Raw genomic sequence first — 57,671 nt, 5'->3', positions numbered from 1 at the left:
GGAGAACAGCAGTATCGGCGACGAAAGAAGATAGCGGCCTTCTCCTGCGACGCGCGAAAACAGGGGCGGGAGGATAAGATGCGAGACCGGCCTGGAGCGCGCCGGTGGCAGGGGCGGCCGAGCATTTCGAACTCATAGACACCCGGCCGGTCCCTGATCTCGAAACCCTCTACCTCGCCTACCTCAAAGGCTTCAACGCCCAGTTGGAACAGAAACGGTCACGCTCCGGTGAGACGACCGCCCCGAGCCAGCCGATGTCGGCGCCCCGCGCCGCGCGAGCCGCCGACATCGCCCAGGCGAGCCTTCGAGCCGACCGGGCGTGGCCACCAGAAACACGCCGGCAGCGCGTCGGCGAACTGCCTCACCGCTCGCCGTGGCGCGGACGCGTTACGGGCCCGTGTAGCTGTTGGACGTTCACAGCGCGGACGGGAGACTCAGCCCGCTGCGGAATGCGGGCCGGGGGAATTGCCGTCGTAGGCCGCGATGAGCCGGGGCAGCTGGGCGAGGACAAGGTCGAACACCCCCAAGGGGCCCATCGGTTCGGGCCGCTGCCGGTGGCGGGCGATGTCCCAGGCGATCTCGCAACCGATTCGAGCGGCCTTGGGGTCGCCGACACCCATGAACCAGTCGAGGAAGCCTTCCTTCAAGGCCAGCCCGCTGTCGACCACGCTGGCCAACTGGGCCGCCACCTCGACCGCAGGCCGGTTCGTCACCGCCCAGTTGTAGGCCCGCACCATGCTCAGGAAGTCGCGTTCCACGGCGGTGGGGCGCAAGCCGTGGTCGTGCTCGGCGTGCTGGAGGGCGGCTTCGAGGCTGATCTCCTGGGCGTTGCTCCATACCTGGGCATGCTGGAAGGGCAGGGATAGGTGCTCGGCGTGCCACAGGGTGAGGTACTCGGCCCAGACGCGCGCAGGTACCGCGTCGCGGACGTCACCGTGGTCGAGCGCCAGGGCGATTCCGCCCTGCACCGACTCCAGCACTGCGGCGTTCACGCGGGAGATCCAGGTCCCCGGGGCGCCCAGACTTCGGGTTGCGAAAAAGTCGATCATTCCTTCCAGGCACGTCCAGCGGTCTGTGGCGCCGAGCGGGGCCGCGACCTCGCAGAGTTCCTGGAGATAGGCGGTGCGTTCGGGCATGGCCCACTGATCGATGGTGTCGGCGGTGGCGTCTAATGCTCGCGCGTGATCAGCCGGGCGGCGGAAGGCGCCTGTTGGAGCAACCATCATGTCTCCCTGAGATCGTCCGACCGGGGGTGAGCCGCGTGAAACGCTCGCCGAGGCCGAGGCCGAGGCCGAGGCCGGGGCCGCTCCACTGAGTGGGCGATCCACGTCTCCTCCCGGATTCACCGGACTGTAAGGCCCCCAATGTCACGGCACGTATCACCGGCAACAGCGAAGAAGAGGCCGGGCTCTGCGACACCGGTAAACGTCCTCCTGCATCCGGCACTCTTAGACGCCGACATATTCGGTGGATCGCGCCTCACAATTGGCGGCGGACGGTCGCGACCCGCTTGGATGAGCCGGTCTGAGGCCCGCGCGAACGCCGATCACCTCGGGCACGCCAAGCCGAGCATGACCCAGATGCACGTAAAGGCACCCTGATCGCGATCTCGGTCGTCAAGGCCGCCCCGGTCGCACCCCCGCACGGGCCATCATCGGCTGAGCATGACCGGACGCCCACAAAGGTCCTGGGCGGGAGATCGTCATGGCGCCGCGCTCGCAGACTCTCGATCAACCTCCCTTCTCGTCGGCGGGCCAGCACCCGGCGGCGACGATCGCACCACCGGGTGCCCGCCCTCAGCGCTTCTGCTCCTTCGACTCTCCAGTCGCCACCGGCCCCTGAGACGGCCGGGTCGGTCGCGGCTGTCGCCGCCGCACCGGCTGCGACGACTGCCCGCCGCCGCCGTCCTTTCTGAACGGCCCCAGGTAGCGCTGCTCGAACTGAGCCTGGCTGAGGCCTTTGGCTCTCGCCCTCGCCGCCACCTTGTCCTCACCCCCGAAGCTCTGAATAGCCTCCTGACGAGACGGCAACTGATCGGGGCGTGCCGGAACCGGCCGCGGAGGCCGGGACTGACCACCGCCTGCCCCGCCGCCGGGAACCATGTCCTCGACCGGGGACCTGAACTCGGAACCCGTCGCCGCGTTGTTGCCGTCCTTGCTGGGGATCGCTGCGCTGTGCTTGTCAGAGTGCGACTTCCTCCCGGAGCCGGAGCCTTGCGGTGCCGCGGGCCGGCTGGCGTTGGTTCCGCCGAGATCGGTGTCCGGGGTATCGCCGCCGGGCATCACCCCGGGGCCGCCGCCGGACTGCGAGCTTTGCGGGCGGCCGCGCTTGGACAGGCCGCCCTGCTCGTCGACGCGGTGTGCCACCGATCGGTCTTGGTGCGATCGACCGGTCTTGCCGCCGTTGGTGAGCATGCGCGAGCCAGGGCCGCCAGGGGACTCCGGCGTGCCCGCTGGAAGCGCCTTCGCGGGGCCCTCGGCGCCGGATGATCCGATGGCGAGGGCGCCGTCCTGGCCTCCGTCGCCAAGACCTCTCGGGCCGCCGGAGTCGCCGGGGCCGGGTCCGACGGCGAAGCCGCCCAGATCATCGGGCCCATCGGGACCGCCGCCCCGACCAGCGCCGGCGGGACCACCGCCGCCGGGACCACCGCCGCCGGGACCACCGGCGCCCGGAAGCACCTGGGCCTGGGGGCTTCGGGCGGACAGGCGCACGGGACCGTTCGTGCCACCGGCGTTGGTTGAACCGGCTGTCGGCGACCCGCCGGTCCGGCCGCCAGCGCCGCCGCCGGTGCCGCCGCCGGGCTTGGGCTTGGCGCCGCCGAACCTGTTCATCAGGCCGCTGGTCGCCGCCATCCCGGCGCCGGCGCCCAGCCCGCCGGCCACGGCCGGCAGCAGGCCCCCGCCGCCGGTCTTGGGCGGGGTGGTGGTGTCCAGGAACTTGTCGACGAGCTTGGTCACCGCCTCATCGAGCGCCTGCAGCACCGACCGGCGCACGCGCAGCAGAGCGAACGTGACGCCGATGATCATCACCGTCGACAAGACCGTCATGACGATCACGGCCGTCGACCCGAGCACCGGGTTGGCGAAGACGCTCGCGACGCCGTTGATCTGGTTGCCCGTGACCAGGTTCGAGATCGGCCCTTCGATGATCTGCGGCAGAGAGACAAGGAATTCGGAGATGAACTGATAGAGGAACAAGGTGGTGAAGATCTCCAGGATCAGCGCCGTCGAATAGATGATCACCTTGGAGATCCCCGCCAACGCCCCGAGCGTCGCGAACGGCACCGCGGCGATGACGCCGAAGGTCCGCTTGGTCGAGGTGACGAGCATGCCGACGCCGTAGAACAGGCCGACCACGACGATCGAGAACAACAGGACCACGGCGTTGCACCAGTACATGAACGACGCCGGCCCCGTGCCGACCTGACTCACCGAATCGTGGTTCTCCCGGGTGAAACCCGACGTCGCCTTGTTGGAGGAGTACATGGTCAGCGAATCCGAACCGAACCCGGTGTTCAGGTAGTTGTAGGCGGCCAGCGGTGACAGGTTGCACGTGACCGGGGCGCCGCCGGCGTCGGTGACCGCGTACCCGCAGTCCACCTTGGTGCCGGCGCGGGAGGAGAACGTCTTGTGTGCCGTGCCCGACGCGCTGGAGTCCAGGCCGACACCGCCCGTGCCCGCGCCCGTGGAGATCAGCGGATGCTCGACCGGGGCGACCGGGTCCCCGCCCTCGCCGAATCCATCGGACTCGCCGTAGTCACCGTCCTTGGTGAACCACTTCCTCTTGGTGTTCGGATTCACCTGCTCGTCGGGGATCTGGGTGATGGTGCCCTTGATGCCCGACTCGAAGTCCGAAGCGCTCACCGACTGGCTGGTGATGTACCGGCCGAGCATTCCCATGGTCGTGAACACCGCGTTTGCGTCCTGATCGCCGTCATCGGCGGTGATCGAGGCCGTCTTCCACGCGTCCTCGGCGTTGCTGGCCTTCGCGCCGACAGAGATGCCCCGGAACGCTCCCTTCCTGCCGCCGTGGGCCTGCACGTTGATCGCCAGCGCGGACGTCCGCGCCGAGAGCACCGACTCCGGCAGCGCATGGCCCTCGCGGGCGTCCCACGAGATCGACGCCTCGGCGGGGACCGCCAGCCGGTTGCGGGTCATCCACTGGTTGAAGTCGACGTAGGTCGACAGCACCACGCGGGTCGGTCCCGCCTGCTGCCCGAGCATGGAGTCGTCGAACTGGTTGAGGACCGAGGTGTACAGGCTGCCGATGAGCGGCAGCCCGACGCCGATGAACACCACCCGCACGATGAGCTTCTTGATCGCCGAGCCGCGGTCCATCTTCTTGAAGAAGACCAGGCCGATGAGCAGGAATCCGATGAACAGCGGCACCAGGGCGTGCCAGGACAACTCGACCAGAGGGCCGTACCACTGCGCGATGAAGTTCGAGAGGCCCGACAGCCCGGTGCCCGGCGCCCGGCCGCCGTCGGCCATCCCGTCGGCGAACTCGGCGTAGGCAGGGGACACCGAGGCCACGCCCTGGTGGAACCAGACGAACGGGTTGAGCAGCTTGAGGATCTGGATGACCAGCCAGAAGATCCACGACACGCCCATCGCCAGGGCGTAGGCGAACCAGATGATCGAGCCGCCGATGGCATGGAGCATGCCGCCGCCGATGCCCGAGGACATGCTGTCGAAGCCGAGATCGTTGTTCGCCGCCCCGAAATGGGCGTAGTCCATCAGGCCTTTGTAGATGTCGAGATCCCGGCCATCGCCGTCCTTGGCCTGGAAGGTGTCATAGCCCAGCGTCTGGGAGGATCCGGAGGCCTCGGAGAAGAGCCACTTCAGACTCCAGCTGAACTTCGGATCGGCGTACCCGAGCAAGGATCCCGCCTTGCCGGGCCACTTGGTCACCTCGTGCCATTCGCCCGTCATCCGCTCGTCGGCATCGGCCTGTCCGTTCTCCGGAGAGTTCTCGTTGCTGAAGTAGGAGCTCGCGTTCGACGCCAGCTGGTAGAGGCTGTAGTCGTCGGGGGCGTCATCGGCACGCGCCGGCGGCGTGAACACCGACACCAGCACCGGGACCGCGAGGGCGACCAGCAGCACCGCCACGACGCCGCGGACCCATGCCCGTGAGGCTGCGCCGGCTCGCACGCGCGGCGCGCGCGCCACCGAACCGGTCATGGAGCTCATTGCTCGCCCCTAAGCCCGCTTCGCCGGCGCTTGGCCATCCGCGTCGCGTCCGGTGTCTGCGTCGACGCGCCCACCAAGGACTTCCGCCTGGATGTGTTCATCGTCCGCGGGCCGCGCATACGGCCATTCGAACGGCCTGCCCCACCAATCCCGACGCTCGTCATATTCGCGCCGGGGACCGGGGCCGCCCGCATGATCGAATCGAACTTGGCCGCCTCCGCCGCCCTGGACGCCTCCCATCGCATCTGGCGGCGCTGCTTCTCCCGATGGGGATTGATCCCCAGTGCCAGGTCGAGGTGGAAGACCACGTTCGACACGCCGCGGCGCAGGTAGCTGAGGTTCTCGCCCTTGCGGGTGATGAGCCGGGCCAGATCCGGCGGGATCCGCTGGTGAAGCAGATCCTGGTATTTCGCCACGGTCCCCTCGCGCATCGATCCGAAGATCGTGTAGTCGGCCGCGTCGAAGGTGTTGAACGCGATGTCGTCGAGCATCGTGTCGACGTCGTTGTAGCTGAAGACGACCCGGCCACCGCGCCGGTAGAGCTGCTCGAACTGCATCTGGATGTAGGTCTTCACCCGGTCGTCGATGTACTCGGCCCCGTGGATGATCACGGTGTCGCCGGCATCGAGCTTGCCGATGGCAAAGCCGACGATGTTGACCAGTTGGGCCATGGCCACACCTTTGCCGCGACGCATGAGCTCGGAGAAGTCGTAGACGACGCGCTTGGCGCCGCGCACCCCGTCGACGGCCGCGGCCGTGTGGTTGTTGAACAGGTCGCCGTTGTTGTCGAGCAGGTTCTTGGCGATGCCCGTGAGCATGTTGTAGGCCCGCAGCTGGTCCGGATCGGTCTTGGGGGAGTGCAGTAGCGCCTTGTGGGCCGTGTCGAGGTAGGACACGAACATCTGCAGGCGGGGCACCTGCTCGTGCGGGATCCCGACCACGCGCAGGCGGTGCCGCTGCCGCTTGGCGTTGCGCACCCACATCCGCTGGTCGATGTAGAACTGCGTCGCCGTCTTCTCCAACTGCGAGCGGATGATCGAGGCCACCGACCCGTCGGTCGACTCATACAGCTGCTCGAACATGAGCGTGAGCTTGTGCATCTGGGCGGCGAAGACCACCAGCTCGTCGTCGTGCTCGCCGAACATCTCGAACATGTTGACCTCGCCCAGGTTGAGATCCACGCGCGAGGTCAGCCCGTCGAACCGCGGCCCGAGCGAGTCCAGATCCGCCCCGTCCAGGACGAGATGGACGACGCTGCCGTTGGACAGCAGGCACGCCTGCGAGAGCTTGGAGCACCACATGTCGGCGATCTGCGCCCGGTCCAGAAAGGTCGACAGCGCCCCGTCGGCGACGACGACGTGGTGCTCGTATGCGTCAGCGTCAAACAGCACCGCCGAGTTGTTGACGTCGCCGACCATGTAGCCGACGTATTCGCCGGACCGGTCGTTGAGGCCGTTGGTCACCAGCGAGTACGAGCCGGCGAACTCGGTCGAGGTGTAATGGAAGCCCTTGCCCCGCTTCTTGTCGTTGATCTTGAACAGGCCGGACAGTTCCTGGCGCTGCTCACCGGCGTAGGCCGCCGCCGTGAGCGTGCCGAAGCGGTCGATGTAGAGCCGGGCGACCCGCTCGATCGAATCCTCAAGCCTCGCCAGGTCCGGGGCCTTGAGCAGCAGCCGGTCGTGCACCGACAGGTAGGCCGCCCCGTCCTGGATCTCGCCGATCGTGGTCTCCAGATCGCTGGAGACCTTCGCGGCCCTGCGCCTGGAGGAGGTCGTGCCCGTCTCCTCCTGCTCTTGGCCGTCGAGTTTGTCGAGCCTCTCAGAGGTCCTGGTGTTCTGGTCGATCCACTTCTCGCTCATCCGCACGACCTGTTCCAGGACGACGGCGGTCACGCCCTCGTCGAGGCCGTCGGGGATCCGGTCGATGCCCCAGAACGGCGCGAACCCGTCATGGGCGGCCTCGTCGTGGAAGAACGCCAGCACACAGCCGACGCAGCCGTCGACCTCGAAGTAGTCCGATCGAAAGACGTACCTCTCCTTGGGCTTGAGCGCGAGCAGGTGCGGATAAGACTCGAACCGGCCTTCGAGCCGCTTCATCTCCTGCCGTCGCCGCCACCACCCGGGCTTGTTCTCCTGCTTCGATCCAGCGCCCTCGAGCCCGGCCCCGGGTGCCTCGCCGACCCGGCCGAGCGCGGCCGTCGCTTCGCCGATGACGTCATGCTCGGCATTCGGCGCGCCCGCCGGCTCGCTGTCGACCTGCTCGGGCCGATCAGCGGTCGTGGCCGCAATGCCGAGCTGCGCCCGCAATCTCCTCATCATCGGCATCGCCTGTGCTCCCTCGCGTGGGCCGTCTCAGCTCAGCGATTCGTTGGGCGTGAACGGATCGTTGTCCGTGCTCTGGTAGAAAACCCGGAGCGTCTGAAGGGCCTCGTCGCGGTCGAGGACCGTCACCTCTTTGATCACGAGCGGTGAGCCCTCGACCTCGGCCTGAAGGATCAGGTGCGCCTGCCGCAGGGCGTCGGCGCTCTTGCCTTTGAGAAGGACGTACTGGTGGATCGAGGTGAATCTTCCGCCGACGTGTCCGGTGAGGATGTCGTACTGCTCGTCCTGCAGTTCGAGCAGATCCGGGTCCATCAGTTCGAGTTGGTGGCGGCGTCGCTCGAGATTGGCCACCTGGTGGTAGATCCGCTGCGGCTCCTTCGTCGTGACGAAGACGTACTCGCAGCTGGGGTTCACCTTGCGCCAGAAGGCGTCGACCCGGTCGAGGATCTGGGTCCGGTCGTCGTCGAAGAGCAGGTAGCTCGCCGAGCCGACGACGAGGTAGACCTGACCGACGCTGCCATCGGCGAAACGGATCTCCCCCTCGGCATCCACGTCATCGATTCCGACGATCGAGTAGAACTCGCTCGGGTCCGAACTGCGCCTGGTGTACACGTGGCGGGCCCTCCCCGGCAGATACGCCAAGAACGCGGGGACCGTCATGAACCGCAGTTCCTTGGTCTTCGTCAGCCCGCCGAGGTAGACAACGGCGACGAGCGCCCAGCTGACGAACACGACGATAACCAACGGGTCGGCCGAGGAGATGAACGTCGCCGTCGCCGCCCACATCGTGACGAGGATCCCACCGCCGAAGAAGAGCAACTGCTTGATGGGCGACGGCCTGGCCTGCCACCCCCCTCCCGTCAGCGTGATCTCGTGGTCGAGGAAGCTCCTGTTGAGACTCGCAGGCACATGGAAGACCGTCTTCGCCACAGCCGACTCCCCATCTCTCGCCTTACCGAACGACTAAGCCGACATCATCCTCATAGACGAGTCATCCATGCTCGGACTTGCTATGTGAATACCATGCAAATCTATACAAATCGTATTTCACGACCATATACATGGTAGCACCCGGTCTTTTGACTGCCCTGTCCGAATCGCCAAGGCGATGGTGTGCTGCGGCGGCGGTGATGAGGCGCCGCCCGAATCAGCCGAAGCTCGGCACAATCCTCTTCCTGCCCTTGGCCTGCTTGAAGGACACGGTCGCGGTGAAGGCCGACCCCTTCTTCGACACGAAGCCGTCGAGGGTGAGCGACTCGCCCGCAGCCAGCCTCCTCCGCTCGTCGTCGGTGAACGTGCGCTGGCACCAGGACCGCGGCGGCTGGTCGTCCGAGCCGAAGTCCGGGACGAGCTTCTTGGCGCTGGCGTCCCACGACACGACGCAGCTGAAGATGCGGCCCGTCCTACCGACAAAGTCGTCGATCTCGAGCCTCTCGCCCGCCAGCAGCCGGTCCACCTCGGACCGGGTGAAGGGGTGCTGGCACCAGGTCGTCGGCTCGCCGGGCGCATGGAGGTGGAATCCGACGAACTTTGTGCCCCCGTGCTCGGCCACCTCGAGCGCCCCGGTCGCCGTGAACCGATTGCCGGCCCTGCTCGTCGCCTGAAAGGTGATCTGCTCGCCGGCGAGGAGCTTGTCGCATTCGGCGTCGGTGAACTCGTGCCCCGCCCACGCCTTGTTGAAGGCGACCTTCTTCGGGCCCCCGGGAGCCGCCAGCCAGACGCCCTCGCACCGCTGGACGGCCACCCGGCCCGGCCCCCGCCGGTTCCGCATCGCCGCGGCGTTCTTGCGCATCGTCGCGATGTCCTCGACGACCCAGCCCGCGACGACCGTGAGGCACTCCTGCGCGGTCGCGGTCCCAGCGGCGATCCGCGTCATGTCCGCGTAGACCTTCTCGGTCAGCGCCAGGTCCCCGATGTGCGTGCCAGGCAGAAGACGCCAGCTCATCTCCCCGGCCTCGGCGAGCGTGACCTTGCGGCCCTCCTCGACCAGCAGCGGATGCTTGGCCTTGGCGTTCGTCACCTCGCAATAGGTGGAGGTGCGCGTGGCGCCGGTGCCGACATCGCGCTTCTCCAGTTGCTGCATCAGCCACTTCATGCTCGGATGCTCCGGGCGCTTGTTCGCGCCCTCAAAGACCAGCGGCTCGGCGCGTGTGCCCAATCCCTGCGCGTTCTCGTGCTCGCCGCCGTCCGAGGCGGCGACATCACCGGCGTCCGGGTCGAACACCGCCTTCCACCCCGGCCGCTTCGGCACGTTCGCGACCCCGGTGAAGCCGGGGTACGCGGCGACGTGGCCCTTGTGCTGCTCGTAGACGTGGTCCTCGGCCAGGATGCTCAGATAGTTCCTCGCCAGGGTCGCGTAGATGAGCCGACCGGTCCGGCCGAACCGCCGTTCGACCTCCTCCAAGGAAACGGGCACCTTCGGACCCGGCCGGTTCGCGCCGTGCGCACCCTGCGCCTTGACGTGGGTCCTGCGCGGCTCACGGTGCGTCAGCAGCGCAGGGTCGACGCCGACCGCGCCGGCGATCCTGTCGACCAGAGGGGCGAGCTCGTCGAACTGCTCTGGGGTGATCGTCTTGTCCTCGGTACGCGGGTAGCTCACGACCTGCGCCTCGTACATCGCCTGATACGTCTTGAGCACCGGTCCGGCTTTGACGCCCCTGCCGACCAGGAGAGAGGACAGGGCCGCGAGGTCGAGCAATTTCGGGGGAACGGTCAGCTTGGTCTGGACGCTGTCACAGACCACCGGCGAGGCCGCGTACTGCCGCGGGACCTCGTCTCGGTGGTCGAACCTGGGCTCGTCGGGGCTGGTGTACATGACGCCGTTCTCGTCGCGGAAGCGGTTCTGGAAGAACGGCCTCCGCACATAGTCGCTGTGGGCCTTGAGCTGGTCTCCGACGAGCTTGACCATCGCCGACTTCAGCCGGCCCTGCCGCAGCACGGTGTCGTGGCCCAAGGCCCGGGCCATGTTCGTGGCAGCCCGGGTCCACTGCATGCTGAGCAGATCCCATGAGGAACGGAAGGCCGCCTTCTTGAACGCCGGGTGGTCAGCCAGCGACGGGATCCGCTTGCGGTCCTTGAACGCCCTCTGCAGAGACGGCGGCGACTCGTCGGCGAAGTACAAGCGCGAGAACTTCTTGCCAGTTAAGCCCAACTCGATGATCGCCCGGATAGCGATCGCATCCCCCTCGCCGGTTGGATCGTCATCGGTCGCAATAGCGATCTCGTCGCAGGACGCCAGCTTCGACTTCAAGTCGTTGCGCACCTGCGTCGTGCCCTTGATCGGCTCAAGTCTCCAGGTCATCTCATCCGGGTTCCACGGCAGGTTCACCAGACCCCACTTCTGGTACTTCTCCGCGAGTGACGGGTCGACCATCATGTGTGGGGCGACGAACTCGTAGAGGTGACCGCGAGCATTCGCGATGACGTACTGCTCTCCATTGAACGTGCCCGAGGCCCCGCCCCAGGCTGCCTGCCCGTTGCGGGCAGCCGAGGGCTTTTCCATGAGGATTCCGACAGTCATTCTGTGGCTCCGCTCAATGGATGACTTGCTTGTCAAGACAAGTCTATCCGAAAGAGTGTCAAATCATCCAGAATCATCATTCTGGATCAGGTGACCAGAACCGGAGGATCCTCGTCAGAGCCCTGCCTGTGCAGCGACTCGATCAGCGCGGCGATCGCCCGACACGGACCGACCGGGTCCTCGACCATGAAGCCGTCCGCCCTGCGATGCTGGATCTCGACGTGCCGAGGCGAGTCGATGGGCAATGCCGGCAGAGCCCCTGCGTGCGCGATCTCGCGGATCCGGATCACGCTCCAGTCGGCATCGAGCAATGCCTGCGACTTCCAGGTGTCACTGTCGAGCCGCCGCTCCTCGCGGTGCCAGAACCACCCGTCGTACTCCAGCGCGATCTTTTCGCCGACGACCACCGCGTCGATCCGGGACCGGCCGCGGTCCTTCCGCCTGGCCAGCATCGGCACAGCGCGCTTGAGCTCCACGCCGAAATGCGTCTCGAGGCACGTCACCGCGCCGCCGAGCTGCGGGAACAGGCCTTCTCCGAGGCAAAGGCGTACGCTGTCATCGTCAGCCATCTCAGTGTTGCCCTACCAGCGGGAGTTCAGAGCCTCGCCGAGCAGGCCTAGCGCGGGGTGGAAATCGAGTTCCATCAGGTCCGCTCACTCTGAAGCCGACCGCCTCGTCGGCTCTGACGGGCTGCCCGGACGGCCGGTCGGAGTCGGTCGCCACCGGCAGGGGCAGATTTCGCGTCAATGCCAACGGCAGGCTGCTGGACGTGTGGGTGTGGGCCGTGGCGGACGGTGCCGCGGGTCTGTGGCCGCGCAGGACGCTGGCACGCCGTCGCCTGGCTGAATCTCAAATCCATCGTTGTTGGGCTGCTTTGGCTCCTGCTTGGAAACGGCTTGTGGCTGCGAGCCGTTTCATCAGGTCGGCCATCATCCGAGCGACCGTACGAGAAGACACGCCGAGGTGCTTGGCCGCCGCCTCGTCGGTGAGTCCCTGCGCGAGAAGGCGGATGAGTTCACTTTCCAAGGGGGTCAGTCCGGTTACCCCATCTGGTCTGGTGGCCTCTCCGATTGGTGTGGCGACCTCCCAGATATGCTCGAACAAGGTGATGAGAGCGGAGACGATGCCGGGCGAATCGACTTGCATGGCACCCTTGCTGCTGTCTTTCGGGTCGAGGGGAAGCAACGCGAGCCGTCGGTCGATGATGAGCATCCTGGCCGGTAGGACTGGAGCGGTCCGAACCTCGCCGCCAAGTTCCGCCAGCCGTTGCGCATACGCCACGGTATTACTGTCGTTACGAACACTGTCCTGGTAAAGGGTCCGGATCGCCACTCCGCGGTCCAGGGCTTCCTCGTCCAGTGTCCGGCTGGCCTCAAGAGTCTCGGCTTTCTGACCGCCGCCGGGCATGACCGACAGGCACTCAGTGCTGCTGACCCGGGCCAAGCCCTCGAGTCGCGTCTGGATCGCGTCCAGTCCGATCAGCCGTTCCACCCCTGGGTGCGATGTGCCGACGTCAGTATCCCGGTTGTCGGCGACCATCCGGGCAATGGCCGCCTGCGCGACGGCCACCTCCTGCTGGCGACGGAGCAGGTCAGCCTGCTGTTGGTGGACCAGCGCCATCAGCCCGGCCTCCGGATTCACCGGGCGGAGCGTGCCGGGAAACTCTCTTGAGGGGCGCAACAGGGCGAGATCCGCCAGGTGACCCAACGCGTTCCGCACCTCGCTCACGTCGAGAGCCAGGTGGGCGGCGAGCGCTGTCACTCCCATGTCAGGGTTGGTCAACATTGCAATGTAGACGGCTTCAGCGGAGGCATCCAGCCCGAGTGACTCCAGCATGAGTTGATCTTCACATAGGAGATCGGCGGGAGACAGGCGATCTCTCATGCTCCGCGGCGCGAAGGAGGCGGTGGGAGCGCCGGTGGGGCGACTCGCACGCGCACGGCCAAGCCTCAGGCTTGGGTGAGCGGCATGGTGAGTCGGCGTCGGTACAGGTCCAGAAGCCAGGTCGTCATCACCACCAGCGAGGGAAGGAACACGGCGCTGGAGATGGCGAGGGTGTACCAGAAGCGTGCGGCGAGGGGGCCGACGGCGAGCCCGTGGCAGGCCCAGATGGCCACGCCAGCGAAGATGGGCACTCGGAACACCGCGTAGTGGGCGAGTGCGACCGGTACACCGATCAGATAGACCCAGCGGAACCAGCGTGCGACCGCCACGTCACGCGGTCGTGCCGAGGCGAGTTGCTCAGAGTGTGCTGGTCCGAGGCGCCCGAAGGCCCGGCGCAGCAGAAGGGTCTTGGTGTTCCACAGGTCATGGCAGCCGGTCAGCGTGAGAAGGACGCCATATAGATCGGTGCGCAGGAACACCATGCATTGCCATACCATGCTCGACAGCGTCATGAACGCCAGAGCTCCGGCAACCCCTGCGACAAGGGCCGGCACATCACACCAGCCGGTCTCGTCGAGCAACCGGATGCCGACCAGCCCACCAAGCACGAAGGAATCGATGGCCAGGCCCGCGAGCTGGGGGCCGTACCGCTGACGTCTGGGCAGTGTCCACAGTTGTGACAGATCGGTCTCGAAGACCATGAAGTACAGACGCCTGTCGATTCCGAACCGGGCGCTCACCCCGGCTGCGCGGGCGGCCAGCCAGTGCCAGCCCTCATGCAGCGCCGACATCAGATAGCCGAAGGGCAACAGGAAAAGCACGGCGAGTCCGCGATCCTCGAAGAGGAAGACGTCGCCAGGCCTGGGTATGAGCGAGGGGCGAAGGACGAAGCAGCCCACGCTGAACACCAAAGCCCCCGCGTAGCACAGCCATGCGGCCCGCGAGAAGAAGGGCCGAGCCTTTCGTGTATCCAGGCCGGTCACCCAGCGACGTTGCTGGATCGGGGCGGTGCGTCGAATCCGTGCTGGTGCGTCCGCATGCCGCCTCCCGTCCTCATCGTCGTGCTCGGCGAGGAATCCCAGTTCTCGTAGGCCGCCAACAAAGGCAGCCACGTCAACGGGTTCGCCTGCGTACCGCGTTGCCTCCACCTGGGCCTCCGGGATACTCGCGCCACGCTCAAGCGCTCGGATCACCAGAGCTCCCACGGTTGGCACGGTGATGTAGGTGCCGGACTCCGGGCTCCCCACAAGGACCTCGTCGGGGCCCTCGTCGAGAAGAGTGAGCGGCCGCAGCCGCACGTGCTGTCCTCGGAGCTGTCCGGTCACTGTGACACCGCCAGCGGCCTTGCATGCCGTTCGCGTGCATCTCGGCAGAGGCGGCAGGAGGGATCGGGCGTCCACGACATGTGCTTTTGCTGGAGATGGTCGGCGGCGTCCCAGGTCACATAGGCGCCTGCCGCGTGTGGCGGCTCGTAGCGAATCAGATACCGCAGGATCTCGAAGGCCACCATCGAGCCCAGGAGCCCCGCCACCGGGCCAATCGCGCGGTTGACCGACGGTAGCCGGCCACTGAGCCGCCACGCGGCGGCGTCGGCCTGCGCGCCAGCGATGATTTCATCATCCATTCGCTGTGCGCAGGCCAGGCAGGGGCTCTTGCCCGGATCGACTGAGTAATACCGTAGACGGGTGCCGCTTATCCCACCGCGCACGAAAGGGACGCTCGCCTCCATACAGGCCTCGTTGACCCAGCCGTCGACCTCTTTTGGGCTGTCGATGGCGGCCGATACCACGTCCACGTCGGCGAGCAGAGCGGTCACGTCACGAGGGCTGGTCACCCGTTGTTCGACGGCCTCTACGTGAACGCGTGGGTCGAACGCCTGCAGCCAGTGTTCCGCACGCCGCACTTTTGGGCTTCCAATGTCGGCCCGTCGGTAGAGGTATTGGCGAGCGAAATTACGCGGTTCAACCAAGTCAAAGTCCAGCAGCGTGATACGCCCTATTCCCAAGCCGGCGAGATGCTGGAGAACACTGGACCCGACACCTCCGGTGCCGAGTTGGAGAACATGCGCCCCGAGGAGCCGTTCTTGCATGGCCGCCCGGGAGTATCCCATGGTGGAGAAGAGGTCAAAAAAGAACAGATTGCTGTGAAACCTCTCGTCGTCGGCCGGATCTCCGAGGCTTTGCCCCTCTGGATCAGTGAGCAGGCGCAGCGAATCGAGATCGGCAAGCACCTGCCGCAACTCCGACATGGAGACTTCAATTCCATGGTCGATCAATCGTCGCCGCAGTTGCGGAACAGTCAGGGGACCCGCGGAAAGCACCGACAGCAAGGTCTCGACATGCTCTTCTGGATCCACCAGTTCTATCTGAACGACCGGATCACACATGACTATGAGCGTCTCGCCTGACCGCTCCCATACGCTGTCCTTCAAAGCGACCTTCATTGAACTCCTCCTTCTCTGACGTGCCACCGAGGGGGGTGCCCGCAAGGCGGTCGCGAGCACCGCCCCTCAGTCAACGTGAACTTTCACACGAACGGAATGAAATGCGAGACTTTCACTCAGGACTCGTCTCGTCCGCAAGTAGTGGACTTGATCGACTCGACCTTGCGAATCTGAATCTTCATGCTTGCACCCCCCTTCCCTGTTGTCTGCTTGTCGCCTTCACTATTGCATCAATATAGAAGGCGAAAGTCTTCATGTATCTCATAGTGCCACGCCTCGAAGAACGGCTGTCTGGCCACTCTGCTGCACAGGCGTTCCACCATTCTTGTGGCGACATCCGGTGAAGATGCCAGGTAAAAGACCAGTATCGCGACATAACCCGGAGATGTCCTTACGTGGACGTGCTCCAACCGCTCTTCTGGAATAGCGATTCGGTACAGAGCCTCCCGGACTTGCGACTCGTCCGGGCGAATATCTTGCCTATCGCGATCCGCCATGAAAGTCAGCAGCGTGATATACGTTTTCTACTCCCAGCCGAAGCCTCCAGTGCGGTCGGCGTAAAAACTCGATTTCGATGATGGCTTGAAAGGCGGGGTGCTCATGATGCTTTCTTCTCTCGCTCGCGAGTCGGCGTAGGTTGTTGGCTTAATCATCTTCAGCTCTGCCCATTTTTGGAAGTGCTTATCTATGGCACCAACACGACTGGCTGGTTCCCGACAGCGATGGTCGAGATCAGAGCCAGCGGGCGCCTGCTCGAGAGTTGGCAGACCGGGTGGTGGTCGCCGACCGTAGTGGCGGAAGCGGGGACGGGCGGGCCTCCGCCCGTCCTCACCCACGTCCCCGGGCTGGGCACGTAAGAACTGCCCGCGAGCAGTCCCCTTCTTTTTGTGCGCCTTCCGGCACCTGGTTCGACGCCGGCACCAGTGACCCCGCTCGGAACCGGGGCCGCAGCGCCGGAACCTCTTCCCATCGCGCGGGAGCTGCGACTTCGGTCGGGATGACGGCTCGGCGGCATCAGTCGATCGCGCCAGGCCGAAGAGGGACGTCCACATGAATCAGGGAACCGTGAAGTGGTGCAACGTCGACAAGGGGTTCGGATTCATCGCCCCGATGACGGCGCCGCCGACTTCTTTGTTCACCAATCGGTGATCGACAGCGAAGGCTTCTGCACCCTCGAATCCAGGGTTTCCAAACGGTCCGCGCGGTGAAGGAAGACGTTGGTGTCGGCGACGGTGAACGCGGCAACTCCTGCGCGGTCGAACTGGCCCCACCGCTGTTCCAAGGCATCGAGCTGCTCGACGCCGGCCTTCAGGTCCTCGACGGCGACGGTTTCGTCGTCGATCACTTCGATCACGGGAGCTGCCGACGCGACGGGGACGGAGTACAGCATCCGGTGGCGAGGGGTGAGGGCGAGCCGTTCGACGTCGGCTCGGGCGACCACGCTCTGGGGCTTGATCAAGAGCCGTCGCCAGCGGCGTAAGGGCGTCCGTCGCGAGCGGCTTCCAGTTGGGCGCGGGTCAGGACGGTGCCCTTTGGGCCAGTCGGTCTGGGTGAGTTTCTCCAGGCCGGGTGCGGCACCGAGGTGCACAGCCCAACGTGAGCTACCCCGGGCCCCGCGGGCTGGGAAAGCCTTTCGCTCACCGGATCGGCCTTCCGTCTCGCTCGCGTTCGAGCCGCATCCGGCTCGCCGTCGCCTCGCGGATCTTGTCGCGCACGACCATCGCCGAGCGGTGCGTCGGGTCGACTACGCCAACGTTGTGGGCGCCGCGGACGAGGTTCTCGGTCTTGTCGGCGATCGCGTACGCCAGGCCCTGCTCGAGGACCTGACCGGTCTGCTTGATCGCCGCGACGTCGTCGATGAGCTTCTCCAGTTGCGTCGCCTGGTCGTGCTCGTGGCGCTCGAGTTCGTCCATCCGCGCCACGACCGATCCGAGCAGCGGGTTTTGGGACCGGAACAGCTCGGCGGCCGTCGCCGTGGAGGCGTCGGTGTCGATCCGGACGTCGAGCTGGGCCATGAGGAACGCCGTGACGAGGGCCGTCTGGCCCAGCGACCGGCAGAACGCCTGGGCGGCGGCGTCGCTCACGCCCTTCTCCCGGACCGCGGCCGAGCGCAACCGCTCCCTGAGAACGCCCGTCAGGGCCTGCGGGACATTGCGGATGTAGGGCTGCTTCGCCGTCGACGGGAGACTGAAACCGGTGTTCGGCAACGAAGCGTCGCCGTAGCCTCCGCCCCGCTTCTTCCCGGATGACGCAGCGGACTGGATCACGTCCTGCTGATCGGTCTCGCGGTGCGCCGAGACGACCACGGACTCCTGGCGCACGGCATTCTCGGCCTGCAGATGGGCCTTGGCCTCCTCCTGGCCGCACGCAGGCTCGGCGGCCGGGGTCGGCTCGGAGGTCTCGGACGCGCGAGCCCGGTCCGACGGCTGGGCCCGGGGTACTGCTGCGGAGATCGCTCCCGCTGCGCCCGAGCCAGCGGCACTGCCACCGCCGTGTTGGCCGGACGGGGAGTCCTGCCTCACATCGCCCTCGGTGTCCGGCTGATACTCGGAGCCCCACTCGTCGGCGTCCTCATCCGATGCACGGAAGTCGTGATCGTCACCGCCATCGGTGTCCGGCTCGGACCTGGGTTCGAACTGCTCGTCTGAGCGTGGCGCCGCACCGGTGCCGGTGCGCCGGTAGGCGTCGAGGAACGAGGTGTCGACGTCAAGGACCTCGTCCGTGCTCACACCGGCGAGGAGCTCGTTGAAACCGTTGGCCATCACAGCTCACCGTCCTCGTCGTCCAGAAGGTAGTTGTCGCCCCGGGTCAGGCCGATGAGGGAGTCGAAGCCCTGCGTGACGACCCGCTCGAGATTCGCGCTGTTGGTCGACAAGGCCTTCAACTCGTCGATGAGCTGGTTGAGCCGGGCGATCTCAAGCGTCGGCAGGTCGTAGTCGGAGTTCTCGCGCCGGATCTGGCCGTCGACCGCATCGGCGATGTACTCGTTGACCGAGGAGTACCCGCGCTGCTCGGCCCAATACTGAGCACGCTGCTTGACGTTGGGGTGCAATCGGACGACGACGCGCAGACGGCGATCCCGGTGACCCCGGCCGGTCTCAGCGGCCGTCATCCTGACCATCCTTCCCACGGGGAGAGCCTCCGGGCGAGCACGGCGCCGAGCTCCGGTCCTCGGCGGGGACGATCGGCTTCCGGTCCGCCGAGCCCCACACCTTCGGCCCGGCCCTGGCTCCGCCATCGCCATCATGGCCGACCGGTGCGCCGGACCCGCGGACCGTCGCCATCGACGGCGTAGACGTACGGGCCTTTCTCATCATGCCTCCATTGACTATTTGACTCGTATCCTTTGCCTATGTGGACACCCTATCTTAAAAGCCACCGCAGCGGCAGTCCGCGACGATTCAAATGGGCGGCTAATGGCGGGTTGTCGGTGCGTGCGCCCATGCCGGGGGAGAGGCTTTGGCGAGTCGTGGGGAGCAACGGAGTTGCTCCGGGGGGCCTGTGGCAAAAGGCCTGACCGGTCAGGGTGCGTGCCCCGCTGGGGCTGGCGCCGGCCGGGCAAAGCCCGGCGGATCGGCGCGTCACCGGATTCCGCACGGTGGCTGCAAGGGCCATGACCCACGTCGCGCGGTGCTGCGCGACGCCGCGAAGGAGCCCCGATCATGTCGTATGCGATCGTCTACGGCCGCAGCCTCTGCTCGACCTTCAATTCGAAGACAGAGGCGTTCAAGGACTTTCTTCTCGATAGTCCGCGCTCACGCGGACGCGCAGATCTTCGCCGTGTCCGGAGCGCACTTCACCAATCTCACCACCCAGCTCATGTCCGCCAAGGGGGGCGCCTGATGCCCACGACCACCCCTGAGACCCCATCGGACGCCGATCCGGTGGTCCTTGCCCCTGCGGGTCGTGGCCTACGGGGACGGTTGGCACCCGGTCGTCACGAGGGCGAGAGCCGCGGCACACCGACCGCAAGACTCTCGCTCCACGCCGGGTTCCCGTCCACGGCTTCGACGCACCGGCCGACGGTTCTCCCCGATGGCGTTGCACGCCTCCAGCCGCGGCCTCGACGCCCAGCAGACCGAAACGTGCTGCTCGGCTGACCCCGGCCGCGAACTGAGAACTGTGCGCTCCTGCGAACGCTTCTGATTCCGCTGTGCGGAACCACAGGCCGCGGCGACCGCGGCAGCCGGATCGCCGGAGTCGCCGACTGGACGATCAAGGCCCCGGCATAGGTGTACCGCACCGTCTCACACCAGAAGGAGAGTTGAGCACGATGGGATTCACCTTATCGGCCCTGTTCGAGACCCCAGAGCAGGAAGCGGCACGGCTCGCCGCGGCCCCTGAGGGCTCGAAGAACCATGACCTGTCCCTGCTGCCGGTGACCATCCGGGAATGGCCACAGGATCTGCTCATCGCACTGCCCGGGACCAAGCACCAGGTCGTCGTCGTTCCGTTCGAGTTCTGGCCCGACGCCGGTACCACCGATGAGAAGCGACCGCGCCGACGCTACAGCGGCTCGTGGGTGTGCGCCGTCGTGCACTCGAACCACCCGGACTACCCCGTCGGCGGTCACCGGATCCTCGTCCCGGCGGCCGAACTCGCCCGCGGCGCCCGCGCCTCCATCGAAGGCACCCGCCCGCCGGCCTGACCCGGTCTCTGGCCCACATCCTCTGATGGCCGGTGCGGCGACATTCCCACAAGGACTCGTCGCATCGGCTATCGCTCTATTGATCACCATTCAAGTGGAGGAGGATATACTTATGACTGCAAGGAATAGTCGTCAAGAGGAACGACTCACAGGCTATTCGAGGCGCGGCGGACGTCGTTCTCGTCCGTGCCTGACCCACCCCGTTCCGCCCCATTCCACCTCGCACGGCCGGGCGGGACGGGACCGCCCGGCCGTCCACCGGCACAGGAGCACCCGACTGCCATGACCCCGAACACCAACGCCGCGTCCGTTGAGTCGGCCAAGCCGTTCACCGCCGCCGACATCCGTGACGGCGACATCATCCGGGTCCTCCCCGGTACGCACGCCGCCCGCGTCTACTGTGACCCGCGCCTCGAGCCCGCCGTCCCGAGTGTGCCCGCCCACGTCCACGTCATCACCGGCGACGGCGTATGGACAGTCCCCGCCGCGCTGCCCGTCGAGCTCGTGGCCCGGCACGGCAACCGCCGCCTGGTCTCCCTCACCAAGGCGTGGCATCTCGGCCCATTCCTCGTCGGCTCCATGGTGATCTACGCCGACGGGCCCCGCCCGGGCGACGGTGGCCCCGCCCTCGTCTACGCCGTGACCCGCCATGTCACCACGGCGGAGGGCGGCCGGTACTGGCTCGCGGCTCCGTCCGCCCCACAGGTCGAGGTGTTCGGTCCCGTCCAGGCGGGACGGCTCCGCCTCGCCCGCAGTCGCGCATTGGAAGCCATCCGGTGCAGAGGCAACTGACCGGGAGCGGCTGATCAGGCGCTCACCACCTCGTGACGATGCGCCCGCCTGGACATGCTCAGGGATCTCGGCCGACACCCGGCAAAAGAGCCACACGAGATCCCACGCATCACCCAAGAAGAAGGTAGGGATCACGATGCCCCGCTCCACCCCGCGCATCGTCCTCGTCGTCCTCCTCCTCCTCACCGCTCTGCTCGCCGTCGCGCTGCTGACCCGCTGCGGTTCCTTCAGGGCCCCTCGGCAGATCGATCCGCCTACAGGTCCGACCGTGCCCACCCGTGAGGACCGATCCAAGGACACCACGGCAGTCGGGACCCTCGTCCGTGGGTGGAGCACCTGCACGTCGATCCGCCGCGCGTCCGGTAGAGGTCCCAGCCCGTGGTCCCGGGACCGGGGGAACCGTGAGCCGACTCACGGTTGCCCAAGCCGAGTTACGAACCCTCGAAGCCCGGCATTCGGGAGGACGGCCGTTCCGGCGGCGAAGCATCGTGAGTTGCTCTGGGACGGCGGGCCGCCGACCGCCTGTCGTCTCCGCGATGTATGGGATACCTAAACCTGACACCAATGATGATGCGCCGGTGATGGAATGCGTTGTTGTCGCGAACAATGCCGTGCCGGGGCGATGTTTGCTTGGGCACGCTGGGGTTTCTCGCGTCAGGTTTAGGTTTGCGACCGCGCGGATTGCGCGTTGGCACGCTGGGGTTTCTCGTGCCAGGTTAGGGTTTGCGGCGGTTGATTGCGCGCGGGATTGCTAGCATTGCCGGTGACGGGGAGCGGCCGCCCGCGGTAGGTTGGAGCCAACTCACGGGCGACCGTCCCTCTGCTGCTGGGGTCCGCTACATGGCGGACCTCAGCAGTGTCACTAGCCTGCTGACCGTGTCAATCGCCAGGCACACCGCGGACAGCGCCGCCATCCAGGACTGAGCGTCCTTGGCAGCGGCCCACCGGCGCGCTGGCCGACAAAACCGGTTCAAACGGACTAGCATTACCTCACCCCCCTTCTCGGCTCGGGCCACAAATGGCTGCGTGCAGGAAGGGGCGCTCGTCAGTCAGGCCGCAGAGGGCGCGGCCACTGAGCAGAGCAATACGGAATCTACTACGCCTGGCGCAGGGCTGCGGCAAGAATCGCCCACTGCCTATGGTCGCTTATCCACTAGCCTTAGTGCTTTGCGTACGCAAAGCACTAATGTTAGTGCACAATTCCAGGGCGGGCCGCAGTCGCTACCTGCGGATTTACCGTTCGTGATCGTGACGGTCCTGACCGGCGGCCGGGCCTTCGAGGGAACGGGCGTGTCCGGCGGGCACGCCCGGATCACCTCCGATAAGTTCCGTTATCGGAGGCAACCCTTCAGCCCGCCGCCCCGGCCAGCCAGGAGACCCCGGTGACCGACCCGCCGCGCGAGGAACCCCCCCGGTCGTGAGCGCTTCCGCACGTACCTCTCCCTCTACTGACGCTCCGCGTCGCCCTGGAAGGCTTTCGTCGGACTCTGGCATCTCCACAGGGGACGTCCCCTCGCCCTTCCCCGCGGGTTGGGAGATCATCGTGCAAGTCGTTGGGTTCGCCAACGCCGCAGTTGTGGGAGGCGTGCTCGGCAACCGCGCCGACGCTGGCATGGTCGCGACCGTCCGATGGCTGTTTCGCCGCCACCGACTTCCCCAGGACAGCGAACCCGTCCGGCGGCTCATGACCGACGCGCAGGTCGTCCATGCGGCCATGGGCGCCGCTGTCGCCGTGGGCCATTCCCGCCGCCGCCTCCGCTACATGGACATCGAGCGCATCGACCCCGACGGCCCAGCGCCGGACAAGGGGGTCGTGATCCTGCGGCTCACCTGGGGCCGACGCGTGCTGGTCGTCCACCTGGACCCCTACGACCCGGACCACTACGAGATCCGCACGATCAGGCTGTTCCCGCGGAGAGGATGACCGCCGTGGTCTGCACGTCGCCCCTCTAACCATCCGGAGCCAACCGATGCCCGCCGACCCGTTCCCCGACCCGGAACTCCCACCGCCGCCCGACGGTGCCAAGCCCGTCGCCGACCCGTGCCTGGCCTGCGGCCGAGAGCACGCCCTGCACATCGTCGAGCGGATGATCGCCGACCCGCCGCCCGGGACGTACTCGCTCGCCGGTGTGCAGACCAAGCTCGCCGTCCGGCCCGCCGTGGTGTTGGAGTGCCGCGCCTGCGGCGCCTCCGCCCCCGGCCGCGTCGAGCCCGGCGGCACGCACGCCATCTTTGACCCGGCCGACATGACCGTTGAGCATTCCAACGATCACGATGTCTCCGAAGCCATCAGCCAGGTGGTTCAGGGCGAGTGTGGTGGAGGTGGAGCAGCGTGAGCCATCTGCACCGGATCGACCTCCCCGGCCTGGCCGGTGACGAGCCGCTGGGATTCCTCGCGGTGATCGGCCTGATGAGCCAGTTGCTGGAGAACAGCTATCTGAGCTGGGACCCAGAGGACCGGCACGCGATCCTGCACTGTCACCGGCCCGCGAGCATCGCTGACCTGGTCGCGGAGCTGATGAAGCGACTCAGGAGTATCCCCGAGGGCGGAGCACTGCCTTACAGCAGCAACTTCCCAGTGCGAAGGCGGCGCGGAGCACCGGATCCGCTGCGGGTCACGCCCGACGGGTACCGGCGCTTGACCGACCGCGTCCGCAGCTCGTGGCTGCGCGCCACGTTGACCGACAAGTCCACCGACGCCGATGGCCGTTGCCTGGTGAACCCGCTCATCGCCGTCCGAGGCCGACAGACCATCGGGAGTTTCTGGTACTACCCGATGCTGGAAGTTCGGCGGGACCCTGAGCGTCTGCTCACCGAAGCGCTGACCGGCTGGCGACGAGTGCAAGGTTCGGAGGGATGGTGGCTCGACCACCGGGCGTCCTACTCCACCGACCCCGGCCTGCGCGGACCCGGCGGGAGCATGGCCGTACCCGGCGCTACCTGGCTTGCCACGCTGGCCGTTGAAAAGTTCAGCTATCCAGACTACGGCAGCCCTAACCTCCCCCAAGGCATGCCCCGCGGCTGGTTCCCGATCGATGGCGTGGAGGTCTTCGCCTGGCCGCTGTGGACACTGCCCGCGAGCAAGAACACCCTGGACGCAGTGTGGAACGTCGGCTGGGATCATGGCAGTTGGGAGTTCGCCTGGACGTCGGACGGCCGGTTGGAGGCCACCATCTCCGCCACGCACGGGGTGTCGGCACCGAACTCGATGGACCACGTCGTCGATCTCGACATCTTCGCCATGTGCGCCGCCGCTCGACCCCAAGGCGGCGGGCCGTTGACCCCCATCCCCGTCCAGGTGCGGCGCGTCCCCAGCCGGGGCGGGGAGTGCCAACCCTGGAAGGGCTGGGACTGGAAGTACCCAGACCGCGGCGAGTACCCCGGCAAGTACGGCTGGGGATGACCCCATGACGTTGGAGATCGCACCCGAGGCCGCGCAGCGCGCAGTCGAGCTCCAGGACCTGGCCGCGCGCACTGGGCCCGGCGCGCGGCCGACCCCCGAGCAGCTCGCCCGGCTCGCCGAACTCGACGTCGGCGCCGACGGCTACCTCCAGCAGAAACGCAACGCCAACACCGCCCGCGCCTACGCGGCGGACTGGGCGGTGTGGTCGGAGTTCTGCGCCGCGGTCGGCATCCCCGAAGTCCCGGCCAGCCGCGGGTCGCTGACCGCGTTCGTCCGGTTCCGGTGGCTGGCCGGGCACGCGCCCGCCACCATCGAGCGGAGCTTCTCTGGGATCTCCCACGGCCACACCGAGCGAGGCGTGCAGATCGACCGGGCCGCCACCCGACACGCCCGCGCCGTCCTGGCCGCGGAGGTCCGCGCGAGGCCGAGCAGGGACTCCCGCCGCGCGGCCGCGGGAAGGCCCCGACCATCACCCTGGAGCAGCTCCGGCGGATCATCGCCGCATGCCCTGACGACACGGGTGGGCGGCGGGACCGGGCGCTGCTGCTGATCGGCGTCGGCATCGCCGCTCGCCGTGGCGAGTTGGCCGGGCTCCGCTCCCGCAACGTCGAGGACCTGGGGGACGGGCTGCGCGTCACCACCCTGTTCGGCAAGCGCGGCGGCCGGTCCGTCGTGGTGTCGGCCGGAAGAAATCCGCTCACCGACCCGGTTCAGGCGTGGCGGGACTGGGCGGCCATCGCGCGCCTGGACCCGGGCGGGCCCGCGTTCCTCCAGGTCGACAAGGGAGGGAACCTCGGCGGTGGCTTGGGTGACCGGGGGTGCGGGGAGCGCGTCACAGCGTGCGGGGACCGCGCAGGCGTCTACGGCCTGAAAGGGCACAGCCTCCGCGTCGCGCTGGTGACCACCGCCCGCAGCGCCGAAAAGCCGAAGCCGATCGAGGTGATCGCCGACCAAGGCGGCTGGACCCGCAACAGCTCCGCGCTCCTCGGCTACATCCGGATCGTGGACGAGCTGGTCGAGAACGCCACCATCGGGATCGGGCTCTAAACCAGCACGCACGGCCGCCGGTTCCACACGCGAAGCGCCCTCCCGATCCTGGGCGCTCCTGTTCACGCAGATCAATGCTCTCCGCGACAAGTAGCGGCCGGCCTGCTGCTGCGCGCCGAAGCCCTGCCACGGCTGCGTACTCAAGCGTTACGCCGACGCCGTCGCCACCACCGGACAACTCCCCGCGACGACCGCCCGCGAGGTGATCTACCCGAGCTGGGCGCGACCGCGGTCCATCGCTGATCCCGTCCGCCCTTCACGCCCCCCTCGCGCACTCCGAGAGGCGGGCCGTCCTGTGCCCACCCGCACACCCTGAGGAACCACCATGGCCATCGACATTTCCCCTACGAAGACCGATACCGGCCTCCTTGTCGTCGAGCAGGAGTGGTGCGATCACTGCGCCGTCGACGACGATCCCGCCGCCGAGCCCGGCATGCCTCAAACCGTGGTCAGTTCGACGACCGCGGCTGATCGGTTCGCCCCGTGGCTGGAACGCACCGTGTGCGTCCTCACCTGCGGGCACACGGTCGAAACGTTCGAGGCGATCCCGGGGGCGATCGCCGGTATGACGAGGCCCGACTCCGTCCGGCGCCTCCAGTGATCGACATTCATTTCCTTCGACCAAGGGGACGGTATGGCCCCGACCATGGCGTTCACCGACAAGCGCGGTGCCACCTGGAGCAAGGGCGGCATCGTCGTCGGCCCGGCCGTCGACGAAGACCGATCTCGTCAACGTGCCGGAGCCTGCGCGCCCTTACGCGTGCGGCAGAACGGGCCAGGCAGTTCTGGACACCGATCAGCAGAGCTGATCCGGGCTTTTCATCGCAGGGTTTCCGTTCTTCTGTCCGGGGTGGTTCGACTCCGTATGCGACCGCGGTTCATCGCCGCGTCACGCCATGTGGCCTACCGGCAGAAGATCCGACGGGACAGCTTCGATCCCTGGTATCCGGATGATTCCCGCTGGTGCGTCCTGGAGATCCTCGTCGGATCTCGACCCCCTAGGGCTCAAAGGGCAGAGCGGCTGTGGCTCAACTCCAGTCATCACGGCAGGGTCCCGGTTCGAATCCGGGGGAGGTCACTGGAGCATCGAGCGCTCACCGCCAGGGCGGTGCGAAGTGCACCGCCCGATGCGAGCGCTCGTCACCGCAGGTTCGCATAACGGCGAGCGCGGCCACGAGGTTCACGCCTACGAGGTCGCCGTGCTCGGCGGCGACGGTGCCCGCACACGGTAGTGCCCCACCCAGTCTTTGCCAGCTCCGAGGAGACCCCTCGGCCAGCCCTTCTGCGCGGCACCCCTTACCCGAGCCCTTCCCGCGCAGGGAAATCCACCGCCATGCCCGAGACCGACACGGCCTCCATCGGCTCGCCGCCGCCGACGACGAGCAGGCCGAAGTCAACCGACGGATCGAGCAAGCCCGATACCTAGAACCTCATCATCTTCTGCGCCGCGCTCAAGCAGTCGGCCTGCGCCGGTCACGATGCGGCCGGTGACATCGCCTTAATCGAGTAGGAGATCCGTGCCCAGCTTCGACTCTGAGCCCACCGACCACCAAGGAGGCCCATGCGAGGCCGTGTCTACCTTGACCCCGGCGACAAACGCGCCGGGCCGAAGATCCCACCCGAACCTGTCACCGTCCTCACCCGCTGGGCCACGCTCCGCGAACGCGGATCGGCGCCCGTGTGGCCGTGGTTGCAGTGGACGACGCCCCCACGCGCCGGGGGACCGCAAAACGTCCACGTCCGCCGCACATGTGGCCAAGAGGAGGTCGTCCCGACCCGCGCGGGCCTGTCCTGGCGGCTGCGGATCCCCTACGAGCCCACCGACCTGGGCGCAGTTGCCGCGGCGTACGGGGGGAGCGTCCACCGGTGCTGCGACTGGCCGAGTTGCCCGGCCCTGATGGACGCTGTCGCCGTGATGTCCGGCGAGCCCGGTGCGCCGTCCGGATGGATGCGGGGCACCATGCTTGACCTGCGCATGTGCCCAGATCACGTCGACGTGTGGAACGACCACGCCCATGTCCCCGCGTGGACAGCGGTCGGGGTCGACCGGACCATGGCGTGCTCATGCGGAACGCCCCTGCCAGGGCGGGCCGTTGGTGACATCACCGACACCTACTGCGCCCACCTGGCCGAAATGGGCGAGTCGTAACCGCCATCGATGTCTGTGTCACCTGCGACTACGACGACTGGCGCGGCGTGCACTGCCATCACGGTAGTCAAGATCGCCGCCGGATGCGTCCATGAGCTTGTTCACGATGCGGTGGCTAAGCCAGCAACAGTGGATCGCAGGTGTACCGCCGTCGGCGCTGCCGGAGCGGCGGCTGAAGCTGCCCGATCACCCGAGCTCGTGCTCGGCTGCATCGAGCAGGCTCGAACCGGCAACCTGAGAGAACCAGAACGGGACCATCCTTCACGGCCCGACGGCCCCGACGGCCCCGATGGCCCCGACGACGCGGCCATCGCCACCGAGTGGGGGATCCAATAGATCCCCCTGGCCGCCGAAGTGCAACGGTGTCGTCGCGGCATGCAACCGCCCGCGCACCACGTCGCCCAGCCGCCGCCTGACTAGACGCGGCTCCCGCCATGCCCAGCTTCCGGGGGCAGGGGGGCGCCTAGGTGATCCGCGGCGGCGATGGTGAGGCCGGCCGTGGTCCTGGTCGGCAAGCCGAACGCTGAGGCCGCCACGACGACCAGCGGCTGTGCTTCCACGCCGAGGCGCATCACTGGTCCGCCGAGACCACCAACCGACTCGCCGCGCACAACGCGTGCAACCAGCGGTGACTTGCCGCTGGAGGAGCGCCGCAGCCGCTGATCAAGCTGTCGGGCGGGCTGAGCGCCATCCAGACCAATGCCGGACCAAACCAACGCCAGTTCAGGCCGCGCCTGCCATCGGGTGCGCGCGAGCGTGCCCGCTCGCCCTCTGGAGGAACCCCGATGACCAGTCTGCCGGTGAAGATCGCCGAGAACGTGTCCCACGCCTGGTACAGCCAGCACGGCACCGGCCGGATCGACATCCCGGTCGGAGTCGTTGCCGCGCTGACGTTGATCGGGCAGGCGGATCCGAACGGCCCAGACCTTGCCGCACAGATTGCCGCTTTAGACGGGCCCGGCCTGCTGGAACTGCTGCAGGACATCTGGGATCGGCAGTGGATCGCCGACCCGTTCCTGGTCGAGCAGGCCCGCCCGCTGCACGACTGGCTCCGCGAGGACCACGGCGAGCAGGAGATCATCGGGGCCCGCGCCGTGGCCCGCGCGGCGCTGCGCCACGGCCTGCTCCGCGTCACCGGCTGGCGCGATCCCGGGCAGCGCGCTGATGAGGACGTCCTCGGCCCGGTCATCATGGAACTGCGCGCCAAGGACGCCCGGCAGGGCCTCGGCGAGTTCCACACGCCTGCGCCGGTCGCCGACTCGATGGCGGACGTGCTGCTCGGCGGCGGGCCGCGCCCGCCCGGCGCCAGGCGGCACCGTGTCCGATCCCGCGGGGGCGTCCCGGTGAAAGTGTCCGGCGACGCCGCCGACCAGGCGGCCGAGGACGCCGCCGCCGCGAACGTCGCGGGCATTTTCATGGCTGCCAAGGACGACCCGCCCAAGCCCGGAACCTCCTACTACGACCCGTGCGTGGGATCAGGTGGTCTGCTCCGAGCGGCCGCGCAGTACCTGCGGTCGATCGGCTGCGACCCGGCCGACATGGTCTGGTGCGGCACCGACATCGACCCGATCGCAGCGGCCGCGTTCGCGGTGAACGCGATGGTGTGGGGGCTCGGCCCGAACGTTTTGGTGTACTGCGGGAACACTCTGGCAGAGGGTGACTTGCCGCAGCAGGCCGCCGCCAAGCGCCGGTCGGTGCTGGAACATCACGCCCGGGTGGTCGGGATCGCCCGCGAAACCGCCGCGTGGTTCGCCGCGCTCGCCGCCGTGGAGGCGCTCGTCGGCGCCATATCCGACGAGCACCCAGCCGACGGATCAGCCGAACAGTCCGGGCCCGGGCCCGAGCTCGCGGCCGCCGGAACCCCCGAGCCCGTGCGCGTCGTGCGGATGAGCGAGGTGCCCGACTCGCAGCGGCCGCCGTAGGCCGAAGGAACCTCTTCTCCCTCCTGACCCACACAAGCCCGCGTGCTGTACCGGGCTCTTCCCGACGTCGAAACAACAGATCATCTCGAGGACCACGCCTCGTCCTGCCTTCTGAGACCGCTGCCGACGCGTGCGGCGCCGGTGCCGTCGCTGCGGCCGACCATCTCGAGGCCGAGGGCGGCCGGTGTCGCGGGGAACGGGAGGTGACGGGCCCTGATCAGCGCTGCTGATACGGGAGCCGGATTGAAAGAAGCACCAGATCAGCGGAGCTGATTCGGGTGCGGGAACGGACACGTGAGTCATGACGGCACCTGATCGGCAGAGCCGATTCGGGGCGGGTCATGGCAGACAGTTCGTCAGAACAGGGAGAACACCATGTCGAACCCCGTCAACACCGGAACCGTCATCGGCCGCCTCGCCCGCGACGTCAAAATCTTCAGCAACCAGGACGGTTCGAAGAAGGTCGCCTTCACGGTCTACGCCGACCGCAACTACAAGAACGCCCAGGGTGAGACCCCCGCGGACGCCATCCCGGTCGAGGCCTTCGTGCGCAAGGACACCGACGTCGACAAGACCCCGTTCGCGATGATCCACCGCGGTGACCTCATCGCGCTCGACACCTCGCTGCGGATGGACCACTACACCAACCGCGCCGGCGAGGAGGTCTTCGAGCTCAAGGTCAACGTCGAGAACATCAAACTCCTGGAGCCGAAGCGCGTCACCCAGGCACGCCTGGCCCAGCGCGTCGCCGACGCCGAACAGGCCAACCGGCAGATGCAGGCCCAGGCGACGGTTCCGGTTCCCACAGCCGTCCCCGCTCAGGTCGCGGCGCAGTCCGCCATGCATGACCAGCTGCCCTTCGGCAACCGATCGCCGGAGAAGGCGCACCACTGAACATCGGCACTGAACGAGTGGGGCCACGGCGAATCCCCGGTGATGGAGCCTTCAGCGCTCTGTCGCCGGGGATTCGTTCTTCCCAGACCCGCGTCCGCGCTGATCATTTTGCACCCGAGAAAAGACGTCTGCCGTGACCAACGAGGACTCCGCCCTCGGTCGGACCGCTGCGGTCATCTGCCTGATCCTCACCCTGTTTGCGCCTGAGCTACCGCTGGGCGACGCATCACGTCCGCTCAGCAACGACCGGCTTGATTCAGCCATGAATGAGCAAGCTCAGGCGGGAACCAGGCGACCGCCGCGGCAAGGTTCCAATGCGATGCAAGAGGCGCTCTCGCCGTTCTGCTCGCCCGGAATGCGGCAATCCGTATGACTTTGGCTTCGCCGTCGACCTCAGTAAAGGACACCACCTGTGACAAAAGTGCGCTCTGCCGAATTTGTCGCTGATGCCCGCGCGGGCACCATCATGCTCCACCTGGACGGTGAACCCGCCCCGATGCTCGGGCAGCCTGACGTGCGCGGCGTCCGCAATCGGAAGTTGCGTGAGGCGATCCTCGCCGCGTTGGACCAGGCGATGAAGGACGGCGCCCGGTACGGAAAGATCGACAATCACAGGGAGTGCGCCGCGTCGTTGAGCAATCAGCCGCTGCCCGGCCGGTTCTACTACGCCAGCGGTCGGCATGACGGTGGATGGACGGTCACTCGCCGTGAGTCGCACCGCGACCCCGAAGTGATCCTCACCGGCGGCAAGCCCTACTACACGCAGGGCGACGTCGTGAACGCCTTGGACCGTGCCTTCAAGATCGGAGGGGCGTTCGGGCACCCGGCCGTGGACCGGATCGCCCGACCGCTCCACATCCGCGCGACCGGCGCGACCCTCACCGCCATCGAGGTCTCCCGACACCGACCGCTGAGGCACTATCCGCAACGTGCCTGCATTCGCGCTCACACCGCCTTCGGGGCGCAGATCCTGGCGCGAGTCTCCGTTGCGGGCGAACCCGACGTCTTTGTGTACTTCCGCCGCTTCGACGGCGGCTGCTACGACACCGACAGCCGCCCGGCCGACCCACCGAACCCGCACGCCCGATGGGAACAGGCCAGCCAAGAACTGTCCGCCGACGCCCTGATGACCTGCGACCTGAACACGCCCACCACCCCGCCCACGACCCCGAACACGCTCCTTGCGGCATGGCTGGACACCGTCGTCGACCTCGCTCCCTCACCTCCCCCGAGGAGAGAACGCGTGAACACTGACCCGGACGACAAGACGCGAGACCAGGACGGCGGGACGGAGCCGCCGTGAAAGTGCATCTGGTGACCCACTGGACGCTGAACCCGGAGCTGTGGGCGCAGGCGCACGGCTGTGATCCGTCCACCTGCGCGCTTCACCTGTGCTGGGACCTGTCCGCCGCGATCGAAGACCTGCCGATCTACCGAGACCACGCCGACCTGGTCCCACGTGACGCCGAACCGACCGGGATCGAACCCGACCGCGGTGACGGGCTGGTGCGGTGGTGGATGTCGTGGACGATCGAGGCCACCGCCCAGCGATGGCGGGAAGGCCGCGCCACGCTCGACACCTACGCCAACGTTCCCCAACAGCGCCGCGCCTACGACGATCTGGCCTTGCTGACCGCACGGGAACTGTTCGGGCACGCCCAGATCTGGGAAGCCGACGCCGTCATCCGGGTTCATGCCCCCTTTGCCGCCACGTGGACACGTGAGGATGCACATCAATGGAACTGATCCGCATCACGACCGAATGCGGCCACGCCTTCGAGATCTCAGAGGAGCACACTCTGCTCTGGGCCGAGGAGATCGCTCGGCTGCAGAGCCTGGCCGCCAAATCCAAGCGTGCGCGAGAAGGTGCAACCTTCGACTGCAAAATTTGTGGCGCGCTCTGCCTCCTGGTAACCGTCGAGGACGAGCGGCTCGTCTGGGGTCGTCTTTTTCATCGGGTCATGAACGAGCACTGCTCCACATGGCCCGCTGACGGGCATGGCACCTTCAGCACCGCCGTCGAAGACCACGAAGGCTGACTGATCTACCGACCCGCGACCGACGGCACCTGCGGTTACTGGCTGGGCCAGGGAACACGATGGATCACATCGTGCCCCGCGGGACGGTCGGGCCGAGTGGCCGAACGCTGTGACCATGTGTCCGCGCAAAGCCGGCCGGACCTCAGGCCGACACTGGGATGTCGCCGCCTTGAGGCCCCGTAGTCGCCGGCCTACCTCGGCATCTTCGGCTGGGAGGCCCTGCCGACTGAGCAGCCGGCGGGGCCTCTTCCTTTCTCGTGCTCGTGGCTGCCTCTTCGCATCAGGGATCGGCACAGCCGATCCGGGCCTTCTCCTGGCCACTGCCCAACCGCTCGTAAAGCTCAGGAGGCTGCCATGGTCGCCATCGCCGAACACGTCCTGATTCACATCAAATACCTCGATGACGAGGCCGCGGCCCGGCCGACCCTGCAGGGGGTCGTGTCCGGAGCGAGCCTGCGCGTCGTCGCCCGCGAGACCGCCGACGGCAGGGTGAAGGTGTCGGGCTCGGTTTCTCACCGGATCCATCGCCTGCGCGCCTCCGGCAAGGCCTTCCGCTACTGGGACCGGAAGATCGCCGTGTCGCTGGCCCGGACGAAGCAGGACCTCGTCATCCTCCGGACGCTGACCAAGCCGAAGAAGGTGACCACCCAGCACCTCTTCGACGACGGCCCCTCCCAGATCGAGTCCATGATGGATTCCCTGCAGCACTACTTTCTCCTGCCCATGGGCGTGGTTCAGCATCGCCTGCGGTTCGTCGAAGGACCCGCTCATGGGTTCCTGCCCGCTCTCGCCGGTCTCGTCGAGGAGATCGGCCGACGCATCGGCGACCTGCCCCCGGTCGCCGAGCGCTTCCCGTTGCTGACCAGCGCCAACAGGCTCGCCCTCGCCTTGTCCGGCCACCTCTTCTTCCTCGACGCGCACGACTACCGCCGGGTCGCCGAGAACGTCTTCGGCAAGACCCGCTACCGCAGGCCGCTGACCCGCGAGATCGAACGTCTGACGAGCACCGCGGGCAGCAGGGGCCACAGCGGCGACTTCCGCATCCTCAACTGGTTCCGGCTCTTTCGCGGCCTCGTCCCGATCGACTGGATCATCGAGTCGATGCGGGCCGCGCCACAGAACGCTTTCGTGCCCTTCACCGCGAACGAGTTGGTCGAAGCCAGAAGACTGCTGCGCCGTGTGCCCAGGCCGATCCTCCGCCGGATCCTCGCCGAACCCCTTCAACAAGCAACGCACATCGTCCGGGACATAGCGCGGGAGATCGGTACCCCCGAACTGCGGCGCCGCGACCTCGACCTGCTGCCCGAGCTCATCGCGGCCCGGGGGCAGAAGCGGATCCGCGGCGCGCAAGACCTCGAGACCCTCGTCCGCAGCATGCCCGAGGTGCGACTGATGAGCGCGGCTTTCGCGCGCAGCGAGCGTGCGGCCCTCGCCATGGCCCGCGAAGACCGGGAACGCCAGGAGATGGACCACTACAACCAGGCCGCCGAGCACCTTGACGGCGCGCCGGCTGCGACCTGGGAGCTATGGCGGGACCCGGTGTTCCGCGACGACGCCGCATCGCTCCTCGCTGACCGTCGCCGCGAGCTCATGGACGCCCGCGAGCGCGAACGGGCCGAGCGGGAGGAAAAGCATCGTCAGGAGCGGCTCGCCCGGGAGACCGAGCGCGCCGCCTGGGCCGCCGCGACCGCTGACCGCCTCGACGGCTTGGCCGTCGACGACCTGAGAATCGTCGTCGCCCGGGACGCCGACACACTGGCCTACTGGGGGTCGGCGCTGAGCAATTGCATCGGCGCCTACTCCGGCGAACTGGGCCTGGACGTCTTCGCGGCCGTCGTGGACGGAACGGGTCGAGTACGGCTCAACGTCCAGATCCAGCACGGAGACGGGATCACGCAGTTCCTCGGCGCGTTCAACCGCGACGCTCTCAGGGAACTGGGCGAACAGGCGCACACGGTGCTCAGCGCCTTCGTCGATGCCGGAGCACCGCTCGGCGCGCACGCGCTCGGCGTCACCGGGCTCACGAGCACGACCGCAACCATCACGTGAAGCAGCCTCCCCTGTGCACGGTCTCTGCCGTGCACAGGGGAGGACCTCCTTCTTCTCACACGTTCAGAGCTGCTCTCGTCGAGACGAACCGCTGCTACGACCAGTTCTGGGGCGCGTGCGACTGCCCGACTCGTGACGCCGTACCCGAACATGCTCGGCGAGCTCAGCGGACGACCGCACCCACCACACACGGGTTGGCCGGCCGGGGCAACGAACAGCGCCGCGCATCTCCCCACAGCCCCGTCCCGTCACCCGCGTCCCGCGCGGTACTACCCCTCTGTCCGTCGTCGCTGCAGCTCGGCAGAGCCGAGCCGGAGTTCGCCATGGAGAAAACCGCATGATTGAGGAGGTTGCGATGACCGGCGTGTGCCCCAACTGCGGGGAGGAGACACTCAACGGCGAGTACGTCCACGAGGAGTGTGTGGAGGACTACATCGCCTACGTGCAGGGTGATGACTGACAGAGAACATTCACACAGTGGACAAGCCCGGCCGGACTCATGGCAATTGCCCGGCCGGGCGATCGAGCCGCAGCCCCGGGAACACCTTCGCAGGAGGAGCCATCACCGCACCTGACCCACTCGCCGTGCGTGTCTTCGAACAGCAGGTCAACCGCCACGAGGTCAACGCGCGCAACGACTTCGCCAGCGTTCAGGGCAGGGTCCAGTCCCTCACCCACGCCCTAGAGACACTCAGCAGCGCTGATGTCGGGATCGCGCTCGGCGCTGCCAAGAATCTTGCCCGGGATGTGGCGGACCTGATCTCCGACCTTGCGGCTCTGGCGACGCTCAAGGATGTCGCCTTCCTCGTCAGCGACTCCGAGGCGAAGCCATGACCGATCGGTACCTGGACCGCACCTGCTCGGTGCCCGGCGACGCCAGTCCCGAGAATCACGACACCGGCTTCCTCGGAGCGCCGGCACCGAAGCGGAGATCAGCGATGCCAGACAACCCGCGCCCGCTCCGCCCTTCACCCGGGCAGCAGTCCCCAACGGACCGTTACCAGATCCAAGTCCTCCGTGACACCCAGCAAGGCTGGATCCCAGCCGTCGTGGACACCGTCAGCTACCACCCCGGCGAACGCTGGTACGACGACCGTGCCGTGGCGCTGGAGGAGGCGCGTCTACTGCGCGGCCGACTGACCTGGGCCGATGTGCGGGTCGTCCACAAGGACGCGGCCGGAGAGATCACCGAAGTGAAGAGTTGAGCTCTCTCGATCGAGACCCTTTCACGGGGCAGGCCATGGACCGGCACTCGCAGCCCGCTAGCGATGCAGTTCGCCAGCGATGAGGTGACGGGCACCTGATCCACGACTTGACCTACGCCCGCTGAGCCAGGACATGGCAAGCCGCGTCTGGACGGGCTGAAACAGCACCCAGACGGCCCGCGTGTATCTATGCACTAGTAGAAACCTTGTAGCTACGCATTACTTGTGCAAGACTCACGTCACGGAACCCGACCATCTAGGAACCGCGCATGAGCGACACCGTCTCGCTACCGACGAATACGCCCACAAGGCCGATCAGGGTCCCCGCGGCCATGTGGGACGCCTACGGCCGAGTTGTCGGTCGGCTCGATACTGACCGCTCGGCTCGTCTCCTGAGGCACATGGCTGCAGACATCCGCGAGTACGGCGATGAGCAAGATCTCGCTGACCTGGAGCAGGGGCTGCGTGAACTCGCCGAACGCCGCTCACGTATGCGCCAGGGGCGGCCACGTAAGGCGCAGGGCTGATCTATGCCGAGAACACGCCTGAGGCTGAGATTCTTGCTCAGCAATTCCGGCAATGGCTGGTATCGGTGGTGCACAGGGGGTCATGATGACCTGCAAGCACAACATCTGGGGACCGAGCCATGTCCGTGACAACATCTCAGCAGCGGGACCTGCTGACGCTGTGTGCGCTGCGGGTGGACGGCAAGCTTCTCGACTGGAACATGCTGGCCCGCGCCTGTCAGACACCGGACGCCCTGGCGACTGTGATGGCAGGTGAACTGACTGAGGACTCTAGGGCTGCTTCCCGTGGTCGTGTCATCCTCCGGCAGGGACTGCGCGACCTCGAAGATGCCAGAGCCTACGTCGATGCTGAACTCGCGGCCGCTGAGAAGAGCGGCGCTCGTTTGATCACCGTCCTGGATGAGGACTACCCCGCAAACCTTCGTCTGGTCCCCAACTTGCCGCCATTCCTGTTTTACCGCGGCGAACTCGAGGCGGCCGACGCCCGCTCCGTCGCCGTCGTCGGCACCCGCGCCGCATCCGAAATCGGCCAGTCCCGAGCGGCCCGTATGGCACGTGAACTGGTCGCCGAGGACGTCGTGGTCTTCAGCGGTCTCGCCGCCGGTATCGACACTGCGGCGCACACAGGTACTCTCCAAGCTGGCGGACGCACCGTGGCTGTGATGGGTACGGGGATTGCTGCCAGGGTCTTTCCTGCGCAGAACCGTGGTTTGGCCGAACAGATTCTGGAGCAGGACGGTGCGCTCGTCTCACAGTTCTGGCCGACGGCGCCTAGCGCACGTTGGACTTTTCCTCAGCGCAACGTTGTCATGTCCGGAGCCACCATGGGCACGATTGTGATCGAGGCATCTAGCACTTCCGGTGCAAAGATGCAGGCCAGGATCGCCGCTGAGCATGGCAAGCAGGTTTTCTTGATCCGATCCCTGGCTACCCAAGAGCCTTGGGCCGCGGACATGATCGCTAGCGGGCAAGCTGTCGAGGTCGCAGAGCTCGCCGACGTTCTTGGGCGCCTCGGATCTGCCCAGCGGGTTCATCAGGCTAGCCAGCAGCGCCTTCAGCTCGCTCTGGGAGGACTGTGAGCACAGGCCCCCTACCGGCGCCACTGGGGTTCCCTAGGTGTCACTCGTGCGCTTATCTCATCAATGGAACCCCGAAGATCTGCGGAGAGTGCGCGATGCGCACTCTTCCGCTTCTGGCCGATTCCCGCTGCCGCGTCTGCAGCCAAACGCTGACAGCAGGGGCTCGCTGCTCCAACAGGATCTGTGGCTGGCACGTCAACAGGCGTGGATTCACACGCGTCGACGCCATCGCGATGTTCTCCTCACCTCTCGACGGTGCCATCAGGGCATTTAAGTACGAGGAGGGGAAAGCGGCCTGGGCGGTGGTGTTCGGTCGGCTCGTCCTCGGTTGGCTTCAAACCCATGAGGACCAGGTCGCTGACGTGGACCTTATTGTGGGGAACCCGACTCCGCCCGATCGTCAGCCGCTCCAGCACATCGAGCGGATCCTGGCAGCGGCAGCCGCTGAAGACACGCGTGAGCATTGGCCGCTGAGGCCGTACCGCGTACTTGTCAAGCCTGATCCGACGCCTCGCTCGGCGGGCGGCAGTTGGCAGGAGAAGATGGCGGCGGCGAAGGAGCACGCTGCGGCCATCCGGCTCGGCGAGTCCGTTGAGGGGAAGAACGTCGTGCTTTTCGATGACATCTTCACGACCGGTGCCCAAACCTCGCAGGTCGCCCTGATGCTCCGTGAGGCTGGAGCTTCGAGCGTCCGTGGCCTGGTTCTCGCCCGCACTCCATGGGGCAGTTAGCGGAGCGTCTCATCGACGGTACGCCAGATGTCGTGCGGGATGACGTCGAGAACTGCGGCTCGCAGACTGCAGTGATGACGACCTTGTCGAGACCGTAGGGGATCATGTGCGCGCCGGAGACGCTGCCTCACCGGTCGAAGGCGGGAACGGCAGTTCGGAGGACTGAGCTGCGACGTGCCAAACGTGGCGGCGGCGGTCGTGAGGTAGGCCCAGCCATAGCCTCGGTTCAATGCGCGGCGAGGATTCCAGTTTGATCATTTTCCCCGCCATGCCGCCCGACATCAGCGCGGTAACCATGTCGAGTTCTCCGTGCAGTTCGACGACCAGCCATGTGTCAAATCCCGGTGAGCAGGGGGCCGATTATCCCCGGCAGTTAGCCGCACTGTGGCTGGTCACGCCAAGGCATGGCAGTGGCACAGCGACCAATGAACGATATGCGACGTTCGGCGTCTGTTCTGCGCTCCAGCAGTCTGTCGGACGGATTGCATGGTGCGCCGATGTACTCAACGAGACGATTTGCAACCCGAAACTCGGCGATTATCGGGTCATGTTCGGCAAGGAGAAGGAAACTGGCCACCTGCCCATAGCCGACGGCGCTGTCAGTGATCTCCTTCTTCCGGAAGGTCGCTCGCGCTACCAACGACATCAATCTGGGCATCTCGGCAGAGACCGGCCCAAGCCTGCCGCTTGTGAAGGTGACAGCGGAGAAGACGGGCACCGCCGTGAATTGATGCACGGCTCGCCGTCACGGTGGGGGCCGCCGGGGTCATTACTTCCGGCCCCGACAACACCCGAGCACCCGCGCGTACTCCGCACCGCCGAACCGAAGACACGTGCATGGAAGATCCACAACTGGTTGCCGCCGGGCACAGTTCCGATCCTTCGCCCAGGCCACAGGCTCCGCGCTTCCGATGGCTACCTAGTGGTAGTTTGCTGACGGGCGAGCGCGCCCGCGGGCTGCAGGCCGACCGGTGATCGCTGTGCGGGCGGCGCGTCGCCGCCTCCGTCCTACGGTCCGCACTGCTGATCACCTCGCACGGGTCAACAGCTGGCTCCCGGTATCCCCGCTCGATGGAGGACCCGCCGGGGGCGGCGTCCTCCCGATCAGCGCCCGCGACCCGTCCACGGCTCTGGCCCAGCGGAGCCTCTGGCTCCAACCACCGAGGACGTGCGCCGGAGTCGGCCAGGTGTCGAACCTCTGCAGAGTGAGCGTGTCCCGACGGTGCACCACCGCGGGGATGTGCAACAGCGCCAAGTGGACGTAGACCATGTGCACGGCCTGAGGAGATACGTCCTCCGCCGTCACGTGCAACTGGGTCTGGGGATTCAACCCGTGCTCTCGCATCGCCTGCGAGACCGCGACGATGAACGCCCCCGGACCGCAGGTCGGCTCGTACAGCTCGGCGAACCCGTGGTCGCGCGCCTGCTCGATCACCGGCTCGGCGCGCATGCTGGCCACGAGCCGGGCGACGTCGTAGGGCGTGAAGAACTGGCCGAGATGCTCGTTGCCGAGGTCCAGCTCCATGTAGAGGCGGCCGAGCACGTCGCACGGCTGCGTCTGCATCACCAGGGTGACCAGCGCGAGGGCGCGGGCGAACCGGTCCAGCGCCGCCCGGTCGTAGTGGCCCGCGGTGCGCAGGTACTGCTCCTCGCGCCGGTCGTGCTCGACAGGGTCCACGACGTTCCGGAAGGCGAGCGCGGCCATCTCGACGAAGTCGTCGAAGACCTCCGTCATCCGCTTGGCGCCGGCGTTCGCCTTGAGCAGCCGCACGATTCGCCCGTAGCCGTTCACGGTCCGGCCCGCCGCCGCTGGCGGTCACGGGGCATCACGCCGCGCCGGTCTGCTCGCCCGCCTGCGCCAGCTCGACATGGCGGGCCGTGATGTACAGACCCTCGCGGTTGAGGTGCCGCGAGTAGCTCGAACCGAGGTAGAGCACCGGGATGTCACCGGCCGCCGTGAGCAGCGCCGGGTGCAGCAGCTCCCTGACCGGGCCCGCGCCGCCGCCGTAAACGTAGACGACCTCGGTCGTGGCGCCGGCTTGGGAGAGCACGTCGCCGAAGGCCGAGACGATCTCGTCGACCAGGTACACGGCCTCGTCCTCGACGAACCCCGCGGCCCGGCCGTGACGGCCGCGCTGCAGGGGCGAAGGCTCAGCGTGCAGGAAGTCCGCCAGCTGCTTGCGGCTCGCGAAACGCAGCGTGGGATCGCTCTCGCTCATCCGCTCCATGGCATTCAGGAGCGCCGTGCCGTAGCCCTCGTCGAGGGTGAACGCCGCCTCCGGGTTGAAACGCCCGTCGGTGAAGACCGGAAAATTCACGGTGCCCTCGCCGACGTCGACGCCGACGGTGTTCTCCACACTCACCAGATCGGCGGCGGTCACGCCCTCGATCAGCTCGGGCTGACGGGCCTTGAGGTCGTCGAGCAGCGCCTGGGCCAGCGGCTCACCCTTGTCGGTGATCGCGAACTGCGCCGACGCGCCCTCGGCCATGACCTGGACGTCGACGAACTCCAGGCGCACCGAGACCGGCGTCGAGAAGTTCTTGATCGTCACCAGGTGCACCGTGGGGCCCGACGCGCCGACGGCGCCCATGAACTCGGCGGCGTAGGCGTGCCGACGGGCCACGAACTCGGCGATCGGCAGCGCCAGACCGGCCCGGACCCGCACGCGCAGCTCGTGGTCGGGCAGCGAGCCATGGGCACCGACATGGTCGCGCAGCGCCTTGGCGGCGAAGACGCCCAGGACGAGCACCTTGCTCAGCTCCTGGTCGACCTTGCTGTGCTTGCCGAGGACCTCGAACTCGGTGAACTTGGAGCCGCGCACGCTCAGCGCCGAGCGGCCGAAGATCCGCCGGTCGGCGGCCGCGACCAGGGGAGTGGTCATCGAACAATCGAGCCGGTTGTAGAAGTCGCCGTTCAGCTCCTCGGCCGCCGAGGAATCGGGCAGCGGCACCTTCGGGCTCGTCCGCGACGTGGACACGACCGCCGAAGGAAGGTCGATCTCGTCGACGACCTCGGTGCCGGTGTTCTTGATGACGCCCTTGAGGTAGCCGTTGCCGACGTCGATGCCGCCGGTGAGGGTGATGATGTCGGTACTCATGCCGTGGTCCCTCTTCTTCCTCGTACTGGCCTAGGGGATCGGGCCCGCCGCGCACGGCGGCAGATCGCTCATCGCCTAGCCGCGCGTGGAACATCGCCGTGTTCCGCGGGGCGCTCTCGGCGAGCGCCAGGGGGAGGACGACCGGTGCACTCAGCAGCACCGAGCCCATCAGACCGAGCACATGCCAGATCGTCCCCGGCTCGCGGTCGTCATCGCGTGTATCGCTCATTCACCGCCGGGTGCTCGCCATGATCTCGTCGATCGAGGCCTGCTTCCGCGGCGGCTCGGCGGGCTCGGGTTCCGGCGCGGCCGGTTCGTCCGCCGGGGCCCGCGGTTCGGCGCCGGGTTCCTCGGCCGGCTGTTCGGAGGCCGCGGCGTCCGCTGGTGACTTCTCGGAGCCGTCCGCGCCGGAGGCCTCAGGCTCGATCGCCGGATCACGCTGAAGACCGGCGAGGTCCATCTCGTCCGCGCCCGGGTTGAGCGTGTCCCCGGTCTTGGGGGCGACGGCGCCGGTCGCCTCGTCCCGTGAAGACCCGCTCTGCCCACCCTGTTCGGTCTGCGGCGGACGGCCGCGGCGCGGCAGCTGCTCGACGGGCTTGTTGTCCACGTCGATGTATCCCTCGCGCTGGATCGACTCCCGGATGAGCACCCTGAGGGAACGCGAGATGTCGGCTTGCTCATCGAGCCACCTGTTCGTCGACACGTCAGCGGCAGGGACGCTCCACCTCAGCCTCCGCGGCCCAGCGGGGTCCGTCATCACGAGCACCTCCCGATATCGCAGCACTGGTCGGGACGCAGGGGCGCGCGACGGCCCCCGCGCGGCTGCGCTGCACCGGACATGTCGAATCAACCTCTCTTCGATAGAACGAGGAGACTCATTCGAGGTCTTGATGATGCCCTTGTCGACTTCCAAGCTATGGCCTTGTCGAGGTCTTGTGCAAGTCCTATCGGGTCAACGGATCGACCTCAATGAGTCCCATGTGAATAGTGGACGTGATGGAACCTGACAAGGACCCAGGCAAGACCCGCCACCGGCTGTCCCGGCACACGCCAGTGGGGACTACCTGTGGTCTCGCTCGCGTCCCCTTCGCCACCCCGGGCAGGCCCAGAGGTCGTGAGCCCAGGCATCGACGCTCCAGCGCGTGTGCCTTGTCGGGGTCTCAGTTGCGTCCTCAGGGGACCTCCCGTGGGCCAGGAGGCATGGCCAGCCGACAGCGCGGTCATGTGAAGCCACGATGGAGCCCCAGATAAGACCTCATCCAGCCCAGCGCTTTCGGGCACCTGGACTATTGCGGGTCCCTCATGCGGCTCGAACCGGACTCTTATCGGCACTCGACCCGACCCATATCGGTCCTGGTCTCTCTTCGGTCAACGGCAGCCACGAGAGAGCCCAGCGTTGCCCCAGGGCCGACCAGACGCAGACCTGAAAGGGTCCTGGCCCTTATCAGGGCCCGGGAGGGACGCTGCCCGGCCCTGGGAGCGGCGCGGCACAGCCCGTGCTGAGACCACTAGGAATCCAGAACCCCTGACGTAGGCAAGAACAGGCCAGCAAGACTGGTTCGGGGCAGCATCGGGTCTTCATCGCGGCGCATCGCGGTACACACCTGGCATCGATCAACCACACGTGAAACCCGAGACGGACCGAAAGCAGGCCCATCGGATCGGGCTGTCGCGTTCGTGGCTTACCTATCCGCTCGCCTTCCACCGGACCCGCGCAGCGACCCCGTCGACCTGGTGGCCGCCATCGGAGCCGGACCGCCACTCGGCCACGAGTTGCTGCGCGTCGGCCGGCGCCTCACGGTGTGGCGTGAGCAGCGAAGGCAGTTCGTCATACTGCGCGTCGACCCCTCCGTGCCCTGGATGACTGCCCGGCCCGGCCTCCCCGGCTTTTAGAGCCGGTTGCACTCGACGTAGATCACCCATTGCTCTCGTTCCATCGTCACGGCATCATCGCTCGGGGCCACACGTGGTACTCGACTTCTTCAACCAGGTCGACATGGTTGTGGCTCTCGCAGTAGTGCACGATGTCATCGGCCTCAACGAGACCCGCGCGTAACTCAGCCACATCGGCAGGGTAGTCCGTGAGGTCGTTTCGCTGCGCGCTGCTTTCCCCGTCCTGAGATGGCGGGACGCGATGCCCCGGACGTCGTGCTTCTGAACATCAACCGCCGCCGCATCCAGCGCCGCGGCATCAAAGACGCGACAAATCACCCTGCTGAACACGGGTGCCCGCGATACCGACGAGATCCTGCAGACCGGCTGGTCGATGCCGGAGCATCGAGGGAGCCTATCCAGGCAAGAGTTGTCCACAGCCGCAACCGGAAACGGGACCGCACGCGGTCACGGCTGGGGCCAGGGGATCGTCACGTCCGAGCGGCAGCACGACGACGCCCGAAGAGCCAAGACTCGTCCAAACGCGCGAGAAATCGTCGCTCGTCCGCGCCACCAGGGGCGGGCATTTGTACGGCGGTGCCACGCGCACCACAACAGGTGCACACCATCAGCAGGCGATGACCAGGGGAGAAACACCTGTGCGCACACGCGCTTCGCGCACATCGCGACGCCGTACGCACCTGTGCGCACAAACAGTTTCCCTGATACACCAGCGTTCCAGGCCTCCGCTAACGCTCCGGCCGTGGAACAGAAGGAGCAAAGGAAAAAGGGCATAAGGGAACCTGGCAACAGTGGTCCTGCGGACTCTCGCTCCGCTCGGCCTCTCCGCTGACGCTCCGAGACACTGTTGGTCGGCATAGCCGACGGGTTCCACCGGCTCGCTGCGCTCGCCGGGTCCTCGGTCGCTGGCGCTCCCTCGGCCATGCCCAGCGCTGCGCTTGAGTGGCCGATACCCACCACCTCCGCCGCGTTGGCCACGGAAGTGGCCCTCCGCGGCACAGGAACGCGACGGTGGTGGACCGCCCAGCGCTACGCGCCCGGCTCGGCCGAGGAGGACGGCCCGGCGAGCGGGTCGCTGCGCGCCCCAGCCAGTGCTGATCATCCGTGCGGAATCGGGCCGTCTGGCCAGCAGAGCTGGCACGGGTGCGGTGTTGACCATCGAGGCTCCACGGACCTTGCCGGGTCCGTGCTCGATGACCGCCATCCGCACCCCGAGAACAAAGAGGCGCCGCCATGCCGCAATCCCATTCTGAGCCAGGGGTGGCCGCCGAGCCGCGGCCTGCGCTCTCGCCCTACGACACCGGTGTCCGGTGCGAGCCGAAGTCCTGGCTGCCGTACGGCACCGCCGTCACCGAGCGCACTCCCGTCGAGAACTTCGGCAAGGTCGACTTCGAGGACGAGGAGGGCAACACCGTCTGCGTCGCCTACGTCGAACGAGGACGCGACGGCCGGTACACCGTCCACGTCGAGCCGCTTGGCGACGCTGATGCGATCGCGGTCGAACTCCACGCGGAATGACCGGAAATCAGCCGTCGATCGATCCCAACAAATATTCACCCATCGTTTCGGCGCAGTCATGCCCGGGGACCGCCACACGCCCGTCATCCGCATCCCCACTGACACCGCGCAGTCGGTGATGGCGCTCTGCGCCGCTTCGGGCAGACCCGTCCGACCGATCGAGGGGACTGAAGTCATGTACTCACACGTCATCCTCGTCACCGGTGCGCGCAGCTGGGACGACGCCCCTGCGATGAAGCGGGCGTTCCGCGACGCCTGGGGCGCGTGGGGGCCGAGTTCAGTGACCCGGCCGCTGCTCGTCTCCGGGCACTGCCCGCCCGACGAGCACGGACGCGGCGCCGACGCCATGGCCGAGAGGCTGTGGCAGGCGCAGGGCCTCGAGACCAGAGCCGTTCCCGCGGACTGGTCGTCCCATAGGAGGAAGGCCGGCTTCATCCGCAATCAGACGATGGTCGACCTCGTCGCCGGTCTGCGCGACCAGGGGAGCACCGTGCTGTGCATGGCGTTCCTCGACCTGTGCCAGAAAAGCCCCAACTGCCCGCAGCAGCGCGACCAGCAGCTGATGCCGCACCTCGGTGGCCACTATTCGCACGGAACGGTGCACTGCAGAGCGGCAGCCATTGAGAGGGGCATCGAGCCGGTCGACGTGCTCCATCCACGGCTTCCACCCTTCTGAGCCGGGAACCGCGCCAGGACTGGATGACCTTCGACCTGGCCAGACACGGCTTCACACCGCATCGACTCTCGATTTTGGATCCTCCGGATGTGAACCGAGCCTCGAGCTGGGGAAGGGCTTCGAATTCGGTGCCGAGGTCAACGACCGCGGCCTCTCCCGATCCAGCTCGGCCCAGGATGACGCCACATATAGCCAACCCTGGCACCGATCCTGTAGTGCCCCCGGCCCGAATGCCGGGGGTGTTCCCTTGGAGGGCGTGGTGAAGCTCCGCTTTGAGTTCAGCGTCGAGATTGACGCGAGCCTGTTCCAGGCAGTGGAGGCGCTGAACCCGCAAGGAGTGAGGAAGCGTGCCGCATGTGAATTCGCGGCCGACATCACCGAGACAGACTTCTACGAGAAGTTCGTCGATAAAGTCACTTGGTATCGAATGGGTGGCTCCGATATTCCCTACGTCGTTGAGCATGCCAGCTGAGCTGGGGCGATCCATCCGCTCCCAGATGGAGTCGGACTCCTGGGGAGACTTCTCCTGACGAAAGGAAACAGCACATGGCCAAAGTCGAGATTTTCCACAACGTGGCCAAGGACCAGAAGGGGAGGCCGCTCGGGTTCTCCGGCTACGAGCCGGGCCACGAGTTGGTGAAGGTCTTCGAGGTCGACGTCGAGGCCACCGAGAGGACCGACGCCCGTCATCTCGCCGAGGTGGCGTTCGCGTTGGGCAATGGGCAGACCGACAAGAGCGAGGACTATTACGCCCGCCGCCTGCGTTCGGTCAGCGTCGGAGACGCGGTCCGCGTCGGCGAGGTCTGGCTCTCCTGTGACCGGACTGGCTGGTCGGTCCTGAAGGGACATTCGCCGCACGACATCACTAGCGAACACCAGGGCGAACACGGCACGCACCGCTGGCAGCCGTAGCGCGAGGGATCCTTCTTCCCTTGACGCCGGGCATTCACCCGGCTCTTTTTATGCCCAGACAAAGGAGACTCATCAACTGGTGCAGCATCGACTTTCCAGGGCCTGAAGCGCTCCCGGGGGCGCGGCGAGTTGCTTAACCAAGGTGAACACGGCGGATGGAGAGGCGGATATGGCAGGAGAGGAAAACGACTTCAAGGATGCCATTGACGGACTTCCGGCGGATGAGACTGTGCTGTTCTCCCTCGACGGGGCCAGTTACCAGATCGATCTACACGCGGACCACGCGAAGGAGTTGCGGGCCGCGCTGGACAATTTCATCAAGCACGCCAAGAAGGGCTGATCTCCAACTACCCGGTTGTTGCCGGGTGGCCTGTAGGTCGCTCCGCCTTCTCGCATCCGAAAGAAGGGAGTCCTGTGGCAGATCTCGACGAGAGGGCGCGCTTGGTTCCCAGAGGCTACTACGGGGGGCGCAGGTATGAATGGCCACAGTGCCAGTATTGCGGCCGAGCACAGGATCGCGACTGCGAGCGGGTCGAATGCCCTCTTTGTCGATCTCCTCAGTGCCACGGCAACGGCTCGGGAGACGGCTCCTGCGCGGTCTGCTACCACGGCCTGCTACCGGGTTGGTGGCGCGGGCAGCACGGCGACAGCACCTGCGGCTACAAGGGATGCGATAACGATGCGATAGCCAATGCGCCGCGCATCAAGCGTGTCTGCTCCGGCCATGTTGATCGCGTCACGGTTCGTGTATCCGGCCGGAAGGTCACCTTGCGCGAGTACGTGGTCGAATGCGTAGCGCATCGCGACTCGGGCCGAGGGTGGCATCACTGGAGGCTTGTGGTCTGAATCCTGACAAGAAAACGACGGGCCCCGGCTTAGGCCGGGGCCCTTCTCATGTCGAAGGGAATTCCTATGGCCATCTACCCCCACTGCGACGACACAGAGCGCGAGGGCTTCTTCCCGATTGAAGCCCGGCTCGCCCAAGACGCGGTCATTGACGCCGAGTACAGCCTCCGAAAGGCCCGCAAGCACCTCATTGGCGAGGACACCGCCGTGGACGGTTGTGAAGCAGAACTCAGGAACGCCCGCACCCACGTGGGGGAGGGCGACACGCCTGGTCGACTCGCTGAACGCGCGTGCCCGACTCCTCGCCGAGGAGACCGAGCAGGGAGGCGTCAGCCAGTGAGCGACCACATCAGGGGCATCCCCCGATCGTCACTGCTCACGCCCGTCCGGTCGACGATTGCGGATCCGCCCATCGCGTGCTTCGAGGCAGGCGGGTGGTGACCTGATGGCCACCGACATCTATGCGCCCGCACCGCGCTGGGACCCCTGGCACCACATCCCCGAGACCGAGCGCGTCGGCCGGGTCGTCGTCGTCGGCTGCGGCCGCTCCCAACGCGACCACCCGGCACCGGCCGGGCAGATGTACGTCGGCTGCTTCCACAAGCTGTGCCGACAGGCGGCCGACACCTTCCGGCCTGACGTGCTGTTCATCCTGTCGGCCAAGTACGGCCTAGTCACCCCCGAACGCCGGATCAGGCCCTACGACGTCCGCCTTGGAGGGCCGGGCTCGGTACCGCCCGCACGGCTGGCACGGCAGGTCAAGAAGGCAGGCGCCTGGCACGCGGACGAGGTCATCGTCCTGGCCGGCCGTGCCTACGTCGACCTCGCCCGCAGCGTCTGGCCCGATGCCACTGCCCCGCTCGACGGGGCACGCGGAATCGGACAGATGCAGTCGATCCTCACCCAGATCAGAGATGGGCGATGGCCATGACCGACCACGTATCGGACAACATCCGATCGGCACTGCTCATGCTCGTCCCACTGGCGATTGCGGAGCTGGCGGTCGTGCCCTTGGAGATGCGGCGGGAGATCGCCGAGGAGGCCGGCGACATCATCGCCGGAAAGGCCGACCAGCTCATGTTCGCCTCCGACAACAAGCCCGGCGTGCTGGGGCCGATGGCCCGCGGCTTCGCCGCCCTGGCCTACCAACCGGGCGGCGTGACGGCGCTGGGACTGCACGCCTGCACCGAACCGCACAGTGAGTGCCCCTGCGAAGAACGCTTCCCCCATCACCCTGTGTTCGGCCTGGTCTGCGAAGTGAAGCAGTGAGCCCCCCACGTTCTCCCCCTAAGAGGCTCCCCACTGAGCAGCAAAGGCGCGTAGCCACGGCTATCGCCCGTGAACGGACTGACGTCGCAGGAAAGCTGGGAGAAATACCAAGCGTCCGGGCCCCTGCGGCCCGCCGACCCCTCCAGCAGCAGATGCCGGACCTGCAGACCGCCGAGCCAGCAAATCACCTCCGTCGTCAACGCTTCCAAGGAGCAACGGCACACGGAGGTAGTGCGATCTGAGGCGGCAGCGGGAGCTTATGCACCACAACGACATCCTCAAGTCTGTAAGAGAATCAACCTCGGCGGGGATTGAGACAGAGACATCCGTCGTCCGCTTGGACGACGGGTGCGAGGCCCACCCGCTCATCGCCCTCATGGGGCGAACGAGCAACCCAGGGAACGTGACCGGCCGAACACGACTGGGAACCCCGGCAGAGCTCTCGCGCACGCAAGAACGCTCGGCCGGGCTTCCCGGCCGAGCGTTCTTGCTGAGCTACTGGCACTACGCAATTGATCACACTGTCGGGGCGATCCTTGGCGTCCGCCGGTGCTCCGGGGCTTGAGCCGACGGGTGGTGACGCGCCGCCCGAGGCTACTTCTTGCCGCGCCGCTCCGGATGCGCGGCATCGTAGGCGGCCATCACCTTCTTGGGGATCCTGCCCCGCTCGGCGAGCTCGATGCCCTCTTTCTTGGCCCAGGCTCGGATCTCGTCGCGCTCTTCGACAGTGGTCTCGGGAACCTGCCGCACCTTCTCCGGTTTGTTGTCCGCTGCCGCCTTGCGGCCTGCCTCGATGTAGGTCTTGAGGGTCGATGCGAGCTTCTCCTCCTCCTCGGGAGTGAGGTCGATCTCGTACCACGTCCCTCCGAGCCCGAAGGTGATCGTGGCGGCGTCGCCCTTACCGGATAGGTCGGACTCAACAATGCTTCGCGTAGCCATGACCAGAGGGTAGACCACTGGCAAGGCTATGGAAAGTCATTCGTGAGCATGTCGCCTGCCACTCGGCGAGCACTGCTATCTGAGCAGGAGTCGCATGTCCGCACTGCTAAGATCGCACTATCGATCAGGACAGGACAGCCAAGGACACCATGACCATGGAACGCATCCACGGCGACTCGAATCTCCAATGGGATGGAGCCGACGGCACCGCTGATCTCTTCGCGCTGCTCTGCCGGCGCAGGGGATGGACAGAGGAGTACCTGGCCGCGATCGACACCCCTGGGCACGACCGGCTCAAGGACCTCGACCTGATGGTCTCGGCCCTTGAGGACATCCGCTGCCGCGATGGGACGGTCACGATCGCCCCCGATTTCGACATGGACGGCATCGCCTCCGGAGTCCTCGGCTACGCCGGCCTCACGGAACTGGGCTTCGACGTCCGGCTGCACATGCCCGACTACCGGCGAGGGCACGACCTCACCCCCGGCGACATCGCCGAGATCCACCAGCAGTGGCCCGAGACCACGGCGCTGCTCACCTGCGACGGGGGAGTGAATTCCCGCGACGGCATCGCCGCGGCCAAAGCGCTCGGCTGGACGACGCTGGTCACCGATCACCACCAGGAACTCGAGCCGGGCAGCGCGGCCGACATCACCGTCGACCCCTGCCGCATCGGCGAGACGTACGCGTTGCGCGGCATCTGCGGCGCGCACGTGCTCTACCAGGTGATCGAGGCCTATGCCGTGGCCCATCAGCCTTGCAAGCTGTGGGCGATCCGGCTGCTGCGCCTGTTCGCCGGCCTGGGCACGGTTTCCGATGTCATGCCCATGCTCTACGAGAACCGGCAGTTGGTCCGTGACTCCCTGTCGATCGCCAGGCTCCTGTACGTCGCGGCCCCCAAGACCGTGCCGAACCCCAACGGCGGGCTGGACCCCGACCCCGACGGCATCGATGTCGAGCAGGCCACGCTGCTGCGGTTGCTGCACCTGGACGACCACCACCCGGCCTTCCTCACGGCGTTGGAGGGTTTCGCCCTGCTGCTCAAGGCATTCGCCCAGGCGGGCAGACTTCGGGACGCCGACGATCTCGACGAGGGCTTCTACGGCTTCTACCTCGCTCCGGCCATGAACAGCCCACGGCGTACAGGCGCCCCGCTCGACGACTGTTTCGCGGTCTTCACCCACCCCTCACCCGAGGCGAAGCTCGCCGCCATGCACCGGATCATCGAGAACAACGAACGCCGCAAGGCCCTCGCCGCCGAGCATCTCAAAGAGCTCGCCGACGTCGACCAGCCGCTGGCGCCATGGGTCTACTTCTCGGACGCCCCTCCGGGCATGTACGGCCTGCTCGCCTCGCAGATGATGCAGGCCACCGGGCGCCCTGTCGTCGTGCTGAGCCGGCCGAGTTCGCCGACGGAGCCGGTGAGCGGTTCGGGCCGGGCCCCGAGCTGGTTCGACCTCATCACCGCGCTCGACGGCTACGACGATCTCTTCGCGATCGGTCACCAGCAGGCCTGCGGCGTCAGGCTCGCCACCGCGCAGGCGCTCAGTCAGCTCGCGACGATCCTGGAGGACACGACCCGGGTTCTGCTGCTCACGATCGGTGACGCCGTTCGCCCTGCCGGCGATCTCGTCCTCGGTCCGTCCGCGGACTGCGACATCTCGTTGTCCGATCCCGAGCAGCTGATCGAGCTGGTCCGGCGGATCGAGACGCTCAGGCCCTTCGGCCACCAGTTCACCGAGCCTCGCGTCGAGATCATTCTCGACGGCTGCCGCGTCGACCGCATCGGCTCAAACAAGCAGCACCTGCGGATCCTCACCAACACCGGACTGGCCTGTCTGTGGTGGAACGCCGCCGAGTCCGAGTACGACCGGCTCGCCGGAAGCACCGCTGATGAGCGGCTCCGGTTCCTGGCCACGTTGCAGCTCAACACCTTCATGGGCCAAACCCGACTCCAAGCCGTGATCTGTCAGCGGTTGTGAGGTCCGCTGGGCCCCACCACCGCAAGGACTTGGAAGGCCATGCCCCTCATCCCGCTCTTGCTGCGCCTGGGATGGTGTGTGCTCGGCGCCGTTGCGACCCTGGCCGGCTACCTGGCGATGGCGGTTCCCATCACCGCGGCCGTGCACGATCCGATGGTCGCGACCCTGGTTGTCGACGGGGTCGTCGTCCTTGCGGTGGTCGGCGTCCGCCTCGTCCGGCCCCGCTGGGTGGCCTACGGGCCCGGGCCTCGTCCGATGCCGCAGACGCCGCGCTTCTGGGCCTGGGTAGCACTCGCCGGCGCCTTCGTCTTCCTCGCCGGCCAGACCGCGGCGCTGATGCTCTACGGCCTCCTCGGCTCGCCGCAGTTCGACGCCAACGTCGAGCACCAGCGGTCCTCGCCCGCTGGCCTCGTCGTTCTCGTCACTTTGGTCCTCGCCCCGATCAGCGAGGAGGTGCTCTTCCGCGGTCTGCTCTATCCGCTGCTGCGCCGACAAGCCGGGGTGCTCATGTCCGCGGTCGTCACGGCGCTGGCGTTCGCGCTCGTGCATGGCAACCTCGTCCAGGCGGCCCCGGCGGTTCTACTGGCCCTCCTGCTCGCTCTCGTCTACGAACGCACGCGTGTCCTGTGGCCGGTCGTCGCACTGCACACGGTGTTCAACCTCGCCGCCTCGATCGTCGCGCCGTCCGCGCTGCAGGCATTGGCGACACCGCTGTGCTCCGGACTCTTCCTCGCCGTCTGTGCCCTCTGCCTGGTCGGGCTGTACCAGCGCGCCACCGTGCAGAGCACGAGCGGTTCCGCCGAGAACGCCCCGGCGCGACAGTATGACCAAGCAGCCGTCTTGGTCCCGGAGTCGCGTCCGGACCAGCCGTGATACGACTCCGGACGGCTCTGCGGTCGGGTGACCGGGGGTGGACCGGCCAGCGCTGAAACGCCTGATAGGTAAGTAGCAGTCAGACGTGAAGAGCCCGGATGAAAGGAGCTGGTCATCATGTCTGTGATTGAACGGTGTGTCTACGTCGACGGTGAGCTCATGTCTGCTTCGGGGACAGCCGCTGTGCTGGGCGAGTAAGGATCATGGTCTCGTCTCACAACGTCAGGAAACACAGAAGGACCGGCGAGTTCCCTTCCCACGGGGAACAGCTCTCCGGTCCTTCTGTTTCCTTGCGACCCAATTCAAGCAGTGCGACATGTAGTGAGACATTCAATTGCCATTCGCATACGACGGTATCACGCACCTTGAAGACACTCAAGGTGACACGGATCGTCATCGGACTGGCGCACAACAAAGGTTGCGGCAACGGTGAACGGCAACGACATCGATAGCACCGAGGATAGCCATTAGGTGTAGGACAACCAGCTTGACCATGGCGCCTCATAGGTGGCCGGTGGGACCGCAGCACCTCCGGAGCAGGGCCTACCTCGGCGACGGCCTTGCCTCGGCCGCCGAGCACACCGTGGGTACCTGGCGCGGACGGATCGGGGCTCGCACAGAGGACGCCGGCGGATTACAGCGTCCGCGAGCAGGTCGACAGAAAAAGTTCGACGAAACCGCCGTCTGCGACACTGCCCGTGAAGAGGGCGAGGTCGCCCCCGGTGTCAAAGACCACTGCGAGTGGCACACCAACGGTGCGATCATCTGCTCGTGCATGAGTTCACCCGCCGCACATGCGGGTGTCTTTGTAGCCACTGAGCGCGTCAACCCGTCCACCTGGGGCAAGGCGTGACCGGTGACCGTGCACCCGCGTTCAATACCCACCGACGGCTGCCGGACGGGAATGGTTTCTCAACGCCCGTTCCGACAAGTCAGATGCCGGGCGGCGACCTTCGCGAGCAGCCCCGTCAGCTAGCCGCAGAGCCGAAGGCCGTCCTCGGTCAAGGCGTCGGCCGGGACCCGCAGGCCGGGCACCTGCGGGTCGGCCGCCCAGATCTCCGTAAGGTCGCGGTAGCGCCCGTCGGACTTCGCTGTCCCGTTCACCGCGTAGGTAGCGCCGTCCACGGTAATGGTGACCGCCCCGACCCCGTCCGCTCCGTCGCACCGAAGCGTCCCAGCAGGGACGGTCAACGGCCACCGGTCGCCATAGTCCGCCCGGCTTACTTCCCGAGTCTTACCCGAGCCGCCGCCGGACCCGCACCCCGCGAGGAAGACGACCAAGGACACACCGAACAGGACCCCGACCCGATTCACGAGCAACCTCCGCAGCAGAGAACAGGCAGGCATCATCGCCGCCGCAGCCGCGCCCTCGCAGGTGATGACCGGTTGCGGCAACCTCTGGTCCCGACGACGCGGTGGGACACCGCGCGGGCGGTGGACGGAGTCGCGTTCTGTCGGACCTTACGGCGACAATGGGGCGTCCCCGCCCGAAACCCCTGCCTCTCCGAGGAGTCATGCTGTCGACCGCTGCGCGCCCGCACCCGCCCGGCACACGTGGGGAAGCCCTGCACCAGCCGCCTCCCCATGACTCCCGAGTCCGGGTGACCTCGACGGCAAGCTTCGGCTTCACAGCGGGTTCCTGATGGTCGTGTACGCCACGGTGGCCGGCCTCGCCGAGTTCCTGGTCGGGGTCCCGGTATGGCCCGGCGCGAAACGGCATCTGGAGCAGGCGTCCGAAGACGTCGACGAGTTGCTCACCGGCGCGGTTTACGCGGTGGACGCCAACGAGATGCCCACCGACCCGAAGGCGGCAGAGGCGATCAAACGCGCCACCTGCGCCCAAGCCCACTACATCAGGGAGGGCGGGGACGAGACCGGCGGCCGGGCGAGTATCACGTCGGTGGGCGTCGGGTCGATCAACTACTCCCGCAACCAGATGATCAGCCAAGCCAAGCAGCGGCGGCCCGCCAAGTACGGCGACCGGGCGCTGACGATTCTCAAGTCCGAGCGGCTCCTGCCCATCAACGCCCGAACCTACTGAATACTGTCACCCCACTTGGGTGGGGCTTCGATGTGCATTCTTATCAACTCCTGTTGAGTTTTCGTTTCGTAGTGCATAGCCCTTTCCAGGTTCATTTCGGCTGCAATCACTTCGCCGACCAGATCCCCTCTTTCGTGGCCGCCCTCCCGAGCCGCTTCTAGCTTCGTATGGGCGACTAGTAGGCGGGCCTCAAGGTCCTCCCTTATGAGTCTTGCACGTTCCTGCTCTTCAAAGAGACGCTCAAGGGTTTCTCGATAGGCACTTTCGTTCGCCCGCGAGTCCAAGTCGTGGGCCTGTTCGATCGTCTCTTCACTAACCCCGGCGTTGATATGTGTGTTCGCCAACGTAAGGAATGAGCGGACGTTGACGAGGTGAAAGGGCTGGAGTGCGTGCTCCCAGACCTCGGCCGCGAGTTCAGGGCGGGGGAGCGAGGAGGCGCCGTCCTGCTGCTTGACGACCCAGTCGTCCTTCTTCTCGTTGGTGACGAACAGCACCGGAGCCTTCCGGCGTACCGTCTCTTCCAGGAGTTGGACCCACAGGACGTAGTCGCCGATGGCATCCTCGGGGTCCTTGCCCGCTGCGTCGGCGTAGCCGGGCGGGATGCGTCGCTCGAACCGGTACGCGGCCTCCTCGCGAACCTTCTGCATATCGGGTAGCGGAGGGCCGACCCGACCGCGGAGCAGCGTCTCCATCTCGCTCAGGATCGGGTCGCCGTCCCGGCAGTCGGCTGGCTTCAGCTCGAACTGGTACGACTCGGCGGCCTTGTCAATGATCTCCTGCTGCGCCTTGGCGAGGATGTCCGTCAGTTCGGTGGCGCGTTCCTTGCCCAGGCCCCGGCGGCCGCCGAACTCCTCGATCTCGCCCCTGGCCTTGGCGAACGGACTGGTGAGGTCCTTCTTCAGTTTGGTGACGGCGTCGGCGCATTCCCTGATGACCGTGGGTCGCCTCTTGAGGAACTCGTCCGCGACTCGATGCGGTATCCAGAGCCGGTCTCCGAGTAGGACAAGGGTGTGGAGGAACTCGGCGCGGCCGGTTGGGTTCAGGCGGTAGGCGTCGAACAGGGCGTTGGTGTCGAACACCACCATACCCTCGGTCAGGAACCCCTTGAGCTGCTCGCTGGTGGGCCGGGAGTGCCACGGGAACAGCTCGCGCAGGGACGGAGCGTCATCGGTCACACCGCGAGGGTAGAGCGCTGTACTACCCGCGCGCGCAGGGTTTTCCGGCGACAGGCCGGTCCCGGCCGAGGAAGGAGGCTCGATGCTCCCTCTCATCACCGCCGACCACCGGGTACGGCAACTCGGTCGCCTACGACTGGGGGCCCGGAGCCGCGCGGTCCACCGTGGAGGCGTGCGTCCAGCCCGCGGGCTCCGGCGAGAACACCGACGGCGGCCGCGACAAGGTGACCGTCCGGATCCGCGTGTGGCTACACCGTCGGCCCCTCTACTGCTGGACCGACGTCGTCCGGACCGAGAAGGCCGCTTACGAGGCGGCGCCCGGAACCACGGCCCAGCGAAACGAACCTCCTGCGCCGCCCCGCTCAGCCCCCGTCTCCGAGACCGGGCACACTCGAGGGCTTTAAGACCTGGGACGAGTGCGCGCTCCAAGCCCCGCCCTGTGGCGCAGAGGGCGGGGCCTGGAGATTGTGCGGCCGTTCGTCCTCCTGCTCTAGTGGGAGGCCAAAGAGGCGAAAGGCCGACCCTGGTTTCACGGAGTCGTCGCCCGCGGGGCCGCCACCCCGCGCCGCCACGCCATGCCGCCGATCACGGCGGCGCCGATCCCCGCCACGATAATGGCGCCCATCGGATAGGCGACCATCCGCCGACGTGACGCACACGCCTGGTCAACCGAATCGAACGCCGACTGGGCCTTGCCGAGCAGTTCCACCGGGAAGTCGGGGCCGAAGTCGGTGTTCAGGATCTTCGGCTGGTAGAGCGAGCCGCAGTCGAACTTCTCGACCGACACCGGCACCCACCCCAGCCACGACCCGACGAACGCCAGGGCGATGCCCAGCGGCAACAGGCGATGCATCCCCGCATCCCACCCCACGCCGCCCCCGCTTGGCGCACGGATACGCCACCCCCGGCCTGATCCGGTCAACCACGCCCGTCGCACCCCGGCTGGCGGGCCGGCAACCGGGGTGCCCCGCGCAGTGCTGACCGTTTGGGAAGGACGCCGAGGTCGCGCGGTGCGACCGCTGAGAAGGAGGCGGTGTTCTGCTGCCCGATCTGTTGGGCACTGGGATCGATGATCGGGGTGGCAATGGGTCGCTCGGAGAGCAGAAGATCTTGGGCGACGAGTTGTACCACGTCGTGTGGTACAGCCCGGATCTCGCTATGACCTGCGGAGAGAACGCCTGTCGGGTGGGCGTGGCAAGCTGATCTGTACCACATCGCTCTTCTTTGGTGGTACGCCGTTATGGCTGGTCAGGCAGGTGGTTCGGCTGAATGTGCCACGAGTACCACGGTTCTCGGGGAATTTATATACGCGTGCTGTGCATGCGCGCCCGTGCGGGGATGCGGAGATAACGACAATGTGTACCCCTATTACTTTCTCTTAAATAAATGGTACAAGTGGTACATGGGGTATGTATCTCTGAGCTGACCTGGGCGAATGGGTGTACCACTTCAAATTTCGATCTGGTACGTGAAACAGAGCCCGACTCCTAAATTCCCGACCTGACCTGGGGAAACGCACGTACCACTTCATGTGGTACACGCCGGACAGACCCGCACCGGGTATCTGCGAGCGACCAGACCGTCGGGCATCGGAACTCCCGCCTCTGACGGAGGGCCCGCCAGGCCCGGGCGGCTGAGTCTGGGCGGCTGAGTCTGGGCGGCTGAGTCCGGGCGGCTGACGCCGCCCCCGGGTGCGGATGGCGCGCGAGCCGCTGACGGCCCGCGCCCGTCGCCTGCGGCACCTGCCCGGTGCCGGGCGTCCCCACATCACTGCGCGTGCCGATCGGGCGATCCCGCCCGCCGACGGCCACGGCCGCTGACGCGTGCGTCGTCCCAGCACGCATCATTCGACTCCCATTCCAATGAAGGCATAGAAGGCGTTCGAATGATTGCTGTAGGTCATTCGAGTGTCTTATGGTGAGGATCTGTGCTCCATTCGAATACGAGAGCCCGTCGGCTTCCCACGCTTCGCCGGCAGGCCTCTCGCCACAACGGGGGCGAGACGACCCATGACAACTCCCGGCACTGGCGACAGCGTCCCTCAAGGACCCGGCGCAGCCGGATCGGTATCAGCGCCGACGTCGGCACCGGCCCGCAAGAGCCCCGACACCCTTCTGGCCGATGTCCTCGACCACTTCGAGACCAGGTCGGCGGCCCCGGCATCGCAGAATCTCATCGTCGCCTATGTGACAAGCGAGTACCTTTCCCGGCTGGACCCCGACGACCCGCCTGGCCCGCAGTTGCTCGAGCAGCAGTTGCTCGCCGCCGGCAACGCCGTCATCAAGGCCGAGAACGCGAAGATCCCGCAGAGCGACGGCAAGCTCGGGTTGGCCAAGCATCTGGCCTGCTGGCAGGTCGCACAGATACTCCTGACCTTGCACCATGTCATCCGGATCGCACCGAACGCCAAGGACACCGACCGGGAATACGACCTGCTGGCGATGTACCGCGCCGACGGCCCTGGCCGCGGCACGTACACCGGGAGCGAGGACGACGTCCGCACGACGGCCCGGCGGTACAACACCCAGTTGTCCCTTAGCGACTTCAAAGAGGTCCTCGCCGTCCTGCGGGAGGACGCTCCGCGGACCCACCAATGCTCGCACCGCG

Annotated in this window: 54 protein-coding genes (2 of these 54 cut by a window edge); 35 read left to right on the top strand and 19 right to left on the bottom strand. The window is 66.9% G+C overall.

Annotation, left to right across the window (positions count from 1 at the left end; translation table 11 throughout):
• Positions 1-34, top strand: the 3' end of a protein-coding gene (locus FXF65_RS37655; protein WP_148354947.1) for a hypothetical protein. 173 nt of this gene lie to the left of the window's left edge; 34 of the gene's 207 nt are visible here — the last part of the coding sequence; the start codon falls outside the window, past its left edge; the stop codon is at positions 32-34.
• A 400-nt stretch (positions 35-434) separates the two neighbouring features.
• Here the strand turns inward: FXF65_RS37655 and FXF65_RS37650 are convergent, their stop codons facing one another.
• The 12 genes from FXF65_RS37650 to FXF65_RS37590 all read right to left on the bottom strand — a co-directional run bounded on the left by FXF65_RS37650 (position 435) and on the right by FXF65_RS37590 (position 18,469).
• Positions 435-1,136, bottom strand: a complete 702-nt coding sequence (locus FXF65_RS37650; protein ID WP_148354945.1) for a hypothetical protein — start codon at positions 1,134-1,136, stop codon at positions 435-437.
• 660 nt (positions 1,137-1,796) lie between these two features.
• Entirely contained in the window at positions 1,797-5,180 is a 3,384-nt protein-coding gene (locus FXF65_RS37645; protein WP_222868949.1) for a hypothetical protein, read from the bottom strand.
• Positions 5,181-5,185: 5 nt separating this feature from the next.
• Entirely contained in the window at positions 5,186-7,513 is a 2,328-nt protein-coding gene (locus FXF65_RS37640) for a hypothetical protein (RefSeq protein ID WP_222868948.1), read from the bottom strand.
• A 27-nt stretch (positions 7,514-7,540) separates the two neighbouring features.
• Positions 7,541-8,440 (bottom strand): hypothetical protein, encoded by a 900-nt coding sequence (locus tag FXF65_RS37635; protein WP_148354941.1) that lies wholly within the window; start codon positions 8,438-8,440, stop codon positions 7,541-7,543.
• Between the two features lie 217 nt (positions 8,441-8,657).
• Positions 8,658-11,030 carry a type IA DNA topoisomerase gene (locus FXF65_RS37630; protein ID WP_148354939.1) on the bottom strand — a complete coding sequence of 791 codons (2,373 nt, stop codon included), beginning with the start codon at positions 11,028-11,030 and terminating at the stop codon, positions 8,658-8,660.
• Between the two features lie 86 nt (positions 11,031-11,116).
• Entirely contained in the window at positions 11,117-11,599 is a 483-nt protein-coding gene (locus tag FXF65_RS37625) for a hypothetical protein (protein ID WP_148354937.1), read from the bottom strand.
• Positions 11,600-11,879: 280 nt separating this feature from the next.
• Complete coding sequence (locus tag FXF65_RS37620; RefSeq protein ID WP_148354935.1) at positions 11,880-12,866, bottom strand: LuxR C-terminal-related transcriptional regulator; 987 nt, start codon at positions 12,864-12,866, stop codon at positions 11,880-11,882.
• Positions 12,867-12,979: 113 nt separating this feature from the next.
• Positions 12,980-14,212, bottom strand: a complete 1,233-nt coding sequence (locus FXF65_RS37615; protein ID WP_246199358.1) for a hypothetical protein — start codon at positions 14,210-14,212, stop codon at positions 12,980-12,982.
• A 23-nt stretch (positions 14,213-14,235) separates the two neighbouring features.
• On the bottom strand, positions 14,236-15,357 hold the full coding sequence (locus FXF65_RS37610) for a HesA/MoeB/ThiF family protein (protein ID WP_148354931.1): 1,122 nt from the start codon (positions 15,355-15,357) through the stop codon (positions 14,236-14,238).
• A gap of 1,135 nt (positions 15,358-16,492) precedes the next feature.
• Positions 16,493-16,816 (bottom strand): hypothetical protein, encoded by a 324-nt coding sequence (locus FXF65_RS44210; RefSeq protein WP_187412756.1) that lies wholly within the window; start codon positions 16,814-16,816, stop codon positions 16,493-16,495.
• A gap of 178 nt (positions 16,817-16,994) precedes the next feature.
• Positions 16,995-18,119 carry a hypothetical protein gene (locus FXF65_RS37595; RefSeq protein WP_148354927.1) on the bottom strand — a complete coding sequence of 375 codons (1,125 nt, stop codon included), beginning with the start codon at positions 18,117-18,119 and terminating at the stop codon, positions 16,995-16,997.
• The gene (locus tag FXF65_RS37590; protein WP_148354925.1) at positions 18,119-18,469 is read right to left on the bottom strand and encodes a hypothetical protein; all 351 of its coding nucleotides are present in this window, start codon (positions 18,467-18,469) and stop codon (positions 18,119-18,121) included. Before FXF65_RS37590 ends, FXF65_RS37595 begins: the two co-directional genes overlap by 1 nt.
• Positions 18,470-19,630: 1,161 nt before the next feature.
• On the opposite strand from FXF65_RS37590, the gene FXF65_RS37585 reads away from it, so the two are divergent.
• The 23 genes from FXF65_RS37585 (at position 19,631) to FXF65_RS37490 (ending at position 38,779) form a co-directional block, all read left to right on the top strand.
• Positions 19,631-20,005 carry a hypothetical protein gene (locus FXF65_RS37585; RefSeq protein WP_148354923.1) on the top strand — a complete coding sequence of 125 codons (375 nt, stop codon included), beginning with the start codon at positions 19,631-19,633 and terminating at the stop codon, positions 20,003-20,005.
• Positions 20,006-20,287: 282 nt separating this feature from the next.
• Positions 20,288-20,797 carry a hypothetical protein gene (locus tag FXF65_RS37580; RefSeq protein ID WP_148354921.1) on the top strand — a complete coding sequence of 170 codons (510 nt, stop codon included), beginning with the start codon at positions 20,288-20,290 and terminating at the stop codon, positions 20,795-20,797.
• 1,543 nt (positions 20,798-22,340) lie between these two features.
• On the top strand, positions 22,341-22,721 hold the full coding sequence (locus FXF65_RS37575) for a hypothetical protein (protein ID WP_148354919.1): 381 nt from the start codon (positions 22,341-22,343) through the stop codon (positions 22,719-22,721).
• A gap of 46 nt (positions 22,722-22,767) precedes the next feature.
• Complete coding sequence (locus tag FXF65_RS37570) at positions 22,768-23,133, top strand: hypothetical protein (protein ID WP_148354917.1); 366 nt, start codon at positions 22,768-22,770, stop codon at positions 23,131-23,133.
• Entirely contained in the window at positions 23,130-24,200 is a 1,071-nt protein-coding gene (locus FXF65_RS37565) for a type I-G CRISPR-associated protein, Cas3-extension family (RefSeq protein WP_148354915.1), read from the top strand. The genes FXF65_RS37570 and FXF65_RS37565 overlap by 4 nt, the downstream gene beginning before the upstream one ends.
• A 4-nt stretch (positions 24,201-24,204) precedes the next feature.
• Complete coding sequence (locus FXF65_RS45625; protein ID WP_246199374.1) at positions 24,205-24,750, top strand: hypothetical protein; 546 nt, start codon at positions 24,205-24,207, stop codon at positions 24,748-24,750.
• Positions 24,669-25,247: a tyrosine-type recombinase/integrase gene (locus FXF65_RS37560; protein WP_246199371.1), complete on the top strand. Its 579-nt coding sequence runs from the start codon at positions 24,669-24,671 to the stop codon at positions 25,245-25,247. The genes FXF65_RS45625 and FXF65_RS37560 overlap by 82 nt, the downstream gene beginning before the upstream one ends.
• Positions 25,248-25,572: 325 nt before the next feature.
• Positions 25,573-25,848, top strand: a complete 276-nt coding sequence (locus tag FXF65_RS37555; RefSeq protein WP_148354911.1) for a hypothetical protein — start codon at positions 25,573-25,575, stop codon at positions 25,846-25,848.
• A 960-nt stretch (positions 25,849-26,808) separates the two neighbouring features.
• Complete coding sequence (locus FXF65_RS37550; RefSeq protein WP_148354909.1) at positions 26,809-27,396, top strand: hypothetical protein; 588 nt, start codon at positions 26,809-26,811, stop codon at positions 27,394-27,396.
• Between the two features lie 785 nt (positions 27,397-28,181).
• Entirely contained in the window at positions 28,182-29,318 is a 1,137-nt protein-coding gene (locus tag FXF65_RS37545) for an N-6 DNA methylase (RefSeq protein WP_148354907.1), read from the top strand.
• A gap of 375 nt (positions 29,319-29,693) precedes the next feature.
• The gene (locus FXF65_RS37540) at positions 29,694-30,212 is read left to right on the top strand and encodes a single-stranded DNA-binding protein (protein ID WP_148354905.1); all 519 of its coding nucleotides are present in this window, start codon (positions 29,694-29,696) and stop codon (positions 30,210-30,212) included.
• 133 nt (positions 30,213-30,345) lie between these two features.
• On the top strand, positions 30,346-30,585 hold the full coding sequence (locus FXF65_RS37535; protein WP_148354904.1) for a hypothetical protein: 240 nt from the start codon (positions 30,346-30,348) through the stop codon (positions 30,583-30,585).
• A 39-nt stretch (positions 30,586-30,624) separates the two neighbouring features.
• A complete protein-coding gene (locus FXF65_RS37530; protein ID WP_148354902.1) occupies positions 30,625-31,515 on the top strand; it encodes a hypothetical protein in 891 nt (296 codons plus the stop codon).
• Positions 31,512-31,958 (top strand): hypothetical protein, encoded by a 447-nt coding sequence (locus FXF65_RS37525; RefSeq protein ID WP_148354900.1) that lies wholly within the window; start codon positions 31,512-31,514, stop codon positions 31,956-31,958. The genes FXF65_RS37530 and FXF65_RS37525 overlap by 4 nt, the downstream gene beginning before the upstream one ends.
• Positions 31,949-32,251, top strand: coding sequence for a hypothetical protein (locus FXF65_RS37520; protein WP_148354898.1), 303 nt, complete (start codon positions 31,949-31,951; stop codon positions 32,249-32,251). The genes FXF65_RS37525 and FXF65_RS37520 overlap by 10 nt, the downstream gene beginning before the upstream one ends.
• Positions 32,252-32,605: 354 nt before the next feature.
• Positions 32,606-34,300: a hypothetical protein gene (locus tag FXF65_RS37515; RefSeq protein ID WP_148354896.1), complete on the top strand. Its 1,695-nt coding sequence runs from the start codon at positions 32,606-32,608 to the stop codon at positions 34,298-34,300.
• A gap of 337 nt (positions 34,301-34,637) precedes the next feature.
• The gene (locus FXF65_RS46055) at positions 34,638-34,760 is read left to right on the top strand and encodes a hypothetical protein (protein ID WP_281288995.1); all 123 of its coding nucleotides are present in this window, start codon (positions 34,638-34,640) and stop codon (positions 34,758-34,760) included.
• 17 nt (positions 34,761-34,777) lie between these two features.
• The gene (locus FXF65_RS37510; protein WP_148354894.1) at positions 34,778-35,134 is read left to right on the top strand and encodes a hypothetical protein; all 357 of its coding nucleotides are present in this window, start codon (positions 34,778-34,780) and stop codon (positions 35,132-35,134) included.
• Positions 35,131-35,505: a hypothetical protein gene (locus FXF65_RS37505; RefSeq protein WP_148354892.1), complete on the top strand. Its 375-nt coding sequence runs from the start codon at positions 35,131-35,133 to the stop codon at positions 35,503-35,505. The genes FXF65_RS37510 and FXF65_RS37505 overlap by 4 nt, the downstream gene beginning before the upstream one ends.
• A gap of 401 nt (positions 35,506-35,906) precedes the next feature.
• Positions 35,907-36,032: a hypothetical protein gene (locus FXF65_RS46050; RefSeq protein ID WP_281288994.1), complete on the top strand. Its 126-nt coding sequence runs from the start codon at positions 35,907-35,909 to the stop codon at positions 36,030-36,032.
• 119 nt (positions 36,033-36,151) lie between these two features.
• Positions 36,152-37,111, top strand: coding sequence for a DNA-processing protein DprA (locus FXF65_RS37500; RefSeq protein WP_148354890.1), 960 nt, complete (start codon positions 36,152-36,154; stop codon positions 37,109-37,111).
• A gap of 95 nt (positions 37,112-37,206) precedes the next feature.
• Positions 37,207-37,842 (top strand): ComF family protein, encoded by a 636-nt coding sequence (locus FXF65_RS37495; protein WP_148354888.1) that lies wholly within the window; start codon positions 37,207-37,209, stop codon positions 37,840-37,842.
• A gap of 229 nt (positions 37,843-38,071) precedes the next feature.
• Entirely contained in the window at positions 38,072-38,779 is a 708-nt protein-coding gene (locus tag FXF65_RS37490; RefSeq protein WP_148354886.1) for a hypothetical protein, read from the top strand.
• A gap of 90 nt (positions 38,780-38,869) precedes the next feature.
• Here FXF65_RS37490 and FXF65_RS37485 read toward each other — a convergent pair whose 3' ends face one another.
• The 3 genes from FXF65_RS37485 to FXF65_RS37475 form a co-directional block, all read right to left on the bottom strand.
• Positions 38,870-39,613 carry an N-6 DNA methylase gene (locus FXF65_RS37485; protein ID WP_222868947.1) on the bottom strand — a complete coding sequence of 248 codons (744 nt, stop codon included), beginning with the start codon at positions 39,611-39,613 and terminating at the stop codon, positions 38,870-38,872.
• Positions 39,614-39,668: 55 nt separating this feature from the next.
• Complete coding sequence (locus FXF65_RS37480) at positions 39,669-40,940, bottom strand: acetate and sugar kinases/Hsc70/actin family protein (protein ID WP_148354882.1); 1,272 nt, start codon at positions 40,938-40,940, stop codon at positions 39,669-39,671.
• Positions 40,941-41,169: 229 nt separating this feature from the next.
• Entirely contained in the window at positions 41,170-41,643 is a 474-nt protein-coding gene (locus FXF65_RS37475; protein ID WP_148354881.1) for a hypothetical protein, read from the bottom strand.
• A 2,423-nt stretch (positions 41,644-44,066) separates the two neighbouring features.
• Between FXF65_RS37475 and FXF65_RS37470 the strand changes: the two genes are divergently transcribed.
• From FXF65_RS37470 to FXF65_RS37440, 7 genes are all read left to right on the top strand, one after another.
• A complete protein-coding gene (locus tag FXF65_RS37470) occupies positions 44,067-44,351 on the top strand; it encodes a hypothetical protein (RefSeq protein ID WP_148354879.1) in 285 nt (94 codons plus the stop codon).
• A 58-nt stretch (positions 44,352-44,409) separates the two neighbouring features.
• Complete coding sequence (locus FXF65_RS37465) at positions 44,410-45,027, top strand: DUF2493 domain-containing protein (protein WP_222868946.1); 618 nt, start codon at positions 44,410-44,412, stop codon at positions 45,025-45,027.
• A gap of 247 nt (positions 45,028-45,274) precedes the next feature.
• A complete protein-coding gene (locus FXF65_RS37460; RefSeq protein ID WP_148354875.1) occupies positions 45,275-45,499 on the top strand; it encodes a hypothetical protein in 225 nt (74 codons plus the stop codon).
• 74 nt (positions 45,500-45,573) lie between these two features.
• The gene (locus tag FXF65_RS37455; protein ID WP_148354873.1) at positions 45,574-45,939 is read left to right on the top strand and encodes a hypothetical protein; all 366 of its coding nucleotides are present in this window, start codon (positions 45,574-45,576) and stop codon (positions 45,937-45,939) included.
• Positions 45,940-46,081: 142 nt separating this feature from the next.
• On the top strand, positions 46,082-46,279 hold the full coding sequence (locus tag FXF65_RS37450) for an Lsr2 dimerization domain-containing protein (RefSeq protein ID WP_222868945.1): 198 nt from the start codon (positions 46,082-46,084) through the stop codon (positions 46,277-46,279).
• A gap of 951 nt (positions 46,280-47,230) precedes the next feature.
• Complete coding sequence (locus tag FXF65_RS37445; protein ID WP_148354871.1) at positions 47,231-47,716, top strand: DUF6884 domain-containing protein; 486 nt, start codon at positions 47,231-47,233, stop codon at positions 47,714-47,716.
• Complete coding sequence (locus FXF65_RS37440; protein ID WP_148354869.1) at positions 47,707-48,054, top strand: hypothetical protein; 348 nt, start codon at positions 47,707-47,709, stop codon at positions 48,052-48,054. The genes FXF65_RS37445 and FXF65_RS37440 overlap by 10 nt, the downstream gene beginning before the upstream one ends.
• A 594-nt stretch (positions 48,055-48,648) precedes the next feature.
• Here FXF65_RS37440 and FXF65_RS37435 read toward each other — a convergent pair.
• On the bottom strand, positions 48,649-48,993 hold the full coding sequence (locus tag FXF65_RS37435; RefSeq protein WP_148354867.1) for a histone-like nucleoid-structuring protein Lsr2: 345 nt from the start codon (positions 48,991-48,993) through the stop codon (positions 48,649-48,651).
• A 149-nt stretch (positions 48,994-49,142) separates the two neighbouring features.
• Here FXF65_RS37435 and FXF65_RS37430 point away from each other — a divergent pair, with 149 nt between their 5' ends.
• Both FXF65_RS37430 and FXF65_RS37425 read left to right on the top strand, forming a co-directional pair.
• A complete protein-coding gene (locus tag FXF65_RS37430) occupies positions 49,143-50,975 on the top strand; it encodes a DHH family phosphoesterase (protein WP_148354865.1) in 1,833 nt (610 codons plus the stop codon).
• Between the two features lie 39 nt (positions 50,976-51,014).
• Complete coding sequence (locus FXF65_RS37425; RefSeq protein WP_148354863.1) at positions 51,015-51,848, top strand: CPBP family intramembrane glutamic endopeptidase; 834 nt, start codon at positions 51,015-51,017, stop codon at positions 51,846-51,848.
• 972 nt (positions 51,849-52,820) lie between these two features.
• On the opposite strand, the gene FXF65_RS37420 is transcribed toward FXF65_RS37425, so the two are convergent.
• Positions 52,821-53,195, bottom strand: a complete 375-nt coding sequence (locus FXF65_RS37420) for a DUF2511 domain-containing protein (protein ID WP_246199370.1) — start codon at positions 53,193-53,195, stop codon at positions 52,821-52,823.
• Between the two features lie 295 nt (positions 53,196-53,490).
• Here FXF65_RS37420 and FXF65_RS37415 point away from each other — a divergent pair, with 295 nt between their 5' ends.
• On the top strand, positions 53,491-53,889 hold the full coding sequence (locus FXF65_RS37415; RefSeq protein ID WP_148354859.1) for a head-tail connector protein: 399 nt from the start codon (positions 53,491-53,493) through the stop codon (positions 53,887-53,889).
• Here the strand turns inward: FXF65_RS37415 and FXF65_RS37410 are convergent.
• Positions 53,883-55,064 (bottom strand): PIN-like domain-containing protein, encoded by a 1,182-nt coding sequence (locus tag FXF65_RS37410; protein ID WP_148354857.1) that lies wholly within the window; start codon positions 55,062-55,064, stop codon positions 53,883-53,885. The two genes, FXF65_RS37415 and FXF65_RS37410, sit on opposite strands and share 7 nt — an antisense overlap.
• A gap of 529 nt (positions 55,065-55,593) precedes the next feature.
• A complete protein-coding gene (locus FXF65_RS37405; protein WP_148354855.1) occupies positions 55,594-55,917 on the bottom strand; it encodes a hypothetical protein in 324 nt (107 codons plus the stop codon).
• Positions 55,918-57,250: 1,333 nt separating this feature from the next.
• On the opposite strand from FXF65_RS37405, the gene FXF65_RS37400 reads away from it, so the two are divergent.
• Positions 57,251-57,671, top strand: partial view of a DNA primase family protein gene (locus tag FXF65_RS37400; RefSeq protein ID WP_222868944.1) — the 5' end (the start) only. The gene runs 1,268 nt beyond the window's last position; only the first 421 of its 1,689 coding nucleotides appear in the window; it begins with the start codon at positions 57,251-57,253; the stop codon falls past the right edge of the window.

This window comes from Actinomadura syzygii, assembly GCF_008085905.1.
Lineage (GTDB): Bacteria > Actinomycetota > Actinomycetes > Streptosporangiales > Streptosporangiaceae > Spirillospora > Spirillospora syzygii.
This window is presented reverse-complemented; position numbering and strand designations above follow the sequence as displayed.

What these genes read in the sequence shown, in the direction of transcription:
- FXF65_RS37650 (WP_148354945.1), bottom strand. Translation starts at nt 1,136, where the DNA reads ATGCCCGAACGCACCGCCTATCTCCAGGAACTCTGCGAGGTCGCGGCC.
- FXF65_RS37645 (WP_222868949.1), bottom strand. Translation starts at nt 5,180, where the DNA reads ATGACCGGTTCGGTGGCGCGCGCGCCGCGCGTGCGAGCCGGCGCAGCC.
- FXF65_RS37640 (WP_222868948.1), bottom strand. Translation starts at nt 7,513, where the DNA reads ATGCCGATGATGAGGAGATTGCGGGCGCAGCTCGGCATTGCGGCCACG.
- FXF65_RS37630 (WP_148354939.1), bottom strand. Translation starts at nt 11,030, where the DNA reads ATGACTGTCGGAATCCTCATGGAAAAGCCCTCGGCTGCCCGCAACGGG.
- FXF65_RS37625 (WP_148354937.1), bottom strand. Translation starts at nt 11,599, where the DNA reads ATGGCTGACGATGACAGCGTACGCCTTTGCCTCGGAGAAGGCCTGTTC.
- FXF65_RS37620 (WP_148354935.1), bottom strand. Translation starts at nt 12,866, where the DNA reads ATGCTGGAGTCACTCGGGCTGGATGCCTCCGCTGAAGCCGTCTACATT.
- FXF65_RS37610 (WP_148354931.1), bottom strand. Translation starts at nt 15,357, where the DNA reads ATGAAGGTCGCTTTGAAGGACAGCGTATGGGAGCGGTCAGGCGAGACG.
- FXF65_RS37595 (WP_148354927.1), bottom strand. Translation starts at nt 18,119, where the DNA reads ATGGCCAACGGTTTCAACGAGCTCCTCGCCGGTGTGAGCACGGACGAG.
- FXF65_RS37590 (WP_148354925.1), bottom strand. Translation starts at nt 18,469, where the DNA reads ATGACGGCCGCTGAGACCGGCCGGGGTCACCGGGATCGCCGTCTGCGC.
- FXF65_RS37585 (WP_148354923.1), top strand. Translation starts at nt 19,631, where the DNA reads ATGGGATTCACCTTATCGGCCCTGTTCGAGACCCCAGAGCAGGAAGCG.
- FXF65_RS37580 (WP_148354921.1), top strand. Translation starts at nt 20,288, where the DNA reads ATGACCCCGAACACCAACGCCGCGTCCGTTGAGTCGGCCAAGCCGTTC.
- FXF65_RS37570 (WP_148354917.1), top strand. Translation starts at nt 22,768, where the DNA reads ATGCCCGCCGACCCGTTCCCCGACCCGGAACTCCCACCGCCGCCCGAC.
- FXF65_RS45625 (WP_246199374.1), top strand. Translation starts at nt 24,205, where the DNA reads ATGACGTTGGAGATCGCACCCGAGGCCGCGCAGCGCGCAGTCGAGCTC.
- FXF65_RS37555 (WP_148354911.1), top strand. Translation starts at nt 25,573, where the DNA reads ATGGCCATCGACATTTCCCCTACGAAGACCGATACCGGCCTCCTTGTC.
- FXF65_RS37550 (WP_148354909.1), top strand. Translation starts at nt 26,809, where the DNA reads ATGCGAGGCCGTGTCTACCTTGACCCCGGCGACAAACGCGCCGGGCCG.
- FXF65_RS37545 (WP_148354907.1), top strand. Translation starts at nt 28,182, where the DNA reads ATGACCAGTCTGCCGGTGAAGATCGCCGAGAACGTGTCCCACGCCTGG.
- FXF65_RS37540 (WP_148354905.1), top strand. Translation starts at nt 29,694, where the DNA reads ATGTCGAACCCCGTCAACACCGGAACCGTCATCGGCCGCCTCGCCCGC.
- FXF65_RS37520 (WP_148354898.1), top strand. Translation starts at nt 31,949, where the DNA reads ATGGAACTGATCCGCATCACGACCGAATGCGGCCACGCCTTCGAGATC.
- FXF65_RS37515 (WP_148354896.1), top strand. Translation starts at nt 32,606, where the DNA reads ATGGTCGCCATCGCCGAACACGTCCTGATTCACATCAAATACCTCGAT.
- FXF65_RS46055 (WP_281288995.1), top strand. Translation starts at nt 34,638, where the DNA reads ATGATTGAGGAGGTTGCGATGACCGGCGTGTGCCCCAACTGCGGGGAG.
- FXF65_RS37505 (WP_148354892.1), top strand. Translation starts at nt 35,131, where the DNA reads ATGACCGATCGGTACCTGGACCGCACCTGCTCGGTGCCCGGCGACGCC.
- FXF65_RS46050 (WP_281288994.1), top strand. Translation starts at nt 35,907, where the DNA reads ATGGCTGCAGACATCCGCGAGTACGGCGATGAGCAAGATCTCGCTGAC.
- FXF65_RS37500 (WP_148354890.1), top strand. Translation starts at nt 36,152, where the DNA reads ATGTCCGTGACAACATCTCAGCAGCGGGACCTGCTGACGCTGTGTGCG.
- FXF65_RS37495 (WP_148354888.1), top strand. Translation starts at nt 37,207, where the DNA reads ATGCGCACTCTTCCGCTTCTGGCCGATTCCCGCTGCCGCGTCTGCAGC.
- FXF65_RS37490 (WP_148354886.1), top strand. Translation starts at nt 38,072, where the DNA reads ATGCGCGGCGAGGATTCCAGTTTGATCATTTTCCCCGCCATGCCGCCC.
- FXF65_RS37480 (WP_148354882.1), bottom strand. Translation starts at nt 40,940, where the DNA reads ATGAGTACCGACATCATCACCCTCACCGGCGGCATCGACGTCGGCAAC.
- FXF65_RS37470 (WP_148354879.1), top strand. Translation starts at nt 44,067, where the DNA reads ATGCCGCAATCCCATTCTGAGCCAGGGGTGGCCGCCGAGCCGCGGCCT.
- FXF65_RS37465 (WP_222868946.1), top strand. Translation starts at nt 44,410, where the DNA reads ATGCCCGGGGACCGCCACACGCCCGTCATCCGCATCCCCACTGACACC.
- FXF65_RS37455 (WP_148354873.1), top strand. Translation starts at nt 45,574, where the DNA reads ATGGCCAAAGTCGAGATTTTCCACAACGTGGCCAAGGACCAGAAGGGG.
- FXF65_RS37445 (WP_148354871.1), top strand. Translation starts at nt 47,231, where the DNA reads ATGGCCACCGACATCTATGCGCCCGCACCGCGCTGGGACCCCTGGCAC.
- FXF65_RS37440 (WP_148354869.1), top strand. Translation starts at nt 47,707, where the DNA reads ATGGCCATGACCGACCACGTATCGGACAACATCCGATCGGCACTGCTC.
- FXF65_RS37435 (WP_148354867.1), bottom strand. Translation starts at nt 48,993, where the DNA reads ATGGCTACGCGAAGCATTGTTGAGTCCGACCTATCCGGTAAGGGCGAC.
- FXF65_RS37430 (WP_148354865.1), top strand. Translation starts at nt 49,143, where the DNA reads ATGACCATGGAACGCATCCACGGCGACTCGAATCTCCAATGGGATGGA.
- FXF65_RS37425 (WP_148354863.1), top strand. Translation starts at nt 51,015, where the DNA reads ATGCCCCTCATCCCGCTCTTGCTGCGCCTGGGATGGTGTGTGCTCGGC.
- FXF65_RS37420 (WP_246199370.1), bottom strand. Translation starts at nt 53,195, where the DNA reads ATGCCTGCCTGTTCTCTGCTGCGGAGGTTGCTCGTGAATCGGGTCGGG.
- FXF65_RS37415 (WP_148354859.1), top strand. Translation starts at nt 53,491, where the DNA reads ATGGTCGTGTACGCCACGGTGGCCGGCCTCGCCGAGTTCCTGGTCGGG.
- FXF65_RS37405 (WP_148354855.1), bottom strand. Translation starts at nt 55,917, where the DNA reads ATGCATCGCCTGTTGCCGCTGGGCATCGCCCTGGCGTTCGTCGGGTCG.